General features: G+C 72.6%; 53 protein-coding genes and 1 pseudogene (1 of these 54 only partly in view). 20 read left to right on the top strand and 34 right to left on the bottom strand.

The genetic code is table 11. From position 1 onward, the window contains the following. Window positions 1-387 carry the beginning of a glutamate synthase large subunit gene (gltB, locus tag AB0924_RS28075; RefSeq protein ID WP_358931172.1) on the bottom strand. Its footprint begins 4,128 nt before the window's first position, so only the first 387 of its 4,515 coding nucleotides appear in the window; its start codon is at window positions 385-387; its stop codon lies off the left edge, out of view. A gap of 483 nt (window positions 388-870) precedes the next feature. Beyond that, window positions 871-1,602: a VIT1/CCC1 transporter family protein gene (locus AB0924_RS28070; RefSeq protein WP_358931170.1), complete on the bottom strand. Its 732-nt coding sequence runs from the start codon at window positions 1,600-1,602 to the stop codon at window positions 871-873. A 296-nt stretch (window positions 1,603-1,898) separates the two neighbouring features. On the opposite strand from AB0924_RS28070, the gene AB0924_RS28065 reads away from it, so the two are divergent. The 7 genes from AB0924_RS28065 to AB0924_RS28035 are packed head-to-tail and all read left to right on the top strand — an operon-like array spanning window position 1,899 to window position 10,036. Beyond that, window positions 1,899-3,455 carry an ADP-ribosylglycohydrolase family protein gene (locus tag AB0924_RS28065; RefSeq protein WP_366912861.1) on the top strand — a complete coding sequence of 519 codons (1,557 nt, stop codon included), beginning with the start codon at window positions 1,899-1,901 and terminating at the stop codon, window positions 3,453-3,455. Beyond that, window positions 3,452-4,570, top strand: coding sequence for an ADP-ribosylglycohydrolase family protein (locus tag AB0924_RS28060; protein WP_366912860.1), 1,119 nt, complete (start codon window positions 3,452-3,454; stop codon window positions 4,568-4,570). Before AB0924_RS28065 ends, AB0924_RS28060 begins: the two co-directional genes overlap by 4 nt. Window positions 4,571-4,577: 7 nt before the next feature. Beyond that, the gene (locus tag AB0924_RS28055) at window positions 4,578-5,771 is read left to right on the top strand and encodes an ADP-ribosylglycohydrolase family protein (protein WP_358931164.1); all 1,194 of its coding nucleotides are present in this window, start codon (window positions 4,578-4,580) and stop codon (window positions 5,769-5,771) included. Then, window positions 5,759-7,120, top strand: a complete 1,362-nt coding sequence (locus AB0924_RS28050; RefSeq protein ID WP_366912859.1) for an ADP-ribosylglycohydrolase family protein — start codon at window positions 5,759-5,761, stop codon at window positions 7,118-7,120. Before AB0924_RS28055 ends, AB0924_RS28050 begins: the two co-directional genes overlap by 13 nt. Further along, window positions 7,117-8,010, top strand: coding sequence for a ribokinase (gene rbsK / locus AB0924_RS28045; protein WP_358931160.1), 894 nt, complete (start codon window positions 7,117-7,119; stop codon window positions 8,008-8,010). The genes AB0924_RS28050 and rbsK overlap by 4 nt, the downstream gene beginning before the upstream one ends. Further along, window positions 8,007-9,227 (top strand): CoA transferase, encoded by a 1,221-nt coding sequence (locus AB0924_RS28040; protein WP_358931158.1) that lies wholly within the window; start codon window positions 8,007-8,009, stop codon window positions 9,225-9,227. Before rbsK ends, AB0924_RS28040 begins: the two co-directional genes overlap by 4 nt. Then, window positions 9,224-10,036: a CoA ester lyase gene (locus tag AB0924_RS28035; RefSeq protein WP_358931155.1), complete on the top strand. Its 813-nt coding sequence runs from the start codon at window positions 9,224-9,226 to the stop codon at window positions 10,034-10,036. The genes AB0924_RS28040 and AB0924_RS28035 overlap by 4 nt, the downstream gene beginning before the upstream one ends. A 92-nt stretch (window positions 10,037-10,128) precedes the next feature. Here the strand turns inward: AB0924_RS28035 and lgt are convergent, their stop codons facing one another. The 11 genes from lgt to hisI form a co-directional block, all read right to left on the bottom strand. Further along, a complete protein-coding gene (gene lgt, locus AB0924_RS28030) occupies window positions 10,129-11,157 on the bottom strand; it encodes a prolipoprotein diacylglyceryl transferase (protein WP_366912857.1) in 1,029 nt (342 codons plus the stop codon). 82 nt (window positions 11,158-11,239) lie between these two features. Then, complete coding sequence (locus AB0924_RS28025; RefSeq protein WP_358931151.1) at window positions 11,240-12,016, bottom strand: thioredoxin domain-containing protein; 777 nt, start codon at window positions 12,014-12,016, stop codon at window positions 11,240-11,242. Window positions 12,017-12,123: 107 nt separating this feature from the next. Further along, on the bottom strand, window positions 12,124-12,942 hold the full coding sequence (trpA, locus tag AB0924_RS28020; RefSeq protein WP_366912856.1) for a tryptophan synthase subunit alpha: 819 nt from the start codon (window positions 12,940-12,942) through the stop codon (window positions 12,124-12,126). Beyond that, the gene (gene trpB / locus AB0924_RS28015; protein ID WP_358931146.1) at window positions 12,939-14,222 is read right to left on the bottom strand and encodes a tryptophan synthase subunit beta; all 1,284 of its coding nucleotides are present in this window, start codon (window positions 14,220-14,222) and stop codon (window positions 12,939-12,941) included. Before trpB ends, trpA begins: the two co-directional genes overlap by 4 nt. Window positions 14,223-14,433: 211 nt before the next feature. Beyond that, complete coding sequence (locus tag AB0924_RS28010) at window positions 14,434-14,628, bottom strand: hypothetical protein (RefSeq protein ID WP_358931144.1); 195 nt, start codon at window positions 14,626-14,628, stop codon at window positions 14,434-14,436. Window positions 14,629-14,649: 21 nt separating this feature from the next. Then, complete coding sequence (trpC, locus tag AB0924_RS28005) at window positions 14,650-15,459, bottom strand: indole-3-glycerol phosphate synthase TrpC (protein ID WP_143636351.1); 810 nt, start codon at window positions 15,457-15,459, stop codon at window positions 14,650-14,652. Between the two features lie 133 nt (window positions 15,460-15,592). Beyond that, window positions 15,593-16,030: a DUF2752 domain-containing protein gene (locus AB0924_RS28000; RefSeq protein ID WP_366912855.1), complete on the bottom strand. Its 438-nt coding sequence runs from the start codon at window positions 16,028-16,030 to the stop codon at window positions 15,593-15,595. A gap of 97 nt (window positions 16,031-16,127) precedes the next feature. Beyond that, window positions 16,128-16,385, bottom strand: coding sequence for an HGxxPAAW family protein (locus AB0924_RS27995; RefSeq protein WP_358931139.1), 258 nt, complete (start codon window positions 16,383-16,385; stop codon window positions 16,128-16,130). A gap of 168 nt (window positions 16,386-16,553) precedes the next feature. Further along, window positions 16,554-17,192: a TIGR02234 family membrane protein gene (locus AB0924_RS27990; protein WP_358931137.1), complete on the bottom strand. Its 639-nt coding sequence runs from the start codon at window positions 17,190-17,192 to the stop codon at window positions 16,554-16,556. Window positions 17,193-17,242: 50 nt separating this feature from the next. Further along, window positions 17,243-18,721 carry an anthranilate synthase component I gene (locus AB0924_RS27985; RefSeq protein ID WP_358931135.1) on the bottom strand — a complete coding sequence of 493 codons (1,479 nt, stop codon included), beginning with the start codon at window positions 18,719-18,721 and terminating at the stop codon, window positions 17,243-17,245. A gap of 11 nt (window positions 18,722-18,732) precedes the next feature. After that, on the bottom strand, window positions 18,733-19,137 hold the full coding sequence (gene hisI / locus AB0924_RS27980) for a phosphoribosyl-AMP cyclohydrolase (RefSeq protein ID WP_358931133.1): 405 nt from the start codon (window positions 19,135-19,137) through the stop codon (window positions 18,733-18,735). Window positions 19,138-19,267: 130 nt separating this feature from the next. Between hisI and AB0924_RS27975 the strand changes: the two genes are divergently transcribed. Together AB0924_RS27975 and AB0924_RS27970 are read left to right on the top strand one after the other, a co-directional pair. Continuing rightward, complete coding sequence (locus AB0924_RS27975) at window positions 19,268-19,903, top strand: TIGR03085 family metal-binding protein (protein ID WP_358931131.1); 636 nt, start codon at window positions 19,268-19,270, stop codon at window positions 19,901-19,903. A 67-nt stretch (window positions 19,904-19,970) separates the two neighbouring features. Next, a pseudogene (locus AB0924_RS27970) lies at window positions 19,971-20,360 on the top strand (VOC family protein); the annotation flags it as partial. Window positions 20,361-20,372: 12 nt separating this feature from the next. Here AB0924_RS27970 and AB0924_RS27965 read toward each other — a convergent pair. The 10 genes from AB0924_RS27965 to hisD form a co-directional block, all read right to left on the bottom strand. Next, window positions 20,373-21,626: an MFS transporter gene (locus AB0924_RS27965; RefSeq protein WP_358931129.1), complete on the bottom strand. Its 1,254-nt coding sequence runs from the start codon at window positions 21,624-21,626 to the stop codon at window positions 20,373-20,375. A 13-nt stretch (window positions 21,627-21,639) separates the two neighbouring features. Then, window positions 21,640-22,227 carry a helix-turn-helix domain-containing protein gene (locus AB0924_RS27960; protein ID WP_358931127.1) on the bottom strand — a complete coding sequence of 196 codons (588 nt, stop codon included), beginning with the start codon at window positions 22,225-22,227 and terminating at the stop codon, window positions 21,640-21,642. Window positions 22,228-22,369: 142 nt separating this feature from the next. Continuing rightward, window positions 22,370-23,125 carry an imidazole glycerol phosphate synthase subunit HisF gene (hisF, locus tag AB0924_RS27955; RefSeq protein WP_358931124.1) on the bottom strand — a complete coding sequence of 252 codons (756 nt, stop codon included), beginning with the start codon at window positions 23,123-23,125 and terminating at the stop codon, window positions 22,370-22,372. Continuing rightward, window positions 23,122-23,526, bottom strand: a complete 405-nt coding sequence (locus AB0924_RS27950) for a RidA family protein (protein WP_358931122.1) — start codon at window positions 23,524-23,526, stop codon at window positions 23,122-23,124. Before AB0924_RS27950 ends, hisF begins: the two co-directional genes overlap by 4 nt. Beyond that, window positions 23,523-24,248 carry a bifunctional 1-(5-phosphoribosyl)-5-((5-phosphoribosylamino)methylideneamino)imidazole-4-carboxamide isomerase/phosphoribosylanthranilate isomerase PriA gene (gene priA, locus AB0924_RS27945; protein WP_351670430.1) on the bottom strand — a complete coding sequence of 242 codons (726 nt, stop codon included), beginning with the start codon at window positions 24,246-24,248 and terminating at the stop codon, window positions 23,523-23,525. Before priA ends, AB0924_RS27950 begins: the two co-directional genes overlap by 4 nt. Before the next feature lie 3 nt (window positions 24,249-24,251). Continuing rightward, window positions 24,252-24,896: an imidazole glycerol phosphate synthase subunit HisH gene (gene hisH / locus AB0924_RS27940; protein ID WP_366912854.1), complete on the bottom strand. Its 645-nt coding sequence runs from the start codon at window positions 24,894-24,896 to the stop codon at window positions 24,252-24,254. Beyond that, window positions 24,887-25,051 carry a hypothetical protein gene (locus AB0924_RS27935; protein ID WP_199210187.1) on the bottom strand — a complete coding sequence of 55 codons (165 nt, stop codon included), beginning with the start codon at window positions 25,049-25,051 and terminating at the stop codon, window positions 24,887-24,889. The genes hisH and AB0924_RS27935 overlap by 10 nt, the downstream gene beginning before the upstream one ends. A gap of 4 nt (window positions 25,052-25,055) precedes the next feature. Continuing rightward, window positions 25,056-25,649 carry an imidazoleglycerol-phosphate dehydratase HisB gene (gene hisB / locus AB0924_RS27930; protein WP_143636382.1) on the bottom strand — a complete coding sequence of 198 codons (594 nt, stop codon included), beginning with the start codon at window positions 25,647-25,649 and terminating at the stop codon, window positions 25,056-25,058. Next, entirely contained in the window at window positions 25,646-26,752 is a 1,107-nt protein-coding gene (locus tag AB0924_RS27925) for a histidinol-phosphate transaminase (RefSeq protein WP_366912852.1), read from the bottom strand. Before AB0924_RS27925 ends, hisB begins: the two co-directional genes overlap by 4 nt. Next, window positions 26,749-28,074, bottom strand: a complete 1,326-nt coding sequence (gene hisD, locus AB0924_RS27920; RefSeq protein ID WP_358931111.1) for a histidinol dehydrogenase — start codon at window positions 28,072-28,074, stop codon at window positions 26,749-26,751. The genes AB0924_RS27925 and hisD overlap by 4 nt, the downstream gene beginning before the upstream one ends. Before the next feature lie 178 nt (window positions 28,075-28,252). Here hisD and AB0924_RS27915 point away from each other — a divergent pair, with 178 nt between their 5' ends. The 4 genes from AB0924_RS27915 to ybaK all read left to right on the top strand — a co-directional run bounded on the left by AB0924_RS27915 (window position 28,253) and on the right by ybaK (window position 32,326). Next, complete coding sequence (locus AB0924_RS27915) at window positions 28,253-29,830, top strand: oxidoreductase (RefSeq protein WP_358931109.1); 1,578 nt, start codon at window positions 28,253-28,255, stop codon at window positions 29,828-29,830. 165 nt (window positions 29,831-29,995) lie between these two features. Then, entirely contained in the window at window positions 29,996-31,048 is a 1,053-nt protein-coding gene (locus AB0924_RS27910; RefSeq protein ID WP_366912851.1) for a hypothetical protein, read from the top strand. An 11-nt stretch (window positions 31,049-31,059) separates the two neighbouring features. Continuing rightward, window positions 31,060-31,797 carry an LON peptidase substrate-binding domain-containing protein gene (locus tag AB0924_RS27905; protein ID WP_366912850.1) on the top strand — a complete coding sequence of 246 codons (738 nt, stop codon included), beginning with the start codon at window positions 31,060-31,062 and terminating at the stop codon, window positions 31,795-31,797. Window positions 31,798-31,825: 28 nt separating this feature from the next. Beyond that, window positions 31,826-32,326, top strand: a complete 501-nt coding sequence (gene ybaK, locus AB0924_RS27900; RefSeq protein ID WP_359550215.1) for a Cys-tRNA(Pro) deacylase — start codon at window positions 31,826-31,828, stop codon at window positions 32,324-32,326. Between the two features lie 167 nt (window positions 32,327-32,493). Here ybaK and AB0924_RS27895 read toward each other — a convergent pair whose 3' ends face one another. The 4 genes from AB0924_RS27895 to AB0924_RS27880 all read right to left on the bottom strand — a co-directional run bounded on the left by AB0924_RS27895 (window position 32,494) and on the right by AB0924_RS27880 (window position 36,337). Next, entirely contained in the window at window positions 32,494-33,126 is a 633-nt protein-coding gene (locus AB0924_RS27895) for an AAA family ATPase (protein WP_358931101.1), read from the bottom strand. Between the two features lie 34 nt (window positions 33,127-33,160). Further along, window positions 33,161-33,982, bottom strand: a complete 822-nt coding sequence (locus AB0924_RS27890; RefSeq protein ID WP_358931099.1) for an ABC transporter permease — start codon at window positions 33,980-33,982, stop codon at window positions 33,161-33,163. Window positions 33,983-34,046: 64 nt separating this feature from the next. Then, a complete protein-coding gene (locus tag AB0924_RS27885) occupies window positions 34,047-35,060 on the bottom strand; it encodes an ABC transporter ATP-binding protein (RefSeq protein ID WP_366912849.1) in 1,014 nt (337 codons plus the stop codon). Between the two features lie 59 nt (window positions 35,061-35,119). Beyond that, complete coding sequence (locus tag AB0924_RS27880) at window positions 35,120-36,337, bottom strand: NYN domain-containing protein (protein ID WP_358931097.1); 1,218 nt, start codon at window positions 36,335-36,337, stop codon at window positions 35,120-35,122. 225 nt (window positions 36,338-36,562) lie between these two features. Between AB0924_RS27880 and AB0924_RS27875 the strand changes: the two genes are divergently transcribed. Continuing rightward, window positions 36,563-36,742, top strand: coding sequence for a hypothetical protein (locus AB0924_RS27875; protein ID WP_358931095.1), 180 nt, complete (start codon window positions 36,563-36,565; stop codon window positions 36,740-36,742). Between the two features lie 101 nt (window positions 36,743-36,843). Here the strand turns inward: AB0924_RS27875 and dnaE are convergent, their stop codons facing one another. Beyond that, the gene (gene dnaE, locus AB0924_RS27870; protein ID WP_358931093.1) at window positions 36,844-40,383 is read right to left on the bottom strand and encodes a DNA polymerase III subunit alpha; all 3,540 of its coding nucleotides are present in this window, start codon (window positions 40,381-40,383) and stop codon (window positions 36,844-36,846) included. 223 nt (window positions 40,384-40,606) lie between these two features. On the opposite strand from dnaE, the gene AB0924_RS27865 reads away from it, so the two are divergent. From AB0924_RS27865 to AB0924_RS27850, 4 genes are all read left to right on the top strand, one after another. Then, complete coding sequence (locus tag AB0924_RS27865; protein ID WP_358931090.1) at window positions 40,607-41,932, top strand: DUF2252 domain-containing protein; 1,326 nt, start codon at window positions 40,607-40,609, stop codon at window positions 41,930-41,932. Window positions 41,933-41,999: 67 nt separating this feature from the next. Beyond that, entirely contained in the window at window positions 42,000-42,692 is a 693-nt protein-coding gene (locus AB0924_RS27860; RefSeq protein ID WP_366912883.1) for a hypothetical protein, read from the top strand. Window positions 42,693-42,772: 80 nt separating this feature from the next. Further along, window positions 42,773-43,591 carry a thioredoxin domain-containing protein gene (locus tag AB0924_RS27855; RefSeq protein ID WP_366912848.1) on the top strand — a complete coding sequence of 273 codons (819 nt, stop codon included), beginning with the start codon at window positions 42,773-42,775 and terminating at the stop codon, window positions 43,589-43,591. 102 nt (window positions 43,592-43,693) lie between these two features. Next, complete coding sequence (locus tag AB0924_RS27850) at window positions 43,694-45,364, top strand: alkaline phosphatase D family protein (RefSeq protein ID WP_358931086.1); 1,671 nt, start codon at window positions 43,694-43,696, stop codon at window positions 45,362-45,364. Between the two features lie 19 nt (window positions 45,365-45,383). Here the strand turns inward: AB0924_RS27850 and AB0924_RS27845 are convergent, their stop codons facing one another. Further along, window positions 45,384-45,953 (bottom strand): dienelactone hydrolase family protein, encoded by a 570-nt coding sequence (locus tag AB0924_RS27845; protein WP_366912847.1) that lies wholly within the window; start codon window positions 45,951-45,953, stop codon window positions 45,384-45,386. 105 nt (window positions 45,954-46,058) lie between these two features. On the opposite strand from AB0924_RS27845, the gene AB0924_RS27840 reads away from it, so the two are divergent. Further along, a complete protein-coding gene (locus AB0924_RS27840) occupies window positions 46,059-47,165 on the top strand; it encodes a mechanosensitive ion channel domain-containing protein (protein WP_358931081.1) in 1,107 nt (368 codons plus the stop codon). Between the two features lie 129 nt (window positions 47,166-47,294). On the opposite strand, the gene AB0924_RS27835 is transcribed toward AB0924_RS27840, so the two are convergent. From AB0924_RS27835 to AB0924_RS27815, 5 genes are all read right to left on the bottom strand, one after another. Continuing rightward, window positions 47,295-48,881 carry a Na+/H+ antiporter gene (locus AB0924_RS27835; RefSeq protein WP_358931079.1) on the bottom strand — a complete coding sequence of 529 codons (1,587 nt, stop codon included), beginning with the start codon at window positions 48,879-48,881 and terminating at the stop codon, window positions 47,295-47,297. 80 nt (window positions 48,882-48,961) lie between these two features. Further along, window positions 48,962-49,429: a GNAT family N-acetyltransferase gene (locus AB0924_RS27830; protein WP_358931076.1), complete on the bottom strand. Its 468-nt coding sequence runs from the start codon at window positions 49,427-49,429 to the stop codon at window positions 48,962-48,964. Further along, window positions 49,426-50,370, bottom strand: coding sequence for an RluA family pseudouridine synthase (locus tag AB0924_RS27825; protein WP_358931074.1), 945 nt, complete (start codon window positions 50,368-50,370; stop codon window positions 49,426-49,428). The genes AB0924_RS27830 and AB0924_RS27825 overlap by 4 nt, the downstream gene beginning before the upstream one ends. Before the next feature lie 73 nt (window positions 50,371-50,443). Next, window positions 50,444-51,079 carry a signal peptidase II gene (gene lspA, locus AB0924_RS27820; protein ID WP_358931072.1) on the bottom strand — a complete coding sequence of 212 codons (636 nt, stop codon included), beginning with the start codon at window positions 51,077-51,079 and terminating at the stop codon, window positions 50,444-50,446. A gap of 67 nt (window positions 51,080-51,146) precedes the next feature. Continuing rightward, window positions 51,147-52,901: a TraR/DksA C4-type zinc finger protein gene (locus tag AB0924_RS27815; RefSeq protein ID WP_358931070.1), complete on the bottom strand. Its 1,755-nt coding sequence runs from the start codon at window positions 52,899-52,901 to the stop codon at window positions 51,147-51,149. A gap of 602 nt (window positions 52,902-53,503) precedes the next feature. Here AB0924_RS27815 and ileS point away from each other — a divergent pair. Beyond that, entirely contained in the window at window positions 53,504-56,647 is a 3,144-nt protein-coding gene (ileS, locus tag AB0924_RS27810) for an isoleucine--tRNA ligase (protein WP_366912846.1), read from the top strand. Window positions 56,648-56,775 lie beyond the last annotated feature (128 nt).

Here is a 56,775-nt window from a genome sequence, read left to right as displayed (position 1 = left end):
GGTGGACCGGGCGGTGGCGCCGAGCAGTTCGGGGGCGACGGGGACCTCGCGCCAGCCGAGGACGGTCAGGCCCTCGTCGGCGGCGATCGTCTCGATCCGTGAGACGACGTCCTCGGTGCCGTCCTCCGGCAGGAAGGCGATGCCTACCGCGTAGGAGCCGGCCGCGGGAAGGTCGAAACCGGCCACCTCGCGGAAGAAGGCGTCGGGGACCTGGGAGAGGATGCCCGCGCCGTCGCCGGAGTCGGGCTCGGAGCCGGTGGCGCCACGGTGTTCGAGGTTGCGCAGAACAGTCAGCGCCTGCTCGACCAGCGCGTGGCTCGCCTCGCCGGTGAGGGTGGCCACGAAACCGACGCCACAGGCGTCGCGCTCGTTGCGGGGGTCGTACATACCCTGCGCAGCAGGGCGAGCATCCATGAAGGACCAGTTCTGGCCATTCGCGGAATGCTGGGACGGCTGGCGCGGCGTACGCATCGGCTCTCCCGTCGTCGTCATGTGGCATGTGCTGGTGCCGAGGGACGACGTTGGCCCTCTGCGGAGTCGAAATTTCGTGCAGATTACATGATGGGGTGGTTCCCGGGAACCGGATACTCCGTTCCAACATGCGGACGCCGCAGGTTGCGACGAGGGTGCCGCGGGGTCACGGCGGGTGCCACGCACGGGCGGCGGAAGTGTGTGGGGACCGGACGGGACAAGATCGGTCAGATCGGCGTCCATCGGCCCTGGGGGGCGGAGCGAGCGTCTTCACTCGTCCCGCGGGTGCGCCGCAGGCGTCATTGCCCCCAGCGCTTACGGCTCATGCCCGTTGGTTAAGCGTTCGAAACCAGCGAGTAACGGCTACTTATACGGCCCATCGCATAAGTTCCAGTCGGCTCATCCTACGGCCGTTCCGAACAGGCTGCCCAGGGCGTACGTCACACCGGCGGCCGCGCCGCCCAGCGCGAGCTGCCGCAGGCCGCTGTACCACCAGCTGCGCGCGGTCACCCGGGCCACGACCGCGCCGCAGGCGAACAGTCCGGCGAGGGCGAGGAGCACGGCGGGCCAGAGCGCGGTCGCGCCGAGCAGGTACGGCAGGACCGGGAGCAGGGCGCCCAGCGCGAACGAGCCGAAGGACGAGACCGCGGCGACCAGCGGCGAGGGGAGGTCCCCGGGGTCGATGCCCAGTTCCTCGCGGGCGTGGATCTCCAGGGCCTGCTCGGGGTCCCGGGAGAGCTGCCGGGCGACCTCCCTGGCCAGCTGGGGCTCGACGCCGCGGGCCACGTAGAGTGCCGCCAGCTCGTCCTCCTCGTCCTGCGGGTGCTTGCGCAGCTCGCGCCGCTCGACGTCGAGCTCGGCCTCGACCAGCTCACGCTGGGAGGCGACGGAGGTGTACTCGCCGGCCGCCATGGAGAAGGCGCCGGCGGCGAGGCCCGCGAGGCCGGTGATGACGATCGTCTGGTGGCCGACGGAGCCGCCCGCGACGCCGGTCAGCAGGGCCAGGTTGGAGACCAGGCCGTCCATCGCACCGAAGACGGCGGGGCGCAGCCAGCCGCCGTTGACGTCGCGGTGCGTGTGGTTGTCGCGGTGCGCCTCGTGCAGCGCCGCCTCGGTCTCGATGATGGCCATCGCGGGGTCCCCCAGGAAGCTTAGCCAAAGCTAACTTTGGATGAGTTCTACTTTTCGACAACACCGAACGTACGCCGGTAATTTCCAGGGCGCCAGCAAGGAAAGGCTGGGCTTACCTGCGACTTCTCCGAAAGACGCTCATAAGTGATCATGGGTGCTCAGATGCCGAGCGGGTGACAGGGAGGCGTCCCAGGCTCGCGCGCGGCGCCACCGTGGGAGACATCCGCAAAGGGCATCCGTGAAGGGGGCCCAGTCCCCGCGGACGGCCCGTGGCCCTGCGGAAGGAGAGGCCGCCCATGGCGTCGATCGCCTGCACTCCCCCGTCCCCGGCGCCCGGGGACGCCCCGGGACCACGCGAGCGGGCCCGCGGCGCGCTGCTCGGCCTGGCCGTCGGCGACGCGCTCGGGGCGCCGGCGGAGAACCTGAAGCCCTCCGAGATCCGCGCCCGCTGGGGCCGGATCACCGGGTACGTCAGCGAGCGGCCGTGCGGCACGGACGACACGGAGTACGCCATCTTCTCGGGCCTGCTGCTGGCCCGGCACGGTTCGGCGCTCACCCCGGCCCATGTCGAGAGCGCCTGGCACGAGTGGATCGCCGACCGGGCCGAGGGACCGTTCCGGGGCGCGGGCTTCAGTGAGCGCGGCACGCTGGAGAACCTCCGCCGCGGCCTGGCCGCGCCCATCTCCGCCCAGCACCGGCACGCCTGGAGCGACGGCCTCGCGATGCGCGCGGCGCCCTTCGGCGTCTTCGCCGCCGGGCGTCCCGGCGAGGCGGCCCGGCTGGTGGCGATCGACGGCTCGGTCAGCCATGACGGCGAGGGCATCTACGGCGGCCAGGCGGTCGCGGCGGGCGTGGCGGCCGCGATGGCGGGGGCCACGCCCGCGGTGGTGATCGCCTCGGCGCTCGCCGTCGTCCCCGAGGACTCCTGGACCGCCCGCTCCCTGCGCCGCGCGGTGACGGTGGCCCACCGCGGCGAACGGGCGGTGCGCTCGGCGGTGGTCATCGGCGGCTACCCCTGGACCGACCTGGCGCCCGAGGCGGTCGCCCTCGCCTTCGGCGCCTACGCGGCGGCCGACGGCGACTTCCGCGCGGCGGTCCTCACGGCGGTAAACATGGGCCGCGACGCGGACACGACGGCGGCGGTGGCGGGCGCCCTCTCCGGCGCCACCCAGGGCGTCTGCGCGATCCCGGCCGACTGGGGCGCCGCCATCGGCCCGGCCCGCGGCCGCTGCCTGCCCTCCATGGCGGGCCACCACGTCCTGGACGTGGCGGAGCTGCTGGTCCCGGAGGAGGGCGGCAAGTGGGGAGCGGGGGTGGTCCTGCCGGGCCTCCTGCCGAAGGGGGTCCGGGAGGTGGTGCGGGTGGCCGCGGCACAGGGCGCCGTCGACACCACGGTGGCCCTCCCGGCGGGCCCGGCACAGCCGGCGGAGGACACCGCGACGGCCGTGCGAACGGCCGCGCGACATGACACCGGCGGCCCGACGGCGTCAGCCCCGCAGGGGCCGGCGGACACGGCGGCGCCGCGCGTGGGCACGGCACAGGCGGCCGGCAGCGGTACGGCGGCCACGCGGGTGGCCGTACCGCAGAAGGCGCGGGCCTCGGACACCGCGACGACGGCCGTGGAAGCGGCGGGCAGTCGAGGCGTTCGGGAGGTGATCGTCGGTGAGGGCGTGAGCGAGGACGCGTCGTCGGGCGAGGCGGCGGAACCCGTGCCGGCCGCGTCGCCCCCCGCCTGCCGGGCCGGTGAGCCGCCCGCGTCGCTCCCGGGCGGCGCGCAGCCTGGGAGCCGGGGGCGGAGTCCGCTGGTGGGAGCCGGGAACTCCGGGCAGCAGGACGGCGAGGGCCTGGCATGACCGGGCGCCGTGTCGAAGGGCTGCTGCTGGGGCTCGCCGCCGGGGACGCCGCCGGCTGGCCCGCCGCGCGGCACCGGGCCGCCCGTATGCCCGAGTGGACCCGCCGCCTCACCCGCGAGCTGGACACCTTCGCCGAGCAGAACGCCACCACCACGCTGCCCGTGCCGATCGCCCTCAACCAGCCCCCGGAACCCCTCCGGCTCGGCCCCTCCGACGACGCCGAGTGGGCGGCGTTCGCCGCCGAGGCCGTCCTGCGGGCCGGTGACGACGACGTGCTCGGCGACCTCGGCCGGGAGCGCCGGATGCGCGCCGCCATCGACCTCACCTGGACCGCCGTCGCCGCCGAGGTCGCCGCGGCGGCGGAACGCGCCCCCGAGATCGAGTCCGCCGTGCTCCCGCTGCGCGCCCGCATCTCCGTCCGCGCCGGCCTCGGCAACCTCGCCACCGGACTGCGCCCGCCCGCCACCGGCCACGACAACCCGCACTACTTCGACGACGCGGCCTGTGTGCGCGCCTGCGTGCTCGCCGTGGCCCACCCCGGCGACCCCGAACGCGCGGCCGGTCTGGCCGAGTTCGACGCCCGCTACACCCAGGACGGCGACGGTGTGCACGGCGCCCGCGCGATGGCGGCGGCCCTGGCGCTCGCCCTCGCGGGAGCGGACACGGACGCCTGTGTCGCGGCCGCGCTCGCCGAACTCCCCGAGGGGACGGAGATCGGCCGCAACGCCCGGCACGCCCTCGCCCTGGCCCGGGACAGCGACGGCGCCTTCGCCCTCGTCCCGCTCCTCGAGCACCAGATCGTCGACCACGTCTACAGCTACGGCATCGCCGCCGCCGAGACCGTCCCCGTCGCGCTCGCCCTCGCCACCGCCGCCCGCGGCCATATCGCCGAGGCCGTCCCCACCGCCGCCTGTCTGTCCCGGGTCGCCGACTCCGCACCGGCCCTCACGGGCGCGCTCACCGGAGCCCTGGGCGGCGGTGCGGCCGTCCCGGCCGCCTGGCGGGAGGCCTGCCGCACCCTGTCGGGCTGTGCCCTGCCCCGCCTGACCGGCACCGACCTGGTGGAACTCGCCGGGCTCCTGGAAGCCGCGCACCGAGCCCGACCAGGAGGATGATTCGGGCATGACGCCCAAAGGAGAAGAAAGCAGCGGTCCGGGCCCGGCGCGGCTGAGCGGTCTCGACGAACGGATCACCGGGGCGCTTGTCGGGGCCGCCGTCGGCGACGCGCTCGGCGGCCCCGTCGAGGGCTACTCCCCGGACCAGATCACCGACCGTCACGGCGGTCGCGTCCACGGCATCGTCGGCCCCTGGCACGGCGAGGACTGGCGCACCGCCCGCCCCATCGCCCCGTACCACAAGGGCGACGGCCACGTCACCGACGACACCCTGATGACCCACGCGCTGGTCCGGGTCTACGCCCGGGTCCGGGACCACCTCGACGCGTACGCGGTCGCCGACCACCTGGTGCCGGACCTGATGGCGAACCCGCGCTGGATCCCGGAGCTGGAGACCGAGACGCTGCCGCTGCACCGCCTCTTCCTCGCCGAGAAGTGGCTGGTGGCCCGGCTGGCGTACGGCCACGTGGACCCGCGGGAGGCGGGCGTGGGCAACATCGTCAACTGTGGCGCGGCGATGTACATGGCGCCCGTCGGCCTGGTCAACGCGGCCGATCCGGCCGCCGCGTACGCCGAGGCGCTGGACGTCGCGGGCGCGCACCAGTCGTCGTACGGCCGCGAGGCCGCCGGGGTCTTCGCCGCCGCGGTCGCCGCCGCCACCGCGCCGGACGCCACCCCGGACTCCGTGGTGACCGCCTGCCTGGACCTGGCGAAGGACGGCACGCGCGCGGCGATCGAGAAGGTCTGCGAAGTGGCGCGCGGTCACCGGGACTTCGAGTCGGCGCTGGCCCCGCTGCGGGCGGCGGTCGCCCCGTACGACACGGTCGGCCCCGACTACCGCTCCCCCTCCCTCGGCGCCCGGCGCCCCTCCCGGCTGCACTCGATCGAGGAACTCCCGGTGGCCCTCGGCATGCTGCTGGTCGCCGACGGGGACTACCGCCACGCGGTGCTGGGCTCGGTCAACTACGGACGCGACTGCGACTCGATCGCCACGATGGCAGGCGCGCTGGCGGGCGCCCTGGGGTCGCCGGTCCCGGAGGACTGGGCGAAGACGGTGGCGGAGGCGAGCCGCCTGGACCTGTGGGAACCGGCCCGCACACTCACCGGGGTCACGCGCGAGATCTTCCGGCGGGACGTGGACCGCAGACGGGCGCACGAGCGGGCGTTCGCGGCGCTGGGAGGCACCTCGTGCTCCGATTGACCTGGGTGCAGCCCGAGGACCTGCTGGGCCACGAACTCGTCCAGGCCCGCCTGGACGGCCGGGAACCGGCGCGGATCGAGGCGCGGTGGCGGGCGGCCGGCGGCCCGGCGGCCCCGGAGCGGGCGGGGGCCTCACCGCAGCGGGCCTCGCGCTATCTGCGGCTTCTCGCCGAGGACCTGCTGGACGAGCTGGCCGACCTGCCGAGCAGGCTGGCCGAGGACGAGCCGACGGACCTGGCCGGCATCAGGGCCGCCTGCCCCGACTGGCCCGCCGCGCGGCCCCGCGGGGAGACCACACCCCCCGCCCTGGAAGCGGCCTGGCTGGGCCGGGCCGCCGGCTGCCTCCTCGGCAAGCCCGTCGAGAAACTCCCCCTCGACGGCATCCGCGCCCTCGCAAGGGCCACCGGCAACTGGCCCCTGAGCACCTGGTTCACGGCCCGTGGCGTCCCCGGGGACCTCCTCGCCCAGTACCCATGGAACCGCCGCTCGGCCCCCACCTCCCTCGCCGAGAACATCGACGGCATGCCCGAGGACGACGACCTCGACTACCCGCTGCTCGGCCTCCTCCTGCTCCGCCGCCACGGCAGGGGCTTCAGTACCGCCGACGTCGCGGCGCTCTGGCTGGACGAGCTCCCGCCGGGCCGAGCCTTCACCGCCGAGCGCATCGCCTTCCGCAATCTGCTCTGCGGTATCGAACCCCCGCACACCGCCCGCCACCGCAACCCGTTCCGCGAGTGGATCGGCGCCCTGATCCGCGCCGACGTCCACGGCTGGACCAATCCCGGCGACCCCGCGGCCGCCGCCGGACAGGCCCACCGCGACGCGCTCCTCACCCACACCGCCAACGGCGTGTACGCGGCGATGTTCACGGCCGCCACGCTCGCCGCCGCGGCCGGCGGGGAAAGGGACGTGCACGCCTGCCTGCGCACCGGCCGCACGGTGGTCCCGGACCGCTCACGGCTGGCGGGGGCCATCGACCACGCCCTGCGACTGGCCGCGCGGCACGAGGACTTCGACGACGTCGTGGACGAACTGCACGCCACCTACGCCGCCACCCACCACTGGGTCCACGCCATCCCCAACACCGCGCTGCTCGTCGCCGCCCTCAGCCACGCGGGCGGCGACTTCGCCGGCTCCGTCTGCCGTGCGGTGTCCGGCGGCTGGGACACGGACTCCAACGGGGCGGCCGCCGGCAGCGTCGCCGGTCTCCTGGCCGGCACCCCGGAGGCGCTCCCCGACCGCTGGCGGGCCCCGCTGAAGAACCGGCTCGCCACCACCGTCGCCGACTTCGACGGCGCCGGCTTCGACACCCTCGCCCGACTCACGCACCTGGAGGCGACCCGCCCATGACCCACATCGCCGTCCTCGGCAGCACGAACATGGACCTCGTCACCTATGTCACCCAGGCCCCGCAGCGCGGCGAGACCGTGACGGGCCGGGACTTCCGCACCGTCCCCGGCGGCAAGGGCGCCAACCAGGCCATCGCCGCGGCCCGGGCCGGAGCCACGGTCTCGATGATCGGCGCGGTCGGCAACGACGCCTTCGGTGTCCGCCTGCGCGACACCCTCGAACACTCGGGCGCGGACACCGACTTCCTGCGCACGGTGGAGGGCCCGTCCGGCACCGCGCACATCGTGGTGGACGACGAGGGCGGCAACTCCATCGTCGTCATCCCCGGCGCGAACGGCACCGTCGACCACCTCGCCGCCGGCGACGAGGGCGTCATCGCCTCCGCCGACGCCCTGCTGCTGCAACTGGAGATCCCGCTGGCCGCGGTGGTCTCGGGGGCGGAGGCGGCGCGACGGCACGGGGTCCGTACGGTGCTCACCCCCTCCCCCGCCCAGCCGCTGCCCCCCGATCTGCTGGAGGCCACCGACCTGCTGGTCGCCAACGAGTACGAGGCCGTCACCCTCACCGGCCGCACCGACCCCCGCGCGGCCGCCGCCGCCCTGATGGAACTGATCCCCGAGGTCGTCGTCACGCTGGGCGCGACCGGCTGCCTGTACCTGGCCCGGGGCACCGAACCGCTGGTGGTGCCGGCGCCGCAGGTCAAGGCCGTGGACTCCACCGGGGCGGGCGACACCTTCGTGGGAACGCTCGCGGTGGCCCTCGCCGAGGAGAAACCGGTGCGCGAGGCGCTCTCCTGGGCGGCGGCCGCGGCGGCCCTGTCCGTGCAGCGGGAAGGCGCGTCGGCGTCGATGCCGTACCGCCCGGAGATCGAGGCCCAGTACAACGCATGAGCACACACCCCGAGAACACGCGCCCCGAACACCCCCGGCCCCTCGACGGCCTGCGGGTCCTGGACCTGGCCACCCTCTTCGCCGGCCCCATGGCCGCCACCCTGCTCGGCGACTTCGGTGCCGAGGTGATCAAGGTGGAGCATCCGGGGCGGCCCGACCCGTCCCGGGGCCACGGCCCGGCGAAGCACGGTGTCGGCCTGTGGTGGAAGGTGCTCGGGCGCAACAAGCGCGCGATCACCCTCGACCTGTCCCGGCCCGGTGGCCGCGCGACCCTGCTGCGGCTGGCGGCCACCGCCGACGTGGTGATCGAGAACTTCCGTCCCGGCACCCTGGAGAAGTGGGACCTGGGCTGGCCGGAGCTGTCCGCCGCCAATCCACGGCTGGTCCTCACCCGGGTCACGGCCTTCGGCCAGTTCGGCCCGTACGCGCACCGCCCCGGCTTCGGCACGCTCGCCGAGGCGATGAGCGGCTTCGCCGCGCTCACCGGCGAACCGGACGCGCCGCCGACGCTGCCGCCCTTCGGTCTCGCCGACTCGGTCGCGGCACTGGCCACGGCCTACGCGGTGCTGACGGCGCTGGCGGGCCGGGACCGCACCGGCGAGGGCCAGGTCGTGGACATGGCGATCATCGAGCCGATCCTCGCGGTCCTCGGTCCGCAGCCCACCTGGTACGACCAGCTCGGCTACGTCCAGGAGCGTACCGGCAACCGGTCCGCGAACAACGCCCCGCGCAACACCTACCGCACCGCCGACGGCGCCTGGGTCGCCGTCTCCACGTCCGCCCAGTCGGTGGCGGAACGGGTGATGCGGCTGGTGGGCCGCCCGGAGCTGACCGAGGAGCCGTGGTTCGCCACGGGTGCGAGGCGGGCCGCGCACGCCGACGTGCTGGACGAGGCGGTCGGGAGCTGGATCGCGGTCCGCGACCGCGCCGAGGTGCTCGCGGCCTTCGAGAAGGCGGAGGCGGCGGTGGCCCCGGTGCAGGACGTGCGGGACGTCCTGGCCGACCCCCAGTACCAGGCCCTGGACACCGTCACCACCGTCGACGACCCGGAGCTGGGCCCGCTGCGCATGCAGAACGTCCTCTTCCGGCTGTCCGGCACGCCCGGGGCGATCCGCTGGGCCGGCCGGCCGCACGGCGCCGACACCGACGCGGTCCTCACCGAGCTGGGCCTCGGCCCGGAGGAGCTGCGCGCCCTGCGCGAGGAGGGCGCCCTGTGACGCCGTTCCCGCTGACCTGGCTGTACGCCCCCGGCGACCGCCCGCACGTCGTGACCAAGGCGCTGGCCCGGGGCGCCGACGTGGTGGTGATCGACCTGGAGGACGCGGTCGCCCCCGACCGCAAGGAGTACGCCCGGGCGGCCACGGCCGAACGGCTGGCCGAGCCGCAGCGGGTCCCGGTCCACGTCCGGGTCAACGCCCTGGACGGCCCCTGGGCCGCCGCGGATCTCGCGGCCCTGGCCACGCTGCCGGGCGTGACCGGGCTGCGGCTGCCGAAGGTGAGCTGCGCCGGGCAGGTCAGACAGGCCGCCGTGACCACCGCCCGCCCCCTGTACGCCCTGCTGGAGTCGGCCCTCGCCATCGAGCACGCCTACGCCATCGCCGCCGCCCACCCGTCGCTGCGGGGCATCTCGCTCGGCGAGGCCGATCTACGGGCCGACCTGGGTGTACGGGCCGACACGGGCCTCGACTGGCCGCGTTCCCGGGTGGTGGTCGCCGCCCGGGCCGCCGGGCTCCCCCCGCCGCCCCAGTCCGTCCATCCCGACATCCGCGACCTGGACGGCCTCGCCGCCTCCTGCGCCCGGGGCCGGGCCCTGGGCTTCCTGGGCCGCGCGGCGATCCACCCGCGGCAGCTCCCGGTGATCGAGCGGGCCTACCTCCCGACCCCGGCGGAGCTGGAGCACGCGGAGACGATCATCAAGGCGGCGGCGACGGACCAGGGCGCCCAGGCGCTGCCCGACGGCCGCTTCGTCGACGCGGCGGCGGTGGCCGCCGCGCGGCGGACGCTGTCGCTGGCGCGCCGGGAGTGACAGCGCGCCCGGTCCGGCGGCACACGCGCTCGGACACGCCGAAGGGCGCTCCGGAGATCCGAAAGCGCCCTTCGGTGCGATGTCCGCGGCCGTCAGCTCTTCTTCGCCGACTCCGCCTCGTCCTTCGCCGCCACGGCGTCCGGCCCGGCGAGGTCCCCGGGCTCGTCCCCGGTCCGGTCCTCGGCCTTGCTCCCGGTCGCGTCGCCCGTCTCGTCCGCCGTCTTGCCCACGGTGCCGTTCCCGGCCTTGTCCTCGGCGGCCTTGTCCTCGGCCGCGGCCTCGGGGTCGAGGGTCGAGCCGCCCGGGACGCCCGGCTCGACCACCGCTTCCCGCCCGGGCCGCTTCCTGGCCGACACCACGATGTAGGCGACCGCCAGCAGGAACACGATCAGCGCGGTCCAGTCGTTGAGGCGCAGTCCCAGGATGTGGTGGGCGTCGTCGACGCGCATGTACTCGATCCAGGCGCGGCCCACGCAGTACGCGGCGACGTACAGGGCGAAGGCCCGGCCGTGGCCCATCCTGAAGCGGCGGTCGGCCCAGATGACCAGGACGGCGACGCCGATGCACCACAGGGACTCGTAGAGGAAGGTCGGGTGGTAGTAGCCCGGCACCCGGCCGCCCTCGGAGGAGGTGATGTGCAGCGCCCAGGGCACGTGCGTCTCGCGCCCGTACAGTTCCTGGTTGAACCAGTTGCCCCAGCGGCCCATGGCCTGTGCGAGGGCGATGCCGGGTGCGACGACGTCGGCGTAGGCGGGCAACGGGATGCCCCGGCGCCGCGCGCCGATCCAGGCACCGAGCGCGCCCAGTGCGATCGCGCCCCAGATGCCGAGGCCGCCCTCCCACACCTTGAAGGCGTCCACCCAGTCACGGCCCTCGCTGAAGTACAGCTCGTAGTCCGTGATCACGTGGTAGAGGCGGCCGCCGACCAGGCCGAAGGGCACGGCCCAGACGGCGATGTCGGCAACGGTGCCGGACCTCCCGCCCCGGGCGACCCAGCGCTTGTTGCCGAGCCAGACGGCGATGAAGACACCGATGATGATGCAGAAGGCGTAGCCGCGCAGCGGGATGGGGCCGAGATAACGCACCCCGTGCGACGGGCTGGGGATGTAGGCAAGTTCCATGGCAGGGTCGACGCTACCGTGCCGGGCCGGGCGGACGGCAAGCGGACGGGCTACGGCTCCATAACGGGGACGCGAGAAACACTTACCCCTGGTTCTTCTGTTCCACCATCTGCTTCAGCTTCTCCGGGGTCATCGTCTGGTCCTGGTAGATGTTCTTGCCGTCCAGCAGGACGGTGGGCGTGCTGCCGTAGCGGCCGGCCTCGAACGCCTGGTGGGACTTGTTCACCCAGCCGTCGTGGGTGCCGTTGTTGACGCACTTGCGGAACGCCGGGGTGTCGAGGCCGCTGACCTTTCCGGCGAGCTGGATCAGCTTGCCGTTGTTCCCGAAGGCGTCGTCGGTCTCCTGGGGCTGGTTCGAGTACAGCACGTCGTGGTAGTCGCGGAACTTCCCGGCGTCCTGGGCACACGCCGCGGCGTTCGCCGCGCGCAGGGAGCCGGTGCCGCGGAGGTTGCCGTCGATCAGCCGGACCAGGTGGTAGTCGACTCTCAGCTTGCCCGCGTCGGTCAGTTCGTGCAGCGTCGGCCGGTACCGCGCCTCGAAGGACATGCAGGCCGGGCAGCGGAAGTCCTCCCAGACGGTGAGCGTCGACCTGGCGCCGTCCTTGCCGACCGGGATCGCGAGGCTGTCCTGGCCCCGCGCGCCCGAGGGCACCACGACGGGGCCCGAAGCGGTGCTCTTCTTGCCCTTGCCCGAGTTGGCGGCGATCACGCCGATCACCGCCGCGAGTCCCAGGACGCAGACGACGCTCGCGCCCACGATCAGCGTGCGCCGCCGCCGGTCCGCGGTCCTCTGCTTCTCACGCTCGGCCGCAATCCGCTCACGGGCGGTGCGCTTTCCGTCACGGTTCTTCTCGCTCACACCCCCAGAACGAACCGGGGAGGCGCAGCGCGCCTCCCCGGCCCGAGGTCCACTCGTTCGAGTGACCGATTCTTCCGTTGTGAACGACTGACGCCGCCTATGGGAGCTTATGCCTTCCCGCGCACGCCCTTGGCCAGATCACCGGCGAGCTCACGCACCGCCGCGAGGCCGGCGGCGTGGTCGGGGGCGTCCAGCATCCGCTTGACGAACGCCGAGCCGACGATGACTCCGTCGGCGAACCCGGCGACCTCGGCGGCCTGGGCCGCGTTGGAGACGCCGAGCCCCACACACACCGGCAGTCCGGTGCCCGTGGCCCGGGTGCGCTCCACCAGGTTCTGCGCCTGCGCGCCGACGGACGCGCGGGTGCCGGTGACGCCCATCAGCGAGGCCGCGTAGACGAAGCCACTGCCCGCCTCGGTGATCCGCGCCAGCCGCTCGTCCTTGCTGCTGGGGGCGACGACGAAGACGGTGGCGAGGCCGTGCTTCTCTGCGTGCTCCCGCCACAGGGCCGACTCCTGGACCGGCAGGTCGGGCAGGATGCAGCCCGCGCCGCCCGCCTCGGCCAGCTCGGCGGTGAAGCGCTCGACGCCGTAGCGGTCGATGGGGTTCCAGTACGTCATCACGAGCACGGGCTTGCCGGTGGCCTCGTGGGCCTCCCTGACCGTGCGCATGACGTCGGCGATCCTGACCCCGCCGCGCAGTGCGATGTCGTCGGCGGTCTGGATGACGGGGCCGTCGAGGACGGGGTCGCTGTGCGGCAGGCCCACCTCGACCACGTCCGCGCCGCCGTCGAACGCGGCCTTGATCGCCTCGATGCCGCCGTCCACGGTCGGGAACCCGGCCGGGAAGTAGGCGATGAGCGCGGACCGGCCCTCCGCCTTCGCGGCGGCGAGGGTGTCCGTCAACAGCCGGAGGTTGCCGCTCACTTGGCGTCCCCCTCGATCTCGGCGGTGTCGGCTTCGTTGGCGGCCACCTCGGCGTCGGTGTCGTAGAGGCCGAAGTAGCGCGCCGCGGTGTCCATGTCCTTGTCGCCGCGGCCGGACAGGTTGACCACGATCAGCCCGTCCGGGCCCAGCTCCCTGCCGACCTCCAGGGCTCCGGCGAGGGCGTGGGCGCTCTCGATGGCCGGGATGATGCCCTCGGTGCGCGACAGCAGGCGCAGGGCCTGCATGGCCGCGTCGTCGGTGACCGCGCGGTACTCGCCACGGCCGGAGTCCTTGAGGTAGGAGTGCTCGGGGCCGATGCCCGGGTAGTCCAGACCGGCCGAGATGGAGTACGGCTCGGTGATCTGGCCCTCGTCGTCCTGGAGGACGTAGGACCGGGAGCCGTGCAGGATGCCGGGCTCGCCGGCGGTGAGGGTGGCCGCGTGCTCGCCGGTCTCGATGCCGTGTCCGGCGGGCTCGCAGCCGATGAGCCGGACGCCCTCGTCGGGGATGAAGGCGTGGAAGAGGCCGATGGCGTTGGAGCCGCCGCCGACGCAGGCGACCGCGGCGTCGGGCAGCCGCCCGGCGCGCTCCAGGAGCTGCCGCCGCGCCTCCACGCCGATGACCCGGTGGAAGTCCCGGACCATGGCCGGGAAGGGGTGCGGGCCGGCCACGGTGCCGAACAGGTAGTGGGTGCGGTCGACGTTGGCGACCCAGTCCCGGAACGCCTCGTTGATGGCGTCCTTCAGGGTGCGACTGCCGGACTTCACGGCCACGACCTCGGCGCCGAGCATGCGCATGCGGGCGACGTTGAGGGCCTGCCGCTGGGTGTCGATCTCGCCCATGTAGATGGTGCAGTCGAGGCCGAAGAGGGCGCAGGCGGTGGCGGTGGCGACACCGTGCTGGCCGGCGCCGGTCTCGGCGATGACGCGGGTCTTGCCCATGCGCTTGGTGAGCAGGGCCTGGCCGAGCACGTTGTTGATCTTGTGGGAGCCGGTGTGGTTCAGGTCCTCCCGCTTGAGGAAGACACGGGCACCACCGGCGTGTTCGGCGAACCGCGGCACCTCGGTCAGCGCGCTGGGCCGGCCGGTGTAGTTCACCAGCAGGTCGTCGAGCTCACGGGCGAACTCGGGGTCGGCCTTGGCCTTGTCGTACTCGACGGCGACCTCGTCCACGGCGGCGACGAGCGCCTCCGGGATGAACTTGCCGCCGAACGCCCCGAAGTAGCCCTCGGCGCTGGGCACCTGGCCGGTGGGATCGGGAATGAAGAACTCGCTGGGCATACGGATACCTCGCAGGGGCTTGTGCCCCGGGTTGCTGGACTTGGGGTACGAGTACGCGTGCGCTGCCCTCAGCGGTCTCTGCCACCCGCCGGGCGGGTCACTTCTCAGCGCCCGAGTCGGGTGGTGGGTGGGCAAACGCCCGGGGGGAGCCCCCTGGGCGGCCGGGAGAGACCGGGTCGCAGGTGGACCGGCGTTCACAAGGAGACGCGGCTCAGCTCACCGCGGGTGACGCGCACGCGGAGTGACGCCATCGCATGCCGTTCACCTGACCGGGCTCGTCACCGATCACGTAGCGGACCCGCCGCCCGTGCACCCGTCGCGCGGGGGCACGGCAGCCTCGGGGCCGGCAGCCGCGGGCGAGGCGGGCATAGGTGTCCCGCGTCGCCGGGGTGATCGGAAGCGTCATCGGGGCCAGCTTAGCCGGAGGTCAGCCCCGCCCGTGCCGGAGCGCGGGGTGTTCGCCGGCGGCGACCAGGTCGGACACGGCGGCCTTCGGGTCGCGCCCGGTGACCAGGGACTCGCCGACCAGCACCGCGTCGGCGCCGGCGTTGGCGTAGGCGATCAGGTCGTGCGGCCCGCGCACTCCGGACTCGGCGACCTTGACGAGGTGGTCGGGGATCTCCGGGGCGACCCGCTCGAAGGTGCCGCGGTCGACCCGCAGGGTCTTCAGGTTGCGCGCGTTGACGCCGATGATCCGGGCACCCGCGTCCACCGCCCGCTCGACCTCGTCCTCGTCGTGCACCTCGACGAGCGGGGTGAGGCCGATGGAGACGGCGCGCTCGATCAGCGACTCCAGGGCCGGCTGGTCCAGGGCGGCGACGATCAGCAGCGCGAGGTCGGCGCCGTACGCGCGGGCCTCCCAGAGCTGGTACGACGTGACGATGAAGTCCTTGCGCAGGACGGGGATGTCCACGCGCGCGCGGACCGCCTCCAGGTCGGCCAGCGAGCCGCCGAAACGGCGCTGTTCGGTGAGGACCGAGATGACGGCGGCGCCGCCCGCCTCGTAGTCCGCCGCGAGCCCGGCCGGGTCGGCGATCGCGGCCAGCGCGCCCTTGGAGGGGCTGGAGCGCTTGACCTCACAGATGACCTTGACGCCGTCGCCCTTGAGCGCGGCCACCCCGTCCTTGGCGGGCCGGGCCTTCGCCGCGCGCTCCTTGAGCTCGTCGAGGCTGACGCGCGCCTGCCGCTCCGCGAGGTCGGCACGGACTCCGTCGATGATCTCGTCGAGCACACTCACGCGAGCGGCCCCCTTTCAGACGGTCGTTCCTTCAGGTTCCGAAACCTGCGGTCACTGCGATGGTATCCGGAGGACGGCCGAGGCCTCGCATCCGGTGGACGCCGGCCCCATCACCTGGACGTTCACCGTTCCATCACGGATGCAGCCAGCCGCCGAACGGCAGGTTCCGGACAACCGTGAACACCAGCAGCAGCGCGCCGACGGACCACAACAGTGCCCCTCCCGGTTCGAACCGCACCGCCCGGCCGCGTAGCGCGCGCACCACCCAGACGGTCCACAGCACCGCGAAGCCCAGGTAGGCGGCCACCCCCGCCGCGTTGTCGTGCAGGGCGGTGAGGAGGTCGCCGTGGACGAAGGCGTGGGCGCTGCGCAGTCCGCCGCAGCCGGGGCAGTACAGGCCGGTCAGGCCGTAGAGCGGGCACACCGGGTAGTGGCCGGGCTCGTTGGGGTCGACGGTGCCGACGTACGCGAAGGCCCCGGCGACGGCCGCGAGGACACCGGCCGGGACGGCGAGCCGGTTCCAGGGGGTGGTGGGGGTGGTGCGCGGGGCGGTGCCGCTGTCGGGGTTCACGTCGGCATTCTGCCCCGCACGCCCGCGGCACGCGCGCGAGGGGCGGCCCCACCGGATGTGGTGGGGCCGCCCCTCGCGGGATGCGCTGCGGTGGGGCTCAGCCCTCGACGCCGGCCGGCTCGCGGCCCGGGACGTGGCCGCTGTGCGAGGCGCCCTGGGCGCGCTTCTGCTCGCCGAGGCCCATGGCGCGCATGGCGGCACCGACGACGCCGCCGAGGAGCACGATCACCATGCCCGCCCAGAAGCCGACCGGCTGCGCCATCACCATGAAGGCACCCGCGACGCAGAAACCGATGAAGGCGATGGTGACGCCGGTCCAGGCGGCCGGGGTGTGACCGTGGCTGCTGCCCGCCATGACTTGCTCCTCGTTGCTTGTACGTGTCGAAGTACGTGTCCGTACGGTTCCGAGCGCGTCACCGTCCGAGCCGGGCGCTCTTCGTCCATTGTCCCGTACGCACGCGCGTGCCGGACGCGGGGGTGGCGTCTGGTTCGCCACATCCGGCGGGGCGCGGGGGCGGCCCCCTCAGGCGCCGGTGGGATCCTCGCCGCGGTCCAGGGCCTTCCAGATCTCCTCGGGGCGCTCCGGGTCGGCCGGCCGGGCCTTGCGGCGCGGGCGGTCCGAGCCGCGCTCGTAGCGGCCGGACATGGCGGGCCACAGGGGGCCGTAGCGCAGCGCGAGCAGTCCGGCGAGCAGGATCAGGACGCCTCCGGCGGCGGCGACGTAGGGCCAGCCGGTGTGCGAGAGGGCGGTGACCGCGGCCGAGGTGTCGCCGGTGGTCCGGGCGGCCTCCTCGTCCAGCGCGGAGCTGTCGGAGGCCCCGGCGAACGCGGCGGCGACGATGCCGGCGCCGCTGAGCGCGAGCAGCGCGGCGACGGCGACGCGGCCGGCCCGGCGGACGGCGAAGACGGCGACGAGCGCGGCCAGGCCCACTACGGCGAGGGCCGCGGGGACGCCCGTGACGTCGCTGCCCCTGGCGGTCAGCGGGAACGCGCCGCCGGCCACCGTGGCGGTCCCCTCCGACCAGCGCTGCCGGGTCGCGAGCAGGGTCACGGCCGCGCCGAGCGCGCCGCACAACAGGGCCACGGCGAGGCTCCGCCGGCCGGACCGGCTGGGTGCGGCGGCTTCGGAACGGGGGTGAGGTACGGCAGTCACGTACTCCACTATCGCCTGAACCCCGGATGAAGCGTCACCCGGGGTTCGGCACGGGCGTTCTAGCCGCCCAGCCGGTTGGCCGTGTGCACCGCCCGCAGCACCGCGGCGGCCTTGTTGCGGCACTCCTGGTCCTCGGCGGCCGGGTCGGAGTCGGCGACGATGCCGGCCCCGGCCTGGACGTGGGCGGTGCCGTCGCGGAGCAGGGCCGTGCGGATGGCGATCGCGGTGTCGGAGTCGCCGGCGAAGTCGAGATAGCCGACGCAGCCGCCGTAGAGGCCGCGCCGGGACGGTTCGAGCTCGTCGATGATCTGCATGGCGCGGGGTTTGGGGGCGCCGGAGAGGGTGCCCGCCGGGAAGCAGGCGGTCAGCACGTCGAAGGCGGTACGGCCCTCGGCGACCCGGCCGGTGACGGTGGAGACGATGTGCATGACGTGCGAGTAGCGCTCGATGGACATGAAGTCGACGACCTCCACCGAGCCGGGCTCGCAGACCCGGCCGAGGTCGTTGCGGCCGAGGTCGACCAGCATCAGGTGCTCGGCGCGTTCCTTGGGGTCGGCGAGCAGCTCGTCGGCGAGGGCCTGGTCCTCCTGCGGGGTGGCGCCGCGGGGCCGGGTGCCGGCGATGGGGTGGACCATCGCACGCCCGTCCTCGACCTTGACCAGCGCCTCGGGGGACGAGCCGACGACGTCGAACCCGTCGAAGCGGAACAGGTACATGTACGGCGAGGGGTTGGTGGCCCTGAGGACCCGGTAGACGTCGAGCGCGCCGGCCGTGCACGGGGTCTCGAAGCGCTGCGAGGGCACGACCTGGAAGGCCTCGCCCGCGCGGATGCGTTCCTTGACGTCCTCGACGGCCCGCCGGAAGTCGGGGCCGCCCCAGCGGGCGGTGTACTCGGGCAGCTCGGAGGGCGGCAGCACGGCCGGGGGCTGGGCGACCGCGCGGCCGAGGTCGGCTTCCATGGCGTCGAGGCGGGCCACGGCGTCGGCGTACGCCTCGTCCACACCGGTCTCGAGGTCGTTGTGGTTGATCGCGTTGGCGATCAGCAGGACCGAGCCCTCCCAGTGGTCCATGACGGCGAGGTCGCTGGTGAGGAGCATGGTCAGCTCGGGCAGGCCGAGGTCGTCGCGCTCGCCGGGGCCGATCTTCTCCAGGCGGCGGACGATGTCGTAGCCGAGGTAGCCGACCATGCCGCCGGTGAAGGGCGGCATGCCCTCCTGGTGCGGGGTGTGCAGGGTCTGGACGGTGGCGCGCAGGGCGGCGAGCGGGTCACCTCCGACGGGGACGCCGACGGGCGGGGTGCCGAGCCAGTGCGCCTGGCCGTCACGGGTGGTGAGGGTGGCGGCGGAGCGTACGCCGACGAAGGAGTAGCGGGACCAGGAGCGCCCGTTCTCCGCGGACTCCAGCAGGAAGGTGCCGGGGCGTTCGGCGGCGAGCTTGCGGTAGAGCGCGACCGGGGTGTCGCCGTCGGCGAGGAGCTTGCGGGTGACCGGGATGACACGCCGGTCGGTGGCGAGCTTGCGGAAGGTCTCGAGGTCCATGGCGGCAGACCTTACTGATCAGCGGTGGCCGGGCGGGCCCGCCGGGCGCTCGCGCCGGGGTCGTCCTGGAGCAGGACGTCCTCGTCGAAGCAGGTGCGGGCGCCGGTGTGGCAGGCGGCGCCGACCTGGTCGACCTTGACCAGCACGGTGTCGGCGTCGCAGTCCAGGGCGACCGACTTCACCCACTGGACGTGGCCGGAGGTGTCTCCCTTGACCCAGTACTCCCGGCGGCTGCGGGACCAGTAGGTGCAGCGGCCTGTGGTCAGCGTGCGGTGCAGCGCCTCGTCGTCCATCCAGCCGAGCATGAGCACCTCGCCGGTGTCGTACTGCTGGGCGATGGCCGGGAGGAGTCCGTCGGCGCTGCGCTTCAGGCGCGCGGCGATCTCGGGGTCGAGAGTGCTGGTCATGGGTGCCATTGTGCCGCGTGGGCGGGACGGTTCCGGGTTTCTGTCCAGGGGATGGGCAGTCGGCGGGCGGCGGCTGAGACGGGCCCGGGTGGCGGGGGGACGGGTGGGCGGACCGGTTACGGAGTCGTAGGCTGACTCCATGTCGACCTTCGCCAAGCGTGAACGGCTCCTGCTCGCCGACCTCTTGGAAACCGTCGGACCGGACGCCCCGACCCTCTGCGAGGGCTGGCGGACCCGTGACCTGGCCGCGCACGTGGTGGTGCGCGAGCGCCGCCCGGACGCGGCGGGGGGCGCGCTGATCAAGCCGCTGGCCTCGCGTCTGGAGAAGGTGCTGGCGGAGTACGCGGCGAAGCCGTACGAGGAGCTGATCCAGCTCATCAGGACCGGTCCGCCGCGCTTCTCCCCGTTCCAGCTCAAGCAGGTCGACGAGGCCGCCAACACGGTCGAGTTCTACGTGCACACCGAGGACGTCCGCCGGGCCCAGCCGGACTGGGGCCCGCGCGAGCTGGACGCGGTGTTCCAGGACGCGCTGTGGTCGCGTCTGGAGCGCACCGCCCGGCTGCTGGGCCGGGGGGTGCCGACCGGTCTGGTGCTGCGCCGCCCGGACGGCCAGACGTCGGTGGCGCACCGGGGCACTCCGGTGGTGACGGTGACGGGTGAGCCCTCGGAGCTGCTGATGTTCGCCTTCGGCCGGCAGAACGAGGCGAAGGTGGAGCTGGACGGCGACGAGAACGCGATCGCCACCCTGCACGAGTCGAAGCAACTGGGCTTCTGAACCCGGGCTGTCCGCGACGGGGCATCCGAGACCGGGTTTCCGAGACCGGGCATCCGGGAGGCGCCGCATGATCAAGGTCGCGATGACCAGTGTGTTCGTGGACGACGTGGCGAGGGCGCACGCCTTCTACACGGAGGTCCTGGGGTTCGAGACCCGGCTGCACATGGATCCGGGCGGCGGCACGCCGTTCGTCACGGTGGGGGCGCGCGAGGGGGCCCAGCCGGATCTCCAGTTGCTGCTGGAGCCCGGGCAGGGCCCGATCGCGGAGCCGTACCGCACGGCGCTGTACGAGGCGGGGATCCCGTGCATCGTGTTCTCCGTGGACGACCTGCCGGCGGAGTACGAGCGGCTGCGCGGGCTGGGTGTGCGGTTCCCGCATCCGCCGCAGGTGCAGGGCCCGGTGCTCGCGGCGGTGCTCGACGACTCGGTCGGCAATCTGGTGCAGCTCACCCAGCCGCGGGTGTCAGCGTCAGCGGGGGAGTTCCGCGCGGCGCAGCCCGGAGACGCACAGGGCGACCACCCCGCCGAGCCCGCACACGGCCGCGCTGGTCACGAACACCGGGCCGAGACCGAAGGCACCGATGGCGGCGGCCGCGAACGGCATGCTCAGCGGGGCCAGGCCGAGGCTGACCACACTGGCGACGGCGGTGACCCGGCCGAGGTAGGCGGGGTCGGACAGGGTCTGCAGCAGGGCCCCGCACAGCACCCCGCTGAGCCCGGCGAGCAGCCCGATGAGCAGGGCGACGCCGACGGCCCCGACGAGCTGGGGCACGTAGGCCAGGGCGCCGATGGCGACCGAGCCGGCGAGGATCGCCCAGGCGGCGACCAGCCCGGCGCGCGGCACCCGGCCCCGGACGGCGAGCAGCAGTGAGGCGGCGCCCGCCCCGGCGCCGAATCCGGCGAGCACCCAGCCCATGCCGGCGGCGCCCCAGCCGCGCCGGTCGGCGAGCAGGGTCAGGCCGACGTTGAGCGGGCCGACGAAGCCGAAGTCGCCGAGGGCGATGGCGAGCATGAGCGGGGCGAGGACGCGGTGGCCGCGGATGTAGCGCAGGCCGCCCACCAGGTCGGCCCAGGCGGTGGTGCGCGCGGGGGCGGGGGTGTCGTCGCCGGGCAGGGGGCGCAGGCGCACGGAGATCAGCAGCGGTACGGAGACGGCGATCAGCAGTCCGGCGAGGGCGAAGGCCGCCGACGCGCCGCCCAGGGCCACGCCGAGTCCGCCGAGCGGGGCGCCGGCCACGCCCGCGCAGCGGATGGCGAGGCCGCGCATGCCCTGTACGCGGGCGAGCTGTCCCTTGCCGGTGATCCGGGCCGGGAGGGCGCCGACGGCGGGCATGAACACGGCGTCGACGGTGCCGAAGAGCAGGGCCAGCAGGGCGAGCGGCCACAGTCCGGGGCCGGTGAGGAACAGCAGGGCGGCCACCGCGAGGACGGCCGCGCAGCGCACGGCGTCGCTGCCGATGACGACGCGGCGCGGGCCGAGCCGGTCGGCGAGCACTCCCCCGCCGAGCATCAGCACGGCCCTCGGCAGCGCACTGACGGACATGACGACACCGGCCTGCGCGGGGGTGCCGGCCTGGACGGCGGCCCAGGACAGGGCGATGTAGTAGACGCTGTCGCCGAGCATGGAGGCGGTGTAGGCGCCGAGCCAGCGCAGCACGTTGGGGTCGCGGTGGGCGGGGCGGTCCTCGGTGACGGAGGCCGGGGGTATGAAGGTGTCGGTCACGGCGGGGCCCTTCTCAGACGCGGAACGGGAATCCGTACACGTGCAGCGCGACGTGCTCGCGCCCTTCGGTCTCGCCGTCGGCTTCGGCGGACCGGCCCAACTCGTCGTACCTGCGGATCAGCGCGAGCAGTTCGTCCTGCAGTGCGCGCAGTTCGGGGGCGGTGAGGCGGAGCAGGGACTCGCTGTCGGCCGCGGCCGTGTTCCACTCGGCGCTCCACGTCGGCCGTTCGTCGAGGTAGCGGCGGTAGAGGTCGGTGCGCTGGTCGTGGAAGAGCCGGGTCGCCGCCAGGTGCGCGGCCGCGGTCTCGGGTGCGTCCCGGAAGTCCTTGTCACGGATGCTCACGCCCTCGGAGGAGGGCTGCCACCAGCGTTCCCGGCCGTCCGCGCTCTGCGGCCGGGCCTCCTCGATGAGGCCGTGCTCGGCGAGCTTGCGCAGGTGGTAGCTGACCAGCGAGACGGCCTCGTCGACCTGGTCGGCGAGGTGCGAGGCGGTCGCCTTGTCGGCCACGCACAGGGCTCGGTACAGCTTCATCCGCAGCGGGTGGGCCAGCGCCTTCAGCGTGCCCACGTCCGTGATGGGACGGCTCCCCTTGGCTGTCATGTCTCCGACTCTAGATACGAAAGGAAAGTTGCGCAATGGATGTTGCGCAACTTTCCTTTCGCATCTGCCTCATCGAGGGGCCGGCCATGAGAAGGCCCCGGCCGCCTTGTCGGGCGGCCGGGGCCGAGGGCTCGGGAAGGCGTCACCGCACGGGGTGGCCCGCCTCCCGCAGGGTCTGCTTGACCTCGCCGATGCGCAGGTCCCCGAAGTGGAAGACGGAGGCGGCGAGAACCGCGTCCGCGCCCGCGTCGACGGCCGGCGGGAAGTCCGTCAGCCGCCCGGCGCCGCCGGAGGCGATCACCGGGACGGTGACGTGCTTGCGAACGGCCGCGATCATCTCCAGGTCGTAGCCGTCCTTGGTGCCGTCCGCGTCCATGGAGTTGAGCAGGATCTCCCCCGCGCCCAGCTCGGCCGCGCGGTGGGCCCACTCGACGGCGTCGATGCCGGTGCCCCTGCGGCCGCCGTGCGTGGTCACCTCGAAGGCGCCGCCCTCGGTGCGGCGCGCGTCCACCGACAGCACCAGGACCTGCCGGCCGAACCGCTCGGCGATCTCCCGGATCAGCTCGGGCCGGGCGATGGCCGCGGTGTTCACGCCCACCTTGTCCGCGCCGGCCCGCAGCAGCCGGTCCACGTCCTCGGCGGTGCGGACGCCGCCGCCGACGGTCAGCGGGATGAACACCTGCTCGGCGGTGCGGCGCACCACGTCGTAGGTGGTCTCCCGGTCGCCGGAGGACGCGGTGATGTCCAGGAACGTCAGCTCGTCGGCGCCCTCGGCGTCGTACACCTTGGCCATCTCGACGGGGTCACCCGCGTCGCGCAGGTTCTGGAAGTTGACGCCCTTGACGACCCGGCCGTTGTCCACGTCCAGGCAGGGGATGACTCGGACCGCCAGGGTCATGAGGTCACGGCTCCTCTGAATGCCTCTAGTTCCACTTCGACCAGGATGCGCGGGTCGACGAAGCCCTCCACGACCAGCAGGGTCGAGGCCGGGCGGACGGAGTCGAAGATCTCCTTGTGGGCGCGGCCCGCCGCGTCCACGTCCCGCACATGGGTCAGGTACATCCGGGTGCGCAGCACGGACCCGGCGCCGAGGCCGAACTCACCGATCGCCTCGAGCGCGCTGGTGAAGGCCACCTTGGCCTGTTCGTAGGGGTCGCCCTCCCCGTACAGCACGGTGCCCTTGAAGGACGTCGTGCCGGCCACCAGCACCCGGTCACCCGCCGCGACTGCGCGCGCGAACCCGAAGCTCTCTTCCCAGGGACTTCCGCTCTGAACGCGCCGCACGGCCTCGGATGTCATGACGCCACTGCCTCCAGTGCCTCTTCCAGGGTGAACGCCTTCGCGTACAGGGCCTTCCCGACGATGGAGCCCTCGACACCGAGGGGTACCAGCTCGGCGATGGCCCGGAGGTCATCCAGGGACGACACGCCGCCGGAGGCCACGACCGGGCGGTCGGTGGCGGCGCAGACGTTCCTCAGCAGCTCCAGGTTCGGGCCCTGCAGGGTGCCGTCCTTGGCGATGTCGGTGACGACGTAGCGGGCGCAGCCCTCCTTGTCGAGGCGCGCCAGCGTCTCGTAGAGGTCGCCGCCGTCCCGGGTCCAGCCGCGGCCGCGCAGCGTCGTGCCGCGCACGTCCAGACCGACCGCGATCTTGTCGCCGTGCTCGGCGATGACCTTGGCGACCCACTCCGGGGTCTCCAGCGCGGCCGTGCCGAGGTTGACGCGGGTGCAGCCGGTGGCGAGGGCCGCGGCGAGCGTGTCGTCGTCGCGGATGCCGCCGGACAGCTCCACCTTGATGTCCATCGCCCTGGCGACCTCGGCGATCAGCTCGCGGTTGTCACCGGTGCCGAAGGCGGCGTCGAGGTCGACCAGGTGCAGCCACTCGGCGCCGGAGCGCTGCCAGGCGAGGGCGGCCTCCAGCGGGGAGCCGTAGGAGGTCTCGGTCCCGGACTCGCCGTGCACGAGGCGCACGGCCTGGCCGTCGCGGACGTCGACGGCGGGGAGGAGTTCGAGCTTGGCCATGGTCTACAGGGTTCCGATCCAGTTGGTGAGGAGCTGGGCACCGGCGTCGCCGGACTTCTCGGGGTGGAACTGGGTGGCCCACAGGGCACCGTTCTCGACGGCCGCCACGAAGGGCCTGCCGTGCGTGGACCAGGTGACCCTGGGGGCCGCGATCAGCGGGTTGTTCGCCTCCAGGGCCCAGTCGTGGACGGCGTAGGAGTGCACGAAGTAGAAGCGGGCGTCCTTGTCGAGGCCGGCGAACAGCTCGGAGTCCTCCGGGGCGTCCACGGTGTTCCAGCCCATGTGGGGCACGACGTCGGCCTCGAGCGGCGCGACCGTGCCGGGCCACTCGTCGAGGCCCTCGGCCTCCACGCCGTGCTCGATGCCGCGCGCGAAGAGGATCTGCATGCCGACGCAGATGCCCATCACCGGCCGGCCGCCGGACAGCCGGCGGTCGACGACCCAGTCACCGCGGGCCGCGCGCAGGCCCTGCATGCAGGCGGCGAACGCGCCGACGCCCGGCACCAGCAGGCCGTCGGCGTTCATGGCCTTGTCGAATTCGCGGGTGATCTCGACGTCGGCTCCCACGCGCGCGAGGGCCCGCTCGGCGGAGCGGACGTTGCCGAAGCCGTAGTCGAAGACGACGACCTTCTTGGCGCTCAATTCCACACCTCCAGCCGCATGACGCCGGCGACCAGGCACATCGCGGCGCCGATCGAGAGCAGCACGATGAGGCTGGTGGGCATCTTCTGCTTGGCGAAGGAGATGATGCCGCCGACCAGGAAGAGGCCGACGACGATCAGGACGGTGGACAGACCGGTCATGGGGTTACAGCGCGCCCTTCGTCGACGGGAGGATGCCGGCCGCGCGCGGGTCGCGCTCGGAGGCGTAGCGGAGCGCCCGGGCGAGCGCCTTGAACTGGCACTCCACGATGTGGTGCGCGTTGCGGCCGTAGGGCACGTGCACGTGCAGGGCGACCTGCGCCTGGGCGACGAAGGACTCCAGGATGTGCCGGGTCATCGTGGTGTCGTACTCGCCGATCATCGGCGCCATGTTCTCGGGCTCGGTGTGCACGAGGTAGGGGCGGCCGGAGAGGTCGACGGTGACCTGGGCGAGGGACTCGTCCAGCGGGACCGTGCAGTTGCCGAAGCGGTAGATGCCCACCTTGTCGCCGAGGGCCTGCCTGAAGGCGGCGCCGAGCGCGAGGGCGGTGTCCTCGATGGTGTGGTGGGAGTCGATGTGCAGGTCGCCGTCGGTCTTCACGGTCAGGTCGAACAGACCGTGCCGGCCGAGCTGGTCGAGCATGTGGTCGTAGAAGCCGACGCCCGTGGCGATGTCGGTCCTGCCGGTGCCGTCGAGGTCGATCTCGACCAGTACCGAGGTCTCCTTGGTGGTGCGCTCCACGCGTCCGACGCGGCTCATGACTGGGGCTCCTTCTTCAACTCACGGACCGCGTCGAGAAACGCGTCGTTCTCCTCCGGGGTGCCGGCGGACACCCGCAGCCACCCCGGTACGCCGTTGTCCCGGACCAGTACGCCCCGGTCGAGGATCTTCCGCCAGGCCTCGTGGGCGCTGTCGAACCGGCCGAACTGCACGAAGTTCGCGTCGGACTCGATCACCTCGAAGCCGATCGTGCGCAGCTCGGCGACCAGCCGGTCCCGCTCGGACTTGAGCTGCTCGACGTAGCCCAGCAGGGTGTCGGTGTGCTCCAGGGCGGCCAGGGCGGTCGCCTGGGTGATCGCCGAGAGGTGGTACGGCAGCCGGACGAGCTGTACGGCGTCCACGACCGCCGGGTCGGCGGCGAGGTAGCCGAGGCGCAGTCCGGCGGCGCCGAACGCCTTCGACATGGTGCGCGAGATGACCAGGTGGGGCCGGCCCGCCAGCAGCGGCAGCAGCGACTCGCCGTGGCTGAACTCGATGTAGGCCTCGTCCACGACCACCATGGACGGCTTGGCCGCCTGGGCCGCCTCGTACAGCCCGAGGACCGTCTCGGGCGGCACGGCGTTGCCGGTGGGGTTGTTGGGGGTGGTGACGAAGACGACGTCGGGCCGGTGCTCGGCGATGGCGCGCCGGGCGGCGGCGAGGTCGATCCCGAAGTCCTCGCCGCGGGGCCCGGAGATCCAGCCGGTGCCCGTGCCGCGCGCGATGAGCGCGTGCATCGAGTACGACGGCTCGAAGCCCATGGCCGTGCGGCCCGGTCCGCCGAAGGTCTGCAGCAGTTGCTGGATGACCTCGTTGGAGCCGTTGGCCGCCCAGACGTTCTCGATGCCGAGCGGGTGCTTGCCGGTGTTCGTCAGGTACTTGGCCAGCTCGGTGCGGAGCTGGACCGCGTCCCGGTCGGGATAGCGGTTCAGGTCGCGGGCGGCCTCCCGGACCCGCTCCACGATCCGCTCGACCAGCGGCTCGGGCAGCGGGTAGGGGTTCTCATTGGTGTTCAGCCGTACGGGTACGTCCAACTGGGGCGCGCCGTAGGGGGACTTGCCGCGCAGCTCGTCCCGTACGGGCAGATCGTCGATGCCGGTCACTTGCTCGTCGGTACCTTCCAGCCGAACCTCGCCTTGATCGCCGCGCCGTGCGCGGGCAGGTCCTCCGCCTCCGCCAGCGTGACGACGTGGTGCGCGACCTCCGCCAGCGCGTCCCGCGTGTAGTCGACGATGTGGATGCCGCGCAGGAAGGACTGGACGGACAGGCCGGAGGAGTGGCAGGCGCAGCCGCCGGTGGGCAGGACGTGGTTGGACCCAGCCGCGTAGTCGCCGAGCGAGACGGGCGCCCAGGGGCCGATGAAGATCGCGCCGGCGTTCTTCACCCGGTCGGCGACCGCGGTGGCGTCGGCGGTCTGGATCTCCAGGTGCTCGGCGCCGTACGCGTCGACCACCCGCAGGCCCTCCTCGACGCCGTCCACGAGGACGATCGCGGACTGCTTGCCGGCCAGGGCCGGGCGGATGCGGTCCTCGATGTGCTTGGTGGCCGCCACCTGCGGCTCCAGCTCCTTCTCCACCGCGTCGGCCAGCTCGGTGGAGTCGGTGACCAGCACGGCCGCCGCGAGCGGGTCGTGCTCGGCCTGGCTGATCAGGTCCGAGGCGACGTGCGCCGGGTCGGCGGTGTCGTCGGCGAGGATGGCGATCTCGGTGGGACCGGCCTCGGTGTCGATGCCGATCTTCCCGGTGAAGTAGCGCTTGGCCGCGGCCACCCAGATGTTGCCGGGGCCGGTGACCATGTTGGCGGGCGCGCAGGACTCGGTGCCGTACGCGAACATCGCGACGGCGGTGGCGCCGCCGGCCGCGTAGACCTCGTCCACGCCGAGCAGCGCGCACGCGGCGAGGATCGTCGGGTGCGGCAGTCCGCCGAACTCCGCCTGCGCCGGGGAGGCGAGCGCGATCGACTCGACGCCGGCCTCCTGGGCCGGGACCACGTTCATGATCACGGACGAGGGGTAGACGGACCGGCCGCCGGGCGCGTACAGCCCGACGCGCTCGACCGGCACCCACTTCTCGGTCACGGAGCCGCCCGGCACGACCTGGGTGGTGTGCGCAGTACGGCGCTGTTCGCGGTGGACCAGGCGGGCCCGGCGGATGGACTCCTCCAGGGCGGCACGCACGGCCGGGTCGAGCGCCTCGAGCGCGTCGGTCAGCGCCCGGGCCGGGACACGGACGGATTCCAGCCGTACTCCGTCGAACTTCTCGGCGAAGTCGATCAGCGCCGCGTCGCCACGATGATGCACGGCCTCGCAGATCGGACGCACCTTCTCCAGGGCGGCCTGAACGTCGAAGTCGGCTCGGGGCAGCAGGTCGCGCAGGGCGGGGCCCTCGGGGAGGGCGTCGCCGCGCAGATCGATTCGGGAGATCACGTACTCAATTCTCTCAGACCCGCGTCCGCGGCTGTCCGCGCGTATCAATGGCTGATACAGAACGTGGCCGGAACGTGGAAGATCACCTTCACGTCTAGTGTGCCGGGCGTCACTCAGCGGGCATGAACGGGTGTACGAGGCGGACGACTTGTGAGTGGCGGGGAAGAGGGAAAGAGCGGTGACCGACGGGGCCGGCAGCGACACCGGAGATCTGCCGGAGGGCCTGACCGCGGCCGAGGCCGGAATGTGGCAGGCCTTCCGTAACGGCAGCGTGTACGACCTGAGCAGCGGCGACGCGGTGGTGGACGATCCGCACGGCGGGCATCCCTGGGGCCCGGAGCGGAGCGTCAGGGCGCGCATCGTCTGCTGGCTGCTGCTGGACGGGCCGCCCGCGCTCGCGGGGCGGGTGTCCGCGCTGAAGCTGGCCGGTGTGCGGATCACCGGCACGCTGGAGCTGGCGGGCGGCACGGTCACGCCGTACGTGGAGATGCGCGGCTGCCGCTTCGACGACCAGGTCCTGCTTCCCGAGGCCCGCTTCACGACCGTGCGCCTGGTGAACTGCGCGCTGCCCCGGCTGGAGGCGGCCCGGGTCACCACCGAGGGCGACCTGCACCTGCCGCGCTGCCGCTTCCAGAACGGGGTGCGGCTGACCGACGCGCACATCGGGACGGACCTGCTGCTGAACCAGGCGGTCGTCCACCGGGACCGCAGCGGCCGCTCGATCGCCGCCGACGGCATGAGCGTCGGCCAGGACCTGCAGGCGGAGCTGCTGGAGTCGCACGGCGAGCTGAGCCTGCGCGGCGCCCAGGTCGGGGGCTCGCTGAGCCTGCGGGGGGCGAAACTGGCCAATCCGTACGCGCGTCTCGCGCTGAACGCCCCCCAGCTGACGGTGGAGCGCACCCTGTACCTGACCCCGGCGGGCGTGGGCAATCCGCTGCTGAGCGGGACGACCCCCGCGCGCGGGACGCGGATCCAGCGCTTCGAGTGCCAGGGCGGGGTGCGGCTGGACGACGGCCGGTTCGGGGACGCCGTGGACCTGGAGCGGGCCCGGTTCGTCCTCACCGACGACCAGGATCTGTCGCTGCGCCGGGTGCAGACGCCGGAGCTGCGTTTCCTGGGCGACCGGCCGCAGCGCGGGCAGGTGAAGCTGTCCGGCGCACGGGTCGTCAACCTGGTGGACCGCGCGGGGAGCTGGCCGGGCCCGGGCAACCTGCACATGGGCGGCTTCACCTACGAGAGCCTGGTCCCGCGCGGCCCGTTCCCGCTGACCCGGCGGCTCGACTGGGTGGCGGCGGCGACCGCGGAGTACAACCCGGAGCCGTACGAGCGGCTGGCCTCGGTGCTGCGCGCGGCCGGGGAGGACGAGGACGCGCGCGAGGTGCTGCTCGCCAAGCAGCGCCGGCGCCGCGAGACGCTGCCGCCGGCGGGCAAGGTCTGGGGCTTCGTCCAGGACTGGGCCGTGGCCTACGGCTACCGGCCGGGCCGGGCGGCGGTGTGGATGGCGGTGCTGTGGGCGGCGGGCACGCTCGCCTTCGCGCACGCCGGGCATCCGCCGGTGGACTCCGGCGAGCATCCGTCCTGGAGCCCCGCGCTGTTCACGCTGGACCTGCTGCTGCCGGTGATCGACCTGGGCCAGGTCGGCCAGTGGCAGCTGCGCGGCGGCTGGCAGTGGCTGGCCGCGGTGATGGTCATCATGGGCTGGATACTCGCGACCACCGTGGCGGCGGGGGCGACCCGGCTGCTGCGGCGGAGCTGACGGCTCCCGTCACGAGCGACGGCTCACGACTCACGGAGCACACCTCACGGGCAGGTACATAACAATAGTTGAACCGTCACCCTTTGCCCGTCCTTGACCTTATGTCGTACAACCTTTCCTGACTTGGCCGGACCCTCTGGCGCTCCCCCGACCTGCGGACTTTCAATGGTCGACACCATGGCTCTGCTGCCGGCGTTCCTCCGCCCCACCCGGACGACACGACGCGCCTCGTACCTCGCCGCCCCGCCCCAGGGCGGCTTCGAGGCCGTACTCGACGCGCCCGACGACCGCCTCTCGCCCGCGCTGGTCGCGGCCGGCCGGGGCGAGTACGGCGCCGCCTCCGCCCTGCTCGCCACCACGCGCGCGGCCGGCCAGTGGGAGGACCGCGACCGCTACACGCGGCGGCTCGCGGCCTTCGCCCGCTCCCGGCCCGAGTGGTTCGAGGCCTGGCTTACGGCCGCCCCCGGCGACCCCGACGTCGCTCTGGTCGGGGCCCAGCTCGCGGTGGACCGCGCCTGGCCCTCGCCGGCCCGCGCCGAGCTGCTGCGCGAGGTGAGCCCGCTGATCACGGCCGCCGCCCGCGCCGACGACCGCGACCCGGTGCCCTGGCGGATCGCCCTCGACCACGCGCGCGGCTCCCGGGCCGGCCACCGCTACTTCGAGGAGCTGTGGGAGGCGGCGATCCGGCGCGCCCCGCACCACTACGGCTGCCATGTGGCCGCCCTGCGGTATCTGGCGACCTTCTGGCACGGCTCGCACCGCGAGTGCTTCGACTTCGCCGACCTCGCCGCGCAGGACGCCCCGGCCGGCTCGCTGGTGCAGGCGCTGCCGGCCCGGGCGGCGTTCGGCTATCTGACCGACGACTGCGGGCCCGAGGTGCCGCGCGAGCGGCTGGACGCGGCCGCCGACCGGGCGGTGTCGCTCTCCGCCCGCTTCCCGGAGGCCACCCCGGGGCCCGCCCAGATGCGCAACAAGCTGCTGTACCTGCTCGTCCGGCTGGGCCGGTGGGAGGACGCGCGCGCCCAGCTCGGCCTGATCGGCCCGTACGCCACCTCGTTCCCCTGGGAGCGGTTCTCCGACGACCCGCTCGGCCAGTTCCTGCGGCTCCGCGACGGGCTTCTCGGGCCCAGCACGCCCGCCTTCCTCTCCGGGCTGGTGAGGACGCCGCCGCGGCCGCTGAACGCGCACCGCGGCCGAGCCTCCGCCGCCGACCATTAGGCTGGGTCGCCGTGACCACCGTCCGTCTGCCCCTGTTCCCGCTGAACTCGGTTCTGTTCCCGGGGCTCGTGCTGCCCCTGAACATCTTCGAGGAGCGGTATCGCGCCATGATGCGCGAACTGTTGAAGGCCCCCGAGGACGAGCCGCGCCGGTTCGCCGCGGTGACGATCCGCGACGGCCACGAGGTGGCACCGAGCGCTCCGGGCATGCCGGATCCGACGGCGCAGCCCGAGCGGGGCCCGGCCGCCGGTTTCGGCCCGGACCCCCTCAAGTCGTTCCACGGCGTGGGCTGTGTGGCGGACGCGGCGACCATCCGGGAGCGCGACAACGGCACGTTCGAGGTGCTGGCGACCGGGACGACCCGGGTGCGGCTGCTGTCCGTGGAGGCGTCGGGCCCGTTCCTGACGGCGGAGCTGGAGGAGCTCACGGAGGAGCCCGGCGACGAGGCGGGCGCGCTGGCCGAGGGTGTCCTGCGCTCGTTCCGCCAGTACCAGAAGCGCCTGGCGGGCGCCCGTGAGCGCTCGCTGGCGGGCACGGAGCTTCCCGACGACCCCTCGGTGGTCTCCTACCTGGTCGCCGCCGCCATGGTGCTGGACACGCCGACGAAGCAGCGGCTGCTCCAGGCCCCGGACACCGCCTCCCGCCTCAGGGACGAGCTGAAACTCCTTCGCTCGGAGGCGGCGATCATCCGTAGTCTGCCGTCCCTGCCCGCGTTCGAGCTGACGCGGACGCCGACCAGCATGAACTGAGCGAACCGAACCGAGGCCCGGCACCCCGATGGCGAAGAAGTCCAAGAAGCAGCAGTCCGGCGGCACGCCCGCGACCGTCGCGCTGACCGCGGCGGGCGTGGACCACACCGTCCACGCCTACGACCACGACCCCGCCCACCCCTCCTACGGCGAGGAGGCGGCGGAGGCGATGGGCGTCTCCCCGGACCGGGTCTTCAAGACCCTGGTGGCCGACGTCGACGGCGCGCTCACGGTGGCGGTGGTCCCGGTCTCCGGCACGCTGAACCTGAAGGCACTGGCGGCGGCGGTGGGCGGCAAGCGGGCGGCCATGGCGGACCCGGCCCTCGCCGAGCGCACCACCGGTTACGTCCGGGGCGGCATCTCCCCGCTGGGCCAGCGCAAGAGGCTCCGCACGGTCCTGGACGACTCGGCCGGAGCCCACGACACCATCTGCGTCTCGGCGGGCCGCAGAGGCCTGGAGGTCGAACTCGCGCCGACGGCCCTGGCCGCGCTCACGGAAGCGGTGCTGGCACCCATCGGCCGGGACTGAACGGCCGGGCGGCGGCGGTACGCCGGTGCGGGGTACGGCTCACGGGACCCCGGCCCGTCAGGCCGGACCCGGCTCCACGGCGCTCCGGCCGCACCTGGCCGGCTGAAGCTCGACGGAAGCTCCGCTGGGGCCCCGCTGGTCACGCCGGGAAAGGGCACCGGGGGACCTCACGCCGGGTACGGCTCCTCCGGGTCCCGGGGGCCGAACAGTGCCGTGAGCCCCAGGTGGACCAGCAGCGCGGCCAGGGGCCAGGCCAGCAGCGCGCCCTTCGCCCCGAGCTTCAGCGGGGCCGAGAAGGTCACGCCCTTGCCCACCGCCCTGGCGTGGGATATGACATCGGACTCGGGCCCCAGCCAGACACCGAGCCGCCAGGCCAGCAGGGACCCCAGCAGTCCGCCGAGGCCCAGCGCCACCACGAGCGGCACGCCGCCACGCCGGCGCCACAGGAACACCACGACCGCGCTGACCAGCCCGAACGCCAGCCCCAGCAGCGTGAAGGTGCCGTCCACGCCGACCGCCTGCTCGCCCTCGGTGTCCTTGATGTAGACGACCCAGCTCTTGTCGACCTGGTCGGCGATCAGCGGCACGTGCGGCGCCAGCCACCACCACAGCAGTCCGAGCAGCACCCCGCCCAGGGTCACCGCCACGGCGACCACCGCGGCCTCCCGCACTTCGGTCTTCATCCCGGGGCCGTCCTGTTCGTACATGCCCGCGAACGGAGCCCCGGCGGGCGGGGCCTGCCGGACCTGGTGCGCGGAGTCGTCGTGCGGCGGCGGAGGCGGAGTCAGCGGTGCGGTCACCCTGACATCGTGCCAGGTCGTGCCGTGAGCCGCGTCACCGGACGGCCGCCCTGCGGTAAGCCCAGGTCGCCGCGGCCAGCGAGACCACTCCGACACCCGCGCACACCCCCAGGTCAGCCAGGACGACGGCCCAGTCGGGGTGTGCCCCGAAGGTGCGCGCGTACGCCTCCACCCCGTAGGTCGAGGGCAGCAGGTCCCGGGCGAGACGGATGATCTCCGGCATCCGGTCGGCCGGCAGCACGCCCAGCAGCAGGGCCGCGGACATGCCGAGCTGGCCGAGCAGCGTGGCCAGCTCGGGCCGCGGCGCGAGCAGGCCGCAGGCGGCGCCGAGCCCGGCGAGCGCGGCCCCGGCGAGCGGGATCACGGCGAGCAGGATCCACAGATTGGACAGCGGCAGCCCGAACAGCACGCAGCCGAAGACGGCGGTCACCAGCGTCCCCGGCACGGTGAAGGAGGCGTACGCCCCCGCCGCGCCCAGCACCACCGCCGCCGGCGGCACCGGCAGCGTGGCGTAGTGGTCGAGTCCGCCGCTGGCCCGCAGCTGCCCGAAGTACTGCGACAGCAGGTTCAGCGCCACGTACGCGACGACCAGTACCGAGGACCCGGCCACCACGGACTGGGCCTCGGTGCCGCTGTCCACGACGCCCCGCATCATCACGGCGATGCCGACGGACTGGAAGGTCGCCACGAACAGCAGCGGGATACGGGCCACCCGGGCCCGGGAGAGCTGCGCCCGGTAGACGGCCACCAGCGACGGCCACAGCCGTGCGGGCGGACCGAGCTCGGCCGCGCCCGGGGCCGCCCCCGCAACGGCCCGGGCGCCGCCGGGCAGAACCTCGGCGGGTACGACACTCACGACGCGCTGCTCCTCTTCCCTACGGCCCTGGCGCACACCCGTACGCATTCCGCGGCCCGCGCGCTCACGCCTTCACCAGCCCCTGCCGGGCCGCCCCGCCCAGCGAGAGGTACACGTCCTCCAGGCTGGGTGTGGCGAGCGTGAAGTCGTCCAGGGCGGCGAAGGCGGCGCCGCCGGTCACCGTGGCGACCGCGGCCCGGGCCTCCTCGGGAGCGAGCCGGAGCGTCCAGCGCCGGCCGGACTCCGTGGCCCGCTGGCGCAAGCCGGCGACCTCGGGCACGTCCAGCGGCGCCCGCTCCCGCCACACCAGCTCCACCCGGACCTCGCCGGAGACCCGTTCCTTCAGCCCCGCGGGGGTGTCGCAGGCGATGACCCGGCCCTGGTCCAGGACGGCGACCCGGTCGAGCACGGTCTCCGCCTCGATGACGTTGTGGGTGACCAGCAGCACGGTCGTGCCGCGCTCGGCCCGCCGCCGGTCCACGGCCGCCCACACCGCGCGCCGGGCCACCGGGTCCATGCCGGTGGTCGGCTCGTCGAGGACGAGCAGCGGCCGTTCCCCGACGAGGGCGGCGGCGAAGCAGGCGAGCCGCCGCTGGCCGCCGGACAGCTTCTTCAGCGCGCGGCCGGCGATCGACGTGAGGCCGAGCTCCTCGAGGACGGCGTCCCGCTCGGCCCGTGCCCGCCGTACGTCCAGGCCGCGCAGGCGTCCGGTGGTCTCGGCGGCGAGCGACACGGTCAGCTCGTCCAGGGCGGAGGACTCCTGCCCCAGGTAGGCGAGGATCCGGGCGGCCAGCCGGGGGTGCCTGACGATGTCGTGGCCGAGGATCCCGACACTGCCCGCGTCCGGCCGCAGCAGCCCGGTGAGCTGGCGCACGAGGGTGGACTTGCCGGCGCCGTTCGGCCCGAGCAGCCCGAAGATCTCGCCGCGCCGCACCTCGAGCTCCACCCCGTCGGTGGCCCGCACCTCGGGCGTGCCCGGCGCCCCGCGCCGCCCCTTCACGGGGGGATAGGTCTTGGTGAGCCCGCGCACGCGTACGACCTCGTCGTACCGAAGTGCCTGTGCCGCGCGCGTACTCACAAGTGACGAGACTACGGGGTCGGGGGCCTTCACTCGTCCTCGGGGGCGACCACCGGGGTTCAGTCCGCGGCGGGCGCGTGCTGTTCGGCGGCCGCCGGGACGTCGACCTCGCGCCAGAAGCCCGCCCGGATGGCGTAACGGTCGTGCTCGTCGATCTGGTCGTCCTTGTGGGCGAGCAGGCCGAAACGCGCGGCGTAGCGCAGCAGCTCGCCGTCGATGCGGTGCGGGATGCGCGGATACATCGTGGACAGCCGCTGTACGTGGTTCGGGTCGCCGAGCCGGGAGATCCAGCGGCGGGCGAAGACCTGGCCCACCTCGTACGGATCGCCGCCGACGGTGGTGATGTCCTCCTCCCGGTCGGCCCACCGCTGCTCGGCGGTGGTGAGCTGGGCGAGGGTCGGCATGGAGGCGACCTCGGGCGGCTCGGCGACCGCTCCCGGCCGGTCCACCCACCCCTTGTCGGAGGACCATCGCAGGGTCGCGGTCGTCGGGTGCTGCACAGCCTGTGCGCCGGGTGCGCGCAGCGCGGCGAGGTCCTTGGGGGTGGGCACTCCCTTGGAAGCGGCCGCCCGGCCCTGGGGGCTGTGCTCGGCGGCGGCCGGCGCGTGGGCGCCCTCCTCGGCGGGGCGTTCGGCGCCCGCGGTGAGCGCGGAGTCCGGCAGCGGTGCGGAGAGGATCGCGGCGATCTCGGGGCGGGGCGCGGGCGGCGGGGCGCAGACGCCGGTCAGCTCCTTGGCGCGGACCGCCTGGGTGATCCAGGCCCGGTCCAGCACCCGCCGTTCGTCGGCCTCGGCGACCAGGTCCTCGGACTGGTTGTAGTCGCCGTCGGCGGCCTGGACGGCCCAGAGGTGGACGGCGACGCCGTGCTCCTTGGCGGCCATCATGCCGGGCAGCAGGTCGCCGTCGCCGGTGACCAGGACGATGTCGGAACAGGCGCGGTTGCGTGCCAGCTCGGTCAGCTCGGCGTGCATGGCGGCGTCCACGCCCTTCTGCGCCCAGCGTCCGTCGCTGCGGGTGAGCGCGCCCAGCCGGACGGTGACCCGGGGCATCACGCGCAGCCGGCGGTGCTCCGGCTGAGGGACCCGGTCGGGGGCGCCGTCGAACCAGTAGATGCGCAGCAGCGGGCGTTCGGTATCCGACTCGGCACGTTCGCGCAGGGCCTGGATCAGCGCGGCGTGATCGACGGTGATCCGGGACCGCGAGGGCTCACCTGCGAGGAGGCTGGCGGCGGCACCCAGCAGATACCCGGCGTCCACCAGGACGATGCAACGGTCCACGCGACTCACCCTCTTCCCGGGAGGTTTTGCTTCGGACTTCCTTCGAGTCTGCCCGAACGGACGGGCGTTAACGGCCGGAACTCGATCTTCGGCGTGGCGTTCAGCGGGCCCGCTCGCCCACCTCCCCTGTCACACACGGTAATTATCCGACATGCGACTGATGTCAGCGTATGTGAATCTGATCCCGGCCCTGGCCCCTAGATCCCCCTCAGGAGGCAGATCACCATGGCCAAGAACAAGAACCGCAAGCAGGGTGGCCCGCAGAACCGCGCTTCGCAGGCCGAGCACACAGCGGAACGCGCTCAGCGCCCGGCGGCGGAGGAACCCGAGTCCTCCATGGCGGGCGCCGCGGGCAGCCCCTCGGATGCTTCCCGCAAGAAGCAGAAGAGCTTCGGCCACAACTAAAGGGCATTTGAAGCCCAGACACACAGGAGGGGCGCACCCGATGAGGGTGCGCCCCTTCGTCATCCGCGCGGGATTTGGGCCCGGCTGCCCGGCGCCGCGGCTCAGCCGGCCAGGCAGGACGGGCCGAGCAGCACCTTCAGGTCGCCGAAGAGCGCGGGGTCGGGCTTGACCCGGTGCCGGTCCAGGCGCAGCACCGTGGTCTTGCGCGGGCCCTGGAGCTTGATCCGGACCTCGCTGTCGCCCTTGTGGTGGCTGAGGATCTCGCCGAGCCGGCTGACCATGGGCGGGGTGACCCTGGTGGCCGGGATGGTGAGGATCACCGGCGCGTTGGTGCCCGCGTTGGACAGGTCCGGGACCATCAGTTCCATGGCGACGAGCCGGGGCACGTCCTCGCGCTTGTCGAGACGGCCCTTGACGAACACCACGGCGTCCTCGACCAGTTGGGTCGACACGAGCTGGTAGGTGGCCGGGAAGAACATGCACTCGATGGAACCCGCGAGGTCCTCCACCGTGGCGATCGCCCAGGCGTTGCCCTGCTTGGTCATCTTGCGCTGCAGGCCGGAGATGATGCCGCCGATGGTGACGACCGCGCCGTCGGCGTGCTCACCGCCGGTGAGCTGGGAGATGCCCGCGTCGGCCTTGTCGGACAGCACGTGCTCCAGGCCGAAGAGCGGGTGGTCGGAGACGTAAAGACCGAGCATCTCCCGCTCCTGGGCGAGCAGATAGGTCTTGTCCCACTCGTCCTCGGTGAACTGCACGTCGAGTCCGAAGCCGGGCTCGTCGCTGGTCTCCTCGCCCATGCCGCCGAAGAGGTCGAACTGACCCTCGGCCTCCTTGCGCTTGACCGCGACCACGTTGTCGATCATCGGCTCGAAGTGCGCGGTGAGGCCCTTGCGGGTGTGCCCCAGGGTGTCGAACGCGCCCGCCTTGATCAGCGACTCCGTGGTGCGCTTGTTGCACGCGACCGCCTCGACCTTGTCGAGGTAGTCGGGGAACGAGGCGTACTTGCCCTTGGCCTTGCGGCTCTTGATGATCGATTCCACCACGTTCGTGCCGACGTTGCGCACGGCTTCGAGGCCGAAGAGGATCACGTCGTCGCCCTGGGCGGCGAAGTTGTGCACCGACTCGTTCACGTTCGGCGGGAGCACCTTGATGCCCATGCGCCGGCACTCGTTGAGGTAGACGGCCGACTTGTCCTTGTCGTCCTTGACCGAGGTGAGCAGTCCGGCCATGTACTCGGCGGGGTGGTTCGCCTTCAGGTAGGCGGTCCAGTACGAGACCAGGCCGTACGCGGCGGAGTGCGCCTTGTTGAACGCGTAGCCGGCGAACGGGACCAGCACGTCCCACAGCGCCTGGATCGCCTCGTCGCTGTAGCCGTTCTTCTTGGCGCCGGCCTGGAAGATGGTGAAGTTCTTCGCCAGTTCGTCGGGCTTCTTCTTGCCCATCACTCGGCGGAGGATGTCGGCCTCGCCGAGCGAGTACCCGGCGATGATCTGGGCGGCCTTCTGCACCTGCTCCTGGTAGACGATCAGGCCGTAGGTGACGGCCAGGACCTCTTCGAGCGGCTCCTCGAGCTCCTTGTGGATCGGGGTGATCTCCTGGAGCCCGTTCTTGCGGAGCGCGTAGTTGGTGTGCGAGTCCATGCCCATCGGGCCGGGCCGGTAGAGCGCGGAGACGGCGGAGATGTCCTCGAAGTTGTCGGGCTTCATCAGGCGCAGCAGGGAGCGCATGGGGCCGCCGTCGAACTGGAAGACGCCGAGGGTCTCGCCGCGCTGGAGGAGTTCGAAGGTCTTCGGATCGTCGAGCGGCAGGGCCAGCAGGTCGAGGTCGATCCCCTTGTTGGACTTCACCATCTTGACGGCGTCGTCCATGATCGTCAGGTTGCGCAGGCCGAGGAAGTCCATCTTCAGCAGGCCGAGCGACTCGCACTGCGGGTAGTCCCACTGCGTGATGGTCACGCCGTCGGTGTGCCGCACCCAGATGGGGGCGTGGTCGACGATGGGCTCGCTGGACATGATCACGCCCGCAGCGTGCACGCCCATCTGCCGGACCAGGCCCTCGACGCCCTTGGCGGTGTCGATGACCTTCTTGACGTCCGGCTCGTTCTCGTACATCGAGCGGATCTCGCCCGCCTCGTTGTAGCGCGGGTGCGAGGGGTTGGTGATGCCGTCGAGGTCGATGCCCTTGCCGAGGACGTCGGCGGGCATGGCCTTGGTGAGCCGGTCGCCCATGGCGTACGGGTAGCCCAGCACGCGCGCGGAGTCCTTGATGGCGTTCTTCGCCTTGATCTTGCCGTAGGTGCCGATCATGGCGACCTTGTCGGCGCCGTACTTCTCGGTCACGTACCGGATCACCTCGACGCGCCTGCGCTCGTCGAAGTCGATGTCGACATCGGGCATGGAGACGCGCTCGGGGTTGAGGAACCGCTCGAAGATCAGGCCGTGCGGGATCGGGTCGAGGTCGGTGATGCCCATGGCGTAGGCGACGATCGAGCCGGCCGCGGAGCCACGCCCGGGCCCGACCGCGATGCCGTTCTTCTTCGCCCACATGATGAAGTCGGCGACGACGAGGAAGTAGCCCGGGAACCCCATCTGGATGATGACGTCCATCTCGTACTCGACCTGCTTCTGGCGGTCCTCCGGGATGCCGCCGGGGAAGCGCCGCTCCATGCCGCGACGGACCTCCTCCTTGAACCAGGTGACCTCGGTGTAGCCCTCCGGGATGTCGAACTTCGGCATGAGGTTCTTCGCCTCGAACATGCCGGTGGTGTCGATCTGCTCGGCCACCAGCAGGGTGTTGCGGCAGCCCTCCTGCCAGGCGTCCGAGGAGTCGATGGCGTACATCTCGTCCGTGGACTTGAGGTAGTAGCCGGTGCCGTCGAACTTGAAGCGGTCCGGGTCGGAGAGGTTCTTGCCGGTCTGGATGCACAGCAGCGCGTCGTGGGCGGTCGCCTCGTGCGCGTAGGTGTAGTGCGAGTCGTTGGTGACCAGCGGGGGGATGCCGAGCTTCTTGCCGATCTCCAGGAGGCCGTCACGGACCCGGTGCTCGATCTCGATGCCGTGGTCCATCAGCTCCAGGAAGTAGCGGTCCTTGCCGAAGATGTCCTGATAGTCGGCGGCCGCCTTCAGGGCCTCGTCGAACTGGCCGAGGCGGAGGCGGGTCTGCAGCTCGCCGGAGGGACAGCCGGTGGAGGCGATCAGCCCCTCGGACCACTGGGAGATCGTCTCCTTGTCCATCCGGGGCCACTTCTGGAGCCAGCCCTCCGCGTACGCGTCCGAGGAGAGCCGGAAGAGGTTGTGCAGGCCCGTCGAGTTCGCCGCCCAGATCGTCTTGTGGGTGTAGCCGCCGGAACCCGAGACGTCGTCCCGCTTCTGGTGCGGCTGGCCCCACTGGATCTTGCGCTTGTTGCGCCGGGACTCGGGCGCGACATACGCCTCGATGCCGATGATCGGGGTGATTCCGGCCTTCTTCGCGGAATGGAAGAAGTCGTACGCCCCGTGCAGGTTGCCGTGGTCGGACATGGCGATGTGCGTCATGCCCATCTCGTTGCAGGCGTTGAACATGTCCTTGAGCCGCGCGGCACCGTCCAGCAGCGAGTACTGGGTGTGGACGTGCAGGTGCGTGAAGGGCGGCTTTGACACGGTATGGCCTCCAACGGAAACTTCGGCGACGGGCTGGCGGACAGTCTGGGGTCAGCGTCGAAGTCTATGCCCGGGCACTGACACACGCGGGGCATCCCCCACGTACCTTCGTGCGGGAACCGGGCACTCCCGCGTGGCGTCGCCCGTTGAAGACGGCGGAGACGCTGTCGTTCCCCGCACGCACGTTCACGCACCACCGTCCCGCACCAGGAGGCACTCCGCGATGTCGGTCCCCGAGCTCAACGACGAGCAGCGCGGCGAGGAGATCCTCGCCGTCTTCGACACCGCCTTCGGCCGGCTCCTGGCCGCCGACCCGGCCGCGTTCCGGGTGAAGTTCCGGAAGATGGCGGCCTCGGCCTTCGCGTTCTACCGGGGCACGGCGTGCCTCTTCTACCACGACCTCGACGCCGAGAAGCGCGGCGGCCCGTACCTCGACGACCGCACCTCGCGCGTGTGGATCCACGGCGATCTGCACGCCGAGAACTTCGGCACCTACATGGACTCCAACGGGCGCCTGGTCTTCAACGTCAACGACTTCGACGAGGCCTACGTCGGCCCGTTCACCTGGGACCTGAAGCGCTTCTCCGCCTCCATCGCGCTGGTCGGCTACGCGAAGGCGCTCAGCGACGAGCAGATCACCGAACTGGTGACGATCTACGCCGAGGCCTACCGGGAGCGCATCCACGCCCTGGCCACGGGCGCCAAGAGCGACGAGGTGCCGCCGTTCACACTGGACACCGCGCAGGGTCCGCTGCTGGACGCGCTGCGTGACGCCCGCTCGCTCACCCGCTTCGGGCTGCTGGAGTCGATGACGGAGATCCGCGACTTCGAGCGCCGGTTCGCGCCCGGCGGCGGCTCCATCGAGCTCGACGCCGCCACCCGGTACAAGGTGCTGGCCGCCTTCGACGGCTATCTGGAGACGCTTCCGGAGACCTCGCTGGCCCGCCCGGACTCCTACCGGGTGAAGGACGTCGTGGGCCGCCGGGGCATCGGCATCGGTTCGGCGGGTCTGCCGTCGTACAACATCCTGCTGGAGGGGCACAGCGACGCCCTCGAGAACGATGTCGTGATCTACATCAAGCAGGCCCAGACCCCGGCGGTCTCCCGGCACATCACGGACCCGGCGATCGCGGAGTACTTCCAGCACGAGGGGCACCGCACGGTGATCTCCCAGCGCGCGCTGCAGGCGCACGCCGACCCGTGGCTCGGCTGGACCGAGCTGGACGGCGCGGGTCAGCTGGTCGCCGAGGTCTCGCCGTACGCGGTCGACCTGGACTGGGGCGACATCGACGACCCGGAGGAGATCGCGGCCGTCGTCGCCGACCTGGGCCGGGCCACGGCCACGATGCACGCGGCGGCGGACGACACCTCCGGCGAGTCGCTGGTGCCGTTCTCGACCGAGCGGGCCATCGACGCGGCCCTCGCGGCCGACGAGGAGGGCTTCGCGCCGCTCCTGGTGGACTTCGCGCACGGCTACGGCGCACGCGCGCGTGCCGACCACCAGACCTTCCTCGACCTGTTCCGCAACGGCCGGATCCCGGGGCTGTGACCTTCGGGACTCACAGGCTTCCTTTAGGAGTCCCTTACCGGCGCGCGTGACAGACTCTGTAGTCACCATGGACATCTCCGGGACCCAGCTCAGAGCCGTACGCGCGGCGCTGTTCACGGCAGTGGTCGTGACGCTCAGCACCGCGTCGCACGTTCTGCTGTCCAGGGCCCCGCTGCCGGTGGCGACCGTGACCGCGGTCGCCACCGGAGTGTTCGTCACCGCGTACGCGCTGGCGGGCCGCGAGCGTGGCTTCGGCCGGATCGCGGCCCTGCTGGTCCCGCTGGAGCTGGCCGCCGACACGGTGTTCACCACCGGCCAGCAGTCCTGTTACGGCAGGGCGGGCGGCCCGGTCGCGGGCCCCCTGCACGCGTTCGGCTTCGACGTGCTGTGCCGGGGCGGCAGCGTGGGCTCGCCGCTGGCCCAGGTGACCGGCGCGCCCGGCCGTGGTGCCGTTGTCCCGCTCGCGGACGCCGGCCCGGCCGCCGCCTGGCTGCTGCTCGCCGCGCACCTCGGCGTGGGGCTGCTGGCCGCCGCCTGGCTGCGCCGGGGCGAGCGGGCCCTGGCCCAGCTGCTGGGCGCGGTCACGGTCACCACCTTCCGGCCGCTGCTGCTGGCGGCGGCATCGGGCACCGTGCGGCTCCTGCCGGTCCGCCGACTGCCGCGCCCGGCCCCCTGGCCGGCCGTCGCCCGCGACCGGCTCCTGGTGCACTCCCTGGGACGGCGTGGACCGCCGCGCTCCCGCGCTCTCGCCCTCGTCTGAGCGGCGACCGCTGAGCACGACCAGTCCCCCACACGTATCCCGCGTACGACGTGTGCGCGTCCCACATGGAGATCAACACTATGAGCAAGCGGAACAGCCAGTCGGCGAAGACGGCGGCCCGGGAGCGGCTGCGCCAGGAGCGCGAGCGGCAGGCCAAGCGCGACAAGGCCAGGCGGCAGATCATCGTGGCCGGCTCGGTCGTGGCCGTGCTGGCGGCGGCGGGCGGCATCGGCTACGCCGTCGTCCAGGCCAACAAGCCGGGCTACTGGGACGGGCTGAAGGACGCCTCCAGCGTCGTCACCCCGGCCAACACCACGGGCACCAAGGGCACCACGGTCGTCATCGGCAAGGACACCGCCAAGAAGACCCTGAAGGTCTACGAGGACCCGCGCTGCCCGGTGTGCGCCCAGTTCGAGCAGACGGTCGGCTCGACGGTGAAGAAGGACGTCGACGGCGGCAAGTACAAGATCCAGTTCGTCGGTGCCACGTTCATCGACCGCGACAACGCGGTGGGCTCCAAGAACGCGCTGAGCGCGCTCGGCGCCGCGCTCAACGTCAGCCCGGAGGCGTTCCTCGAGTACAAGAGCGCGCTCTACTCGGCCAAGTTCCACCCGGACGAGCAGACGGACAAGTTCAAGAGCGACGACTACCTCATCAAGGTCGCCGACACCGTTCCCGCGCTCAAGAACAACGCCAAGTTCGAGAACGCGGTCAAGAAGGGCACGTACGACGCCTGGGCGATGGCGATGTCCAAGACCTTCGACGACAACAAGGACGGCGTGTCCGGCACGCCGAGCTTCGTCATGGACGGCAAGAAGCTCACCGCCGACAGCCAGGGCAACCCGCCCATGACGGTGGCCGACTACAACCGGGTGGTGGACGCGGCCCTCAAGGGCTGATCCTCACTGGCCCTCCGTCAGAACCGGAGCACCGTGTGAAGAGCGGGCGAACTTTCGGAGTTCGCCCGCTCTCGCGTATACCGATCAGTAACCTGATCGGTCGTGACCAGTCGATACAGATCATCCGAGGCACACCAAGGCCTCAACTCCCTTTCGCCCCGCCGCCGTACGGTCGTCAAGGCCGCGGCGGCGACGGCTGTGCTGGCCGGCCCGCTCGCCGCCACCCTTCCGGCTCGCGCGGCCGACCAGGCCCCCGCCTTCCTGCACGGCGTCGCCTCCGGCGACCCGCTGCCCGACGGCATCCTGCTGTGGACCCGGGTGACTCCGGTGCCCGAGGCGATACCCGGTTCCGGACTCGGCCCGGACACCGAGGTCGGCTGGGTCGTCGCCCGGGACAAGGCGCTCACCGACGTCGTCGCCAAGGGCTCGACCACCGCCAGGGCCGCGACCGACCACACCGTCAAGGCCGACATCCGCGGCCTGGCCCCGGCCACCGACTACTGGTTCCGCTTCTCCGCCGGCGGCACCGACTCCCCGGTGGCGCGTACCCGCACCGCGCCGGCGGCGGACGCCGCCGTGTCCTCCCTGCGCTTCGGCGTGGTCTCCTGCGCCAACTGGGAGGCCGGCTACTTCGCCGCCTACCGCCACCTCGCGGCCCGCGGCGACCTGGACGCCTGGCTGCATCTGGGCGACTACGTCTACGAGTACAAGTCCGGTGAGTACGCGGCCCGGGGCAAGGTCGTACGGCCGCACGCGCCGGCGAACGAGATCCTCACCCTCGCCGACTACCGGATCCGGCACGCCAAGTACAAGACCGACCCCGACCTGCAGGCCCTGCACGTGAAGGCGCCGGTCATCGCGATCTGGGACGACCACGAGTTCGCCGACAACGCCTGGTCCGGCGGCGCGGTGAACCACACCGAGGGCGCCGAGGGCGCCTGGTCGGCCCGTCAGGCCGCGGCCAAGCAGGCCTACTTCGAGTGGATGCCGGTCCGCCCCGCCATCGCGGGCACCACCTACCGGCGGCTGCGTTTCGGCAAGCTCGCCGACCTCTCCCTGCTGGACCTGCGCTCCTTCCGCTCCCAGCAGGCCTCCACGGCCAGCGGTTCGGTGGACGACCCGGACCGTACGCTCACCGGCCGCGCGCAACTCGACTGGCTCAAGGCGGGCCTGAAGGCCTCCGACACCAAGTGGCGGCTGGTCGGCAACTCCGTGATGATCTCGCCGTTCGCCGTCGGCTCCCTCTCCGCGGACCTGCTGAGGCCGCTCGCCAAGCTGCTGGGCCTGCCGCAGGAGGGCATCGCCGTCAACACCGACCAGTGGGACGGCTACACCGACGACCGGCGCGAACTCCTCGCCCATCTGCGCTCGAACGCCATCGGCAACACCGTCTTCCTGACCGGTGACATCCACATGGCGTGGGCCAACGACGTGCCGGTGGACGCGGGCACCTACCCGCTGTCGGCGTCGGCGGCCACCGAGTTCGTGGTCACGTCGGTCACCTCCGACAACCTCGACGACATCGTGAAGGTGCCCGAGGGCACCGTCTCGGCGGTCGCGTCGCCGGTCATCAGGGCCGCCAACCGGCACGTCCACTGGGTGGACACCGACCGGCACGGCTACGGCGTGCTGGACATCACCGCCGACCGCGCGCAGATGGACTACTACGTCCTGTCCGACCGCACCGACGCGAACGCGACCTCCGCCTGGGTGCGTTCGTACCGCACGCGCAGCGGCACGCAGAAGGTCGAGCGCACCTACGACCCGGTGTAGCCGTCCGCTCCGGGCGCGGCTACAGACTGTCGAGGAAGCCGAGCGCCACCCGCCAGGTGGCCTCGGCGGCCTCCTCGTCGTAGTCCGGCAGGCCGGGGTCGGTGTAGACGTGACCGGCTCCGGCGTACCGGTAGACCTCCACGTCCGCGCCCGCCCGGCCCATGTGCAGGTACCAGGCGCTCAGCCAGTCGTCGGTCTCGAACGGGTCCGGCTCGGCCACGTGCAGCTGCACCGGCAGCTCGTCCACGTGCGCGTTCGGGGCGATGTCCGACGTGCCGTGCAGGAGCAGCAGGCCCCGGGCCCGCTCGTCGCCGAGGGCCAGCGTCTGGGCCACGGACGCGCCGAGCGAGAACCCGGCGTACACGAGACCGCGCTCGGAGTAGGGCGCCGCCGCCAGCACGGCCCGCTTCAGCAGCTCCTCCTTGCCGATCCGCTCGTTGAACTCCATGCCCTCCTCGACCGTCCCGAACGTGCGCCCCTCGAAGAGGTCGGGCGTCCACACCTCGTGGCCCGCCGCGCGCAGCCGGTCGGCGGCCTCGCGCACCGCCGGCCTGAGCCCGTAGGTCGAGTGAAAGAGCATGATGTTCATGAGGCCATGGTGCCAGCCGGGCCGGACGAGGCCGGAACCGCCGTACCCAGATGCGCGGCGAACTCACATGTTCATGCCTGCCGACCAACGGTTAGGAGCGGAGGCATGGAGAACGTACTCCGCCCTCTGATCGTGATCGGCAGCTCCGTCGTGCTCACCCTGGCCATCGGCTGGGTGACGGACCTGCTGCTGCGCAAGGCCGACGCCCGAGATTCCGACACCCCGCTATGGGAGCTGCTGCGGCGTGGCCGCATCCCCTACCAACTGGTCCTCTGCGCCGCCATGCTCAGAGGCTCCTACGACCAGGCCGAACTGCTGGAGCAGCATCGGGCCGGCATCGGCCGGACGCTGACGCTGGTCCTCATCGGGTCCGCCGCCTGGCTGGTGATCCGGATCGCGGCGGCGATCGTCGAGACCTCGTACAGCCGCTACGCACGCGCCCACCGGGACGTGGCCCGGGTGCGCCGGGTGCGCACCCAGGTGGAGCTGATCATGCGGGTGGTATCGGCGATCGTCATCGTGGTGGCCGCCGCCTCGATGCTGCTGACGTTCCCGGCGATGCGCGCGGCCGGTGCCTCGCTGCTGGCCTCCGCCGGCATCCTCGGCATCGTCGCCGGTGTCGCCGCCCAGTCGACCCTGTCCAACCTGTTCGCGGGGCTGCAGATCGCCTTCGGTGACATGGTGCGCATCGGCGACACGGTCGTCGTGAACGAGGAGTGGGGCACGGTCGAGGAGATCACCCTGACCTTCCTGACGGTGCGGACCTGGGACGAGCGGCGGATCACGATGCCGGTGTCGTACTTCACGTCCAACCCGTTCGAGAACTGGTCGCGGGGCACCCCGCAGATGACGGGCATCGTCTACTGGCACCTGGACCACAGCGCGCCGATCGAGGCGATGCGCGAGAAGCTCCGCGACATCCTGCGCCAGTGCCCGGCCTGGGACGGCCGCGCCTACAACCTGGTGGTGACCGACTCCACACCGAACACCATCCAGGTTCGCGCCCTGGTGACCGCCAAGGACGCGGACGACATCTGGACGGTACGGGTCGCCGTGCGCGAGGAGATGATCACCTGGCTGTCGGCGGAGCACCCCTACGCGCTCCCCCGGGTCAACACCTCGGACGCGGTCCTCGCCCCCAACCGCATTCCGTCGCCCGACCGCGCGACGCTCCGCAGGGCATACGAGTTCCCGCGCACCGGCCGGGGCTGACCGGGCGCCTGGCCGGTGCCCGCGCACGGCACCGCCGTCGGCCTGGCCACTCCGCGCGGTGAGGTGGCCGGCGCCCGTCGAAGCGAGGGCGCCGGCCACATCGCGGGGTGAGCCCCGGCGCCACCGGTGTCAGCGCAGGCTGCGCACGTCGAGGTGGCGCAGCACCCGGTCCACGATCTCCGGATCGGCGCCCGGCTCGCTGCGCGCCGCCAGCACCTCGTGCCGCGCGGCGCTCAGCATCTCGCCCTGGATCCGCCGCACCCGCTTCAGCCGCCGCGCCCGCTGGTGCTGCGCCTCCCGGCGTTCCTCCTCGCCCATGTCCGGGCTGATCCGGATGCCGATGTCGAAGGCCCGCCGCAGCATCTGCTCAGAGAGCTCCTCGGGCATCTCCTCCACCTGCTCGATCTCCCGCAGCCTGCGCTTCGCGGCCCCGGCGGCCCGCACCGCCAGCTCCTTCTCGAACTCCGACTCCCGCTCGGAGTCGGCCCGCACCCCCAGCCGCCGCACCAGCCACGGCAGCGTCAGGCCCTGCAGCACCAGCGTGACGATGATCACCCCGAAGGCGATGAACACGAGCTCGTCCCGGTCGGGGAACGGCTTGCCGGCGTCGGTCTCCAGCGGGATGGCCAGCACCAGCGCCACCGAGGCCACCCCGCGCATCCCGGACCACCACATGACGACGGTCTCCCGCCAGCTCATGGGGATCTCCTCCTCGATGTCCCGCCGGGCGTGCAGCCGCTTGGTCAGCCAGGTGGCGGGCAGCAGCCACAGCAGCCGTACGACCACCACCACGCCCGCGATCGCCGCCGCCCAGCCGAGCAGCTCACCCCAGCGCCCGGACGCCGTCCGGATGGCGTTGTGCAGCTCGAGACCGATCAGCCCGAAGGCGACGCCGGTGACGAGCGTGTCGATGATGTCCCAGAAGGTGTGTCCGGCCAGCCGGGTCAGCACGTCGTCGGCGTCGGTGGCGTACTCGGAGAGGAAGAGCGCGGTGGTGAGCACCGCGAGCACCCCGGAACCGTGCAGTTCCTCGGCGAGCACGTAGGAGGCGAAGGGCACCAGCAGGGTGAGCCCGATCTGCAGCGTGGGGTCGCCGAGCCAGTCCATCAACTTGTTCGCGAACCAGCCCAGCGCCAGCCCGACGGCGACCGCGACCACGGCGGACAGGACCAGGTCGAGCCCGGCGTCCCACGCGGAGAACTCCCCGCTCACAGCGGCGGCGACTGCCACGTGGTAAAGCACGATGGCCGTCACGTCGTTGAAGAGCCCCTCGCCCTCCAGGATCGACACCAGGCGGCGCGGAAGTCCGAGCTGCCCGGCGACGGCGGTGGCGGCGACCGGGTCCGGCGGGGCGATCAGCGCGCCCAGCACCACGGCGGCGGCGACGGGCAGCCCGGGCACGATGGCGTGGGCGACCGCGGCCACGCAGAACGTCGTCACGAAGACCAGGGCGACGGCCAGCAGGAAGATCGGCCGCTTGTTCGCCGTGAACTGCCGCCAGGAGGTGCGGCGTACGGCGGCGTAGAGCAGCGGCGGCAGCAGCGCGGGCAGGATCAGCTCGGGCGGGAACTCCACGTTGGGCACGAAGTCGGCCACCGCGAGGACGCCGCCGAGCAGGGTCATCAGCACCGGCGCCGGCACCCCGAACCGGTTCCCGACGGGAACGCTCAGCAGGGCCCCGAGCAACAGCACGAACAACAGGGCCAACTGATCCACGGCAAGCGCTCCGGGAGTCGACGATCACACGGCAGGTCTCCAGCCTGCCACGACGCTCGCGCCCCGGCCGTACCGGCGGTCTAGAGGACGCGCCGCATGGCCCGGTGCGGGATCCCCGCGTCCGGGAACTCCGGGCCGTACGTCTCGTACCCGAGACGCTCGTAAAAACCCAGGGCCTGGATCTGCGCGTGCAGGTCCACCGCGGCCAGGCCACGCGCGCGTGCCGCCTCCTCGACGGCCCGCACCAGGGCCGCGCCGACGCCGAGACCGCGCGCCGGACGGGCGACGGCGAGCCGGCCGAGGGAGCCCACCGCGGCGTCCCCGCCGGTCTTCGCGGCGGCGGCCTCGCCGTACAGCAGACGTCCGGTGCCGAGCGGCACGCCGTCCTCACGGACGGCGAGAACATGGACCGCGACGGCGTCGTAGGCGTCGTACTCGATGTCCTGGGCTACGCCCTGCTCGACGACGAACACCTCCTTGCGCACCGCGAAGCAGGCCTCCCGGTCGGCGGGGTCCTCGGCGACGCGGACGGTGTACGGCGCGCTCACGCGTACGTCTCCTCGCGGACCTGGTCGAGGGCCTGCTGCAGGTCCTCGGGGTAGTCGCAGCCGAACTCCACCCACTGCCCGTCGCCGGGGTGCTCGAAGCCGAGCCGCACGGCGTGCAGCCACTGGCGGGTCAGGCGCAGCCGCTTGGCGAGGGTCGGGTCGGCGCCGTAGGTGAGGTCGCCTACGCAGGGGTGGCGGTGGGCGGACATGTGGACGCGGATCTGGTGGGTGCGGCCGGTCTCCAGCTTCACGTCGAGCAGGGAGGCGGCGCGGAATGCCTCGATGAGGTCGTAGTGCGTCACGGAGGGCTTGCCTTCGGCCGTGACCGCCCACTTGTAGTCGTGGTTCGGGTGGCGGCCGATGGGCGCGTCGATGGTGCCGCTCGTCGGGTCCGGGTGGCCCTGGACGAGAGTGTGGTAGCGCTTGTCGACCGTGCGCTCCTTGAACTGGCGCTTGAGCGAGGTGTACGCCCGCTCCGACTTGGCGACCACCATCAGGCCGGACGTGCCCACGTCCAGGCGGTGCACGATGCCCTGGCGCTCGGCGGCGCCGGAGGTGGAGATCCGGTAGCCGGCGGCGGCGAGGCCGCCGATGACGGTCGGGCCGCTCCAGCCCGGCGAGGGGTGCGCGGCCACACCGACCGGCTTGACGATCACGACCACGTCGTCGTCGTCGTGCACGATCTCCATGCCCTCGACCGGCTCGGCGACCACCTGCACGGGCACCGGGGCCTGCGGCATCTCGACCTCGAGCCAGGCGCCGCCGCGCACCCGCTCGGATTTGCCGACCACCGTGCCGTCGACCTGCACCTTGCCTGCCGCGGCGAGTTCCGCCGCCTTCGTACGGGAGAAGCCGAACATGCGGGAGATGGCGGCGTCGACGCGCTCGCCCTCCAAGCCGTCGGGCACGGGCAGGGTACGGATCTCGGGAATCGTGCTCACCCGTCGAGTATGCCGGACGGCTCCGCCTGCCCCGAACGAGCCTGTGGACAACGGTCCCGGGCCGGGGCCGGTCTCAGTCCTTGTGGACGGTGCCGTCCGGGTCCAGACCGCGGAACGACAGCAGCACGATCAGGATGCCGCCGCACACGATCGCCGAGTCGGCCAGGTTGAACACCGCGAAGCCCTTCGGCGCGATGAAGTCCACCACCTCGCCCTGGAAGACGCCGGGCGCCCGGAAGATGCGGTCGGTGAGGTTGCCGAGCGCACCACCGAGCAGCAGGCCGAGCGCGATCGCCCAGGGCAGGCTGTAGAGCTTGCGGGCGAGGCGGACGATCACCACGATCACCGCGGCCGCGATCAGCGTGAAGATGATCGTGAAGGCGGCTCCGAAGCCGAAGGCCGCGCCCGGGTTGCGGATGGCGTGCAGCTCCAGCCAGTCCCCGACCACCTGGACCGGCGCGTGGTGCTCCAGCTTCGCCACCACCAGCATCTTGCTGATGAGGTCGAGGGCGTACGCGAACACGGCCACCGCGAACAGCACGGCGATCCGGCGCCCGCGTCCGCTCCGCTGCCGCGCCGGCGCCGTCTGCTCGCCGGTCCCGGGCGTACCGGACGCGCCGGACCCGGCGGGTGCTTCGGCCGCCGCCGTCCGCTCGCCGCTGTCGTCCGGGGTGTCCGGCGTACCGATGATGCGCTCCGCCTCTGCCACGTGAGTCCCTCAACCTAGGTGCCTGACTGAGGACGAGAGTACGTCACGCCCCGGCCGGCCCCGGCGCTCAGGAGCGGCGTTCCTGTTTCTGCTTGCACTCCACGCACAGGGTGGCCCTCGGGAACGCCTGCATACGCGCCTTGCCGATGGGATCGCCGCAGTTCTCGCACAGTCCGTAGGTGCCCGCGTCCAGCCGTTCCAGGGCGTGCTCGTTCTGGGTCAGCATCTCGCGCGCGTTGGCGGCCAGCGCCATCTCGTGCTCGCGCGTGATGTTCTTGGTGCCGGTGTCGGCCTGGTCGTCGCCGGCGCCGTCACCGGAGTCGCGCATCAGGCCGACGAGGGCGGTCTCGGACGAGCTGATCTCGGTGCGCAGCCGGTCCACCTCGGACGACAGTTCGGCGCGGGCCTCGGCGACCTCCTCGGGGGTCCAGGGGTCCTCGCCGGGGCGTACCGCCAGATCGCCGGGTTCCGCCGCGGCGAGCCGCGCCTTGGGAACGGCGCTCTGCTTCGCCGCGGCCGTGCCAGGAGTCTTCTTCGCAACCACTGTCGTGGCTCCCGTCTGCTTCGCGGCCCGCGCCGCGCCCGCCTTCTTGGCCGTGCTCTTGCCGGCCGCCTCCGAGGAGGGGCCCTCGGTGGCCGTCCGCTCGGTGACGGCCGCTTCTCCGCCCGCCTTTCCGGTCGCCGCGTGCGCGGCCGCTTTCCCTGCACCCGTCTTCACGGCGGCCGTGTCCTTCCCGGCCGTGCCCTCGACGGCAGATCCCTTCCCTCCCGCGCCCTTTCCGACCACTTTCCCGGTGACCACTTTCCCGGCGGCCGTCTTCTTCACGGCCGTCTTCTTCACGGTCGCCTCCTCACCGGCCGTCCCCTTCGAAGCCTTCCCTGTGGCCGCCGTGTGCTTCCGGGCCGGATTCCCGACGGCCGCGCCCGTCCCGGTCGCCTCCGCACCGGTCACGTCCTTCGTCCCCCTCCCCTTCGCAGCCGTCTCCCTGGCCGCCGCCCGCTTGTGGGCCGGCTTCCCGCCGACCGTTTCCTCGGCCGCCGCCCTGGCCGGCTGCTCCACGCTCATGCTCCCGACCGCCGCCTTCTTCGCGCTCGTCTTCTTCGCGCTCGTCTTCTTCGCGTCCGCCTTGTCCGCGCCCGCCTTCTTGCCGGCCGCCTGCTCGGCAGCGCCGGCCGGCTTCCTGGCCTTGGCCTTCGTGGCTGCCCCGTTATCGGCGACCCCCTTCTTGGCGGCCCCCTTCTTGGCGGCCTTTTCCGCGGAGTCCCCTTGCTCGGCGGCACTCTCCGTGGGGGCACCCTCCTCAGCGGCGCCTGTCCTCGCCGCCCTCTTCTTGACCGCCGTCTTCGTGGCGCCGTCCTCGGTGGCCGTGCCCTTGCCGGCCGCGGTCCTCGCGGCCGCCTTCCCGGCCGGCGCCTTCTCCGGCCCCTTCCCGGCCGGCGTCACCTCGGCGGCAGCTCTCCCAGCCGACGTCCCCTCGGCGGAAGCCCTCCCAGCCGACGTCCCCTCGGCCGGAGCCTTCCCGGCCGACGCCCGTTTCCCGGTGGACGCACCGGCCTTCGTGCCGCCACCGGCACGCGCCGGGCTGCTTCCCGTCCCCGTCCCGGTGGACGCGGGCGTCCCGGCGGACGCCGCCGCGTGGTGCCGCTTCGCGTCGGCCGCCGTTGCCCGGGCCGTCCTCACCGGCCTCGCCCGCCCGGCCGGGACGGCATCCGCGCGCGTGGTCTTCCTGCCGCCGGCTCCCCCGGCCTCGCCGCCGGAGGCGGCCGCGCCACTGGAGCGGCCGGACGCCGGCTGCTGTACGGCGGGCTTCTTCGCCACCATGGCCGCGGCCCCTTCACATACCGTGATCTTGCTCGCGAATCGTGCTGGGACGATAAATCGACTTGAGTCCCGCGGCAACGGGGCACACCGCCCGATTCGCCCGCCCGCATCCCCCGAGCAGCGGACCTGCAACCGTTGTGCCCCGCTCCCCGCCGGGTAATCCGCGAAGCGGAGCGCGCCATGGCGCGAGCGCCTCCCCCCTCGCCATTCGGGTCATCCCGCCCGCTCTCCTCCCCGCCTCCTCACGCGCGCGGGAAAAGCGGTCGGCCGCTGTCCGCGCGGCGCCGTACACTGGGCGGAGCGAGAAGCATGGATGGGGACGAGTAGCGGCGTACGCAGCGCAGAGCGACCCGGGGACGGTGTGAGCCCGGGGGCGAGCGCGACGTGAAGATCACCCCGGAGCCGCCGGAAGAAAGCCGTGGCAGCCGCCACGGCGAGTAGAACCGGCTTCGCGACCCCAATGAGGGGGCTCACCGGCGCGGACGGCGCGGCGGGGAGCCAAGGAGGGTGGTACCGCGGGAGCGCGCCGCACACGGCGTGGACAGGAAAGAGCTCTCGTCCCTCCGACGGAAGGCAGCAAGTCCGTTGGAGGATGCTCGCAGATGACAGCGCCGACGTACCGCCAGGTGCCCGCCCAGGTCGACCTGCCCGCGCTTGAGCACGCCGTGCTCGACTTCTGGCGCGAGCAGAAGATCTTCGCCAAGAGCCTGGAGCAGTCCGAGGGACGCCCCGAGTGGGTGTTCTACGAGGGCCCGCCCACCGCGAACGGCATGCCCGGCGCCCACCACATCGAGGCCCGCGTCTTCAAGGACGTCTTTCCGCGCTTCCGCACCATGCGCGGTTACCACGTGGCCCGCAAGGCCGGCTGGGACTGCCACGGCCTCCCCGTGGAGCTGGCCGTCGAGAAGGAGCTCGGCTTCTCCGGCAAGCAGGACATCGAGGCGTACGGCATCGCCGAGTTCAACGCCAGGTGCCGCGAGTCGGTGACCCGGCACACGGACGCCTTCGAAGAGCTCACGACCCGCATGGGCTACTGGGCCGACCTCCAGGACCCGTACCGCACGATGGACCCCGAGTACATCGAGTCCGTCTGGTGGTCGCTGAAGGAGATCTTCGACAAGGGCCTGCTGGTCCAGGACCACAGGGTCGCCCCCTGGTGCCCGCGCTGCGGCACCGGCCTGTCCGACCACGAGCTGGCGCAGGGCTACGAGACGGTCGTGGACCCGTCCGTGTACGTCCGCTTCCCGCTCACCTCCGGTCCGCTGGCCGGCGAGGCCGCGCTCCTGGTGTGGACGACGACCCCCTGGACCCTGGTGTCCAACACCGCGGTCGCCGCGCACCCCGAGGTCACCTACGTCGTCGCCACCGACGGCCAGGAGAGGATCGTCGTCGCCGAGCCGCTCGTCGGCAAGGCGCTCGGCGAGGGCTGGGAGACCACCGGCCAGTCCTTCACCGGCGCCGAGATGGAGCGCTGGACCTACCGGCGCCCCTTCGAGCTGGTCGAGTTCCCGGAGCCGGCGCACTACGTGGTGAACGCCGAGTACGTGACCACCGAGGACGGTACGGGTCTGGTCCACCAGTCCCCCGCGTTCGGTGAGGACGACCTCAAGGTCTGCCGCTCCTACGGCCTGCCCGTGGTGAACCCGGTCCGTCCGGACGGCACCTTCGAGGAGGACGTCCCGCTCGTCGGCGGCGTCTTCTTCAAGAAGGCCGACGAGAAGCTCACCGAGGACCTGAAGGAGCGCGGCCTGCTCTTCCGGCACCTGCCGTACGAGCACAGCTACCCGCACTGCTGGCGCTGCCACACCGCGCTGCTGTACTACGCGCAGCCGTCCTGGTACATCCGCACCACCGCGATCAAGGACCGTCTGCTCCAGGAGAACGAGAAGACGAACTGGTTCCCGGACACGGTCAAGCACGGCCGGTACGGCGACTGGCTGAACAACAACATCGACTGGGCGCTGTCCCGCAACCGCTACTGGGGCACCCCGCTGCCCATCTGGCGCTGCGAGGAGGGCCACCTCACCTGTGTCGGCTCGCGCGCGGAGCTGTCCGAGCTGACCGGCACCGACCAGTCGAACCTCGACCCGCACCGGCCCTACATCGACGACGTCACCTTCGTCTGCCGACACGAGGACTGCGGCCTGACGGCCACGCGCGTGCCGGAGGTCATCGACGCCTGGTACGACTCGGGTTCGATGCCGTTCGCGCAGTGGGGCTACCCGTACAAGAACAAGGAGCTGTTCGAGGCCCGCTACCCGGCGCAGTTCATCTGCGAGGCCATCGACCAGACCCGCGGCTGGTTCTACACGCTGATGGCCGTCGGCACGCTGGTGTTCGACAAGTCGTCGTACGAGAACGTCGTCTGCCTGGGCCACATCCTCGCCGAGGACGGCCGCAAGATGTCCAAGCACCTGGGCAACATCCTGCAGCCGATCCCGCTCATGGACCAGCACGGCGCCGACGCGGTGCGCTGGTTCATGGCGGCCGGCGGCTCCCCGTGGGCGGCCCGCCGCGTCGGCCACGGCACCATCCAGGAGGTCGTCCGCAAGACGCTGCTGACGTACTGGAACACGGTCGCCTTCCAGGCCCTGTACGCCCGCACGTCCGAGTGGGCGCCGTCCGCCGCCGACCCGGCCCCGGCCGAGCGTCCGCTGCTGGACCGCTGGCTGCTGTCCGAACTGCACGCGCTCACCGACCAGGTGACGCAGTCCCTGGAGGCGTACGACACCCAGCGCGCCGGCAAGCTGCTGTCCGCGTTCGTGGACGACCTGTCGAACTGGTACGTCCGCCGCTCCCGCCGCCGCTTCTGGCAGGGCGACAAGGCGGCGCTGCGGACGCTGCACGAGGTGCTGGAGACCGTCACGAAGCTGATGGCGCCGATCACCCCGTTCATCACCGAGCGGGTGTGGCAGGACCTGGTGGTGCCGGTGAGCCCGGGCGCCCCCGAGTCGGTCCACCTGGCGACCTGGCCCGAGGCGGACCTGTCGGCGATCGACCCGGAGCTGTCCAGGCAGATGGTCCTGGTCCGCCGCCTGGTGGAACTCGGCCGTGCCACGCGCGCGGAGTCGGGCGTCAAGACCCGCCAGCCGCTGTCCCGGGCGCTGATCGCCGCCACCGGCTTCGAGGCCCTGGACCGGGAGCTGCACGCGCAGATCACGGAGGAGCTGAACGTCTCCTCGCTGGCGTCCCTCTCCGAAGTCGGCGGTTCGCTGGTCGACACGACGGCCAAGGCCAACTTCCGTGCTCTGGGCAAGCGGTTCGGCAAGCGGGTGCAGGACGTGGCCAAGGCGATCGCGAACGCGGACGCGGCCGCGCTCTCCCTCGCCCTGCGCGCGGGCACGGCGTCGGTGGAGGTAGACGGGGAGACGGTCACCCTGGCCCCCGACGAGGTGATCATCACGGAGACCCCGCGCGAGGGCTGGTCGGTGGCCTCCGACTCCGGTGCCACGGTGGCGCTGGACCTGGAGATCACGGAGGAGCTGCGGCAGGCGGGCCTCGCCCGTGACGCGATCCGGCTGATCCAGGAGGCCCGCAAGAACAGCGGCCTGGACGTCGCCGACCGCATCGCGCTGCGCTGGACCTCCACGGACCCGGCGGTCATCGCGGCCCTCTCGGAGCACGCCGGCCTGATCGCCGAGGAGGTCCTGGCGACCGATTTCGCCCAGGGCGAGGCCGACGCCGGCTACGGCGAGCCGTTCACGGACGAGGGCCTGTCCCTCACGTTCCGGCTCCGCAAGGCGTAGTCGCCGGAAGAGCACGAAGGCCCGGTTCCCCACGGTGCTTTCTAGGGGTCGTTGCAACACGTGGTCGTGTTGATCAGGCCGCGAGCAGTTTATGCAGGCGCTCGGCTGGGGTTTCCCAGCCGAGCGTT

It is taken from the genome of Streptomyces sp. NPDC047869 (assembly GCF_040704065.1).
GTDB lineage: Bacteria > Actinomycetota > Actinomycetes > Streptomycetales > Streptomycetaceae > Streptomyces.
The sequence above is the reverse complement of the archived record's forward strand: the minus strand, read 5'-3'. Positions and strand labels throughout refer to the sequence as shown.

What these genes read in the sequence shown, in the direction of transcription:
- AB0924_RS28040 (WP_358931158.1), top strand. Translation starts at nt 8,007, where the DNA reads ATGAGCACACACCCCGAGAACACGCGCCCCGAACACCCCCGGCCCCTC.
- AB0924_RS28010 (WP_358931144.1), bottom strand. Translation starts at nt 14,628, where the DNA reads ATGACGCTTCCGATCACCCCGGCGACGCGGGACACCTATGCCCGCCTC.
- AB0924_RS27865 (WP_358931090.1), top strand. Translation starts at nt 40,607, where the DNA reads ATGTCGGTCCCCGAGCTCAACGACGAGCAGCGCGGCGAGGAGATCCTC.
- AB0924_RS27960 (WP_358931127.1), bottom strand. Translation starts at nt 22,227, where the DNA reads ATGACAGCCAAGGGGAGCCGTCCCATCACGGACGTGGGCACGCTGAAG.
- AB0924_RS27985 (WP_358931135.1), bottom strand. Translation starts at nt 18,721, where the DNA reads ATGGACCTCGAGACCTTCCGCAAGCTCGCCACCGACCGGCGTGTCATC.
- AB0924_RS27815 (WP_358931070.1), bottom strand. Translation starts at nt 52,901, where the DNA reads ATGGTGGCGAAGAAGCCCGCCGTACAGCAGCCGGCGTCCGGCCGCTCC.
- AB0924_RS27935 (WP_199210187.1), bottom strand. Translation starts at nt 25,051, where the DNA reads ATGACCGGTCTGTCCACCGTCCTGATCGTCGTCGGCCTCTTCCTGGTC.
- AB0924_RS27910 (WP_366912851.1), top strand. Translation starts at nt 29,996, where the DNA reads ATGGTCGACACCATGGCTCTGCTGCCGGCGTTCCTCCGCCCCACCCGG.
- AB0924_RS27975 (WP_358931131.1), top strand. Translation starts at nt 19,268, where the DNA reads ATGTCGACCTTCGCCAAGCGTGAACGGCTCCTGCTCGCCGACCTCTTG.
- AB0924_RS27950 (WP_358931122.1), bottom strand. Translation starts at nt 23,526, where the DNA reads ATGACATCCGAGGCCGTGCGGCGCGTTCAGAGCGGAAGTCCCTGGGAA.
- AB0924_RS27845 (WP_366912847.1), bottom strand. Translation starts at nt 45,953, where the DNA reads ATGAACATCATGCTCTTTCACTCGACCTACGGGCTCAGGCCGGCGGTG.
- AB0924_RS28055 (WP_358931164.1), top strand. Translation starts at nt 4,578, where the DNA reads ATGACGCCCAAAGGAGAAGAAAGCAGCGGTCCGGGCCCGGCGCGGCTG.
- AB0924_RS27995 (WP_358931139.1), bottom strand. Translation starts at nt 16,385, where the DNA reads ATGGCGGGCAGCAGCCACGGTCACACCCCGGCCGCCTGGACCGGCGTC.
- trpB (WP_358931146.1), bottom strand. Translation starts at nt 14,222, where the DNA reads ATGCCCAGCGAGTTCTTCATTCCCGATCCCACCGGCCAGGTGCCCAGC.
- ileS (WP_366912846.1), top strand. Translation starts at nt 53,504, where the DNA reads ATGACAGCGCCGACGTACCGCCAGGTGCCCGCCCAGGTCGACCTGCCC.
- hisF (WP_358931124.1), bottom strand. Translation starts at nt 23,125, where the DNA reads ATGACCCTGGCGGTCCGAGTCATCCCCTGCCTGGACGTGGACAACGGC.
- AB0924_RS28065 (WP_366912861.1), top strand. Translation starts at nt 1,899, where the DNA reads ATGGCGTCGATCGCCTGCACTCCCCCGTCCCCGGCGCCCGGGGACGCC.
- hisB (WP_143636382.1), bottom strand. Translation starts at nt 25,649, where the DNA reads ATGAGCCGCGTCGGACGCGTGGAGCGCACCACCAAGGAGACCTCGGTA.
- AB0924_RS28070 (WP_358931170.1), bottom strand. Translation starts at nt 1,602, where the DNA reads ATGGCCATCATCGAGACCGAGGCGGCGCTGCACGAGGCGCACCGCGAC.
- AB0924_RS27855 (WP_366912848.1), top strand. Translation starts at nt 42,773, where the DNA reads ATGAGCAAGCGGAACAGCCAGTCGGCGAAGACGGCGGCCCGGGAGCGG.
- AB0924_RS28060 (WP_366912860.1), top strand. Translation starts at nt 3,452, where the DNA reads ATGACCGGGCGCCGTGTCGAAGGGCTGCTGCTGGGGCTCGCCGCCGGG.
- rbsK (WP_358931160.1), top strand. Translation starts at nt 7,117, where the DNA reads ATGACCCACATCGCCGTCCTCGGCAGCACGAACATGGACCTCGTCACC.
- AB0924_RS27875 (WP_358931095.1), top strand. Translation starts at nt 36,563, where the DNA reads ATGGCCAAGAACAAGAACCGCAAGCAGGGTGGCCCGCAGAACCGCGCT.
- ybaK (WP_359550215.1), top strand. Translation starts at nt 31,826, where the DNA reads ATGGCGAAGAAGTCCAAGAAGCAGCAGTCCGGCGGCACGCCCGCGACC.
- AB0924_RS27840 (WP_358931081.1), top strand. Translation starts at nt 46,059, where the DNA reads ATGGAGAACGTACTCCGCCCTCTGATCGTGATCGGCAGCTCCGTCGTG.
- hisI (WP_358931133.1), bottom strand. Translation starts at nt 19,137, where the DNA reads ATGGCACCCATGACCAGCACTCTCGACCCCGAGATCGCCGCGCGCCTG.
- lgt (WP_366912857.1), bottom strand. Translation starts at nt 11,157, where the DNA reads ATGGAACTTGCCTACATCCCCAGCCCGTCGCACGGGGTGCGTTATCTC.
- priA (WP_351670430.1), bottom strand. Translation starts at nt 24,248, where the DNA reads ATGGCCAAGCTCGAACTCCTCCCCGCCGTCGACGTCCGCGACGGCCAG.
- AB0924_RS27860 (WP_366912883.1), top strand. Translation starts at nt 42,000, where the DNA reads ATGGACATCTCCGGGACCCAGCTCAGAGCCGTACGCGCGGCGCTGTTC.